Origin of the sequence: Streptomyces sp. RKAG290, assembly GCF_023701695.1 — a bacterium.
GTDB lineage: Bacteria > Actinomycetota > Actinomycetes > Streptomycetales > Streptomycetaceae > Streptomyces.
In genome coordinates, this window is the sequence record NZ_JAJOZC010000001.1 from 400662 (window position 1) to 458332 (window position 57671).

The 57671-nt window shown below is 70.8% G+C and carries 42 protein-coding genes and 4 pseudogenes (2 of these 46 cut by a window edge); 24 read left to right on the top strand and 22 right to left on the bottom strand.

Translation table 11 applies throughout. The annotated features are described in order from the left end of the window. Positions 1 to 1505 carry the 5' portion of a glycoside hydrolase family 15 protein gene (locus LNW71_RS01780; RefSeq protein ID WP_250966598.1) on the bottom strand. Its footprint begins 334 nt before the window's first position, so 1505 of the gene's 1839 nt are visible here — the first part of the coding sequence; the start codon lies at positions 1503 to 1505; the stop codon falls past the left edge of the window. Positions 1506 to 1849: 344 nt separating this feature from the next. On the opposite strand from LNW71_RS01780, the gene LNW71_RS01785 reads away from it, so the two are divergent. The 4 genes and pseudogenes from LNW71_RS01785 to LNW71_RS01800 all read left to right on the top strand — a co-directional run bounded on the left by LNW71_RS01785 (position 1850) and on the right by LNW71_RS01800 (position 8107). Beyond that, positions 1850 to 3130, top strand: a complete 1281-nt coding sequence (locus LNW71_RS01785; RefSeq protein ID WP_250966599.1) for a glutamate decarboxylase — start codon at positions 1850 to 1852, stop codon at positions 3128 to 3130. Positions 3131 to 3621: 491 nt separating this feature from the next. Further along, positions 3622 to 4667: pseudogene (locus LNW71_RS01790) on the top strand (S8 family serine peptidase); the annotation flags it as partial. An 864-nt stretch (positions 4668 to 5531) separates the two neighbouring features. Continuing rightward, complete coding sequence (locus LNW71_RS01795) at positions 5532 to 6977, top strand: PA domain-containing protein (protein ID WP_250971857.1); 1446 nt, start codon at positions 5532 to 5534, stop codon at positions 6975 to 6977. A 137-nt stretch (positions 6978 to 7114) separates the two neighbouring features. After that, positions 7115 to 8107: a TrmB family transcriptional regulator gene (locus LNW71_RS01800; protein ID WP_250966600.1), complete on the top strand. Its 993-nt coding sequence runs from the start codon at positions 7115 to 7117 to the stop codon at positions 8105 to 8107. A gap of 53 nt (positions 8108 to 8160) precedes the next feature. Here LNW71_RS01800 and LNW71_RS01805 read toward each other — a convergent pair whose 3' ends face one another. The 4 genes from LNW71_RS01805 to LNW71_RS01820 all read right to left on the bottom strand — a co-directional run bounded on the left by LNW71_RS01805 (position 8161) and on the right by LNW71_RS01820 (position 14339). Continuing rightward, on the bottom strand, positions 8161 to 9462 hold the full coding sequence (locus tag LNW71_RS01805; protein ID WP_250966601.1) for a DUF2254 domain-containing protein: 1302 nt from the start codon (positions 9460 to 9462) through the stop codon (positions 8161 to 8163). Positions 9463 to 9574: 112 nt separating this feature from the next. After that, positions 9575 to 10414, bottom strand: a complete 840-nt coding sequence (locus LNW71_RS01810) for an SDR family oxidoreductase (RefSeq protein WP_250966602.1) — start codon at positions 10412 to 10414, stop codon at positions 9575 to 9577. A gap of 284 nt (positions 10415 to 10698) precedes the next feature. After that, complete coding sequence (locus LNW71_RS01815; protein ID WP_250966603.1) at positions 10699 to 12219, bottom strand: gluconokinase, GntK/IdnK-type; 1521 nt, start codon at positions 12217 to 12219, stop codon at positions 10699 to 10701. Between the two features lie 596 nt (positions 12220 to 12815). Continuing rightward, the gene (locus LNW71_RS01820) at positions 12816 to 14339 is read right to left on the bottom strand and encodes an alpha/beta hydrolase (protein ID WP_250966604.1); all 1524 of its coding nucleotides are present in this window, start codon (positions 14337 to 14339) and stop codon (positions 12816 to 12818) included. Positions 14340 to 14433: 94 nt separating this feature from the next. On the opposite strand from LNW71_RS01820, the gene LNW71_RS01825 reads away from it, so the two are divergent. Then, on the top strand, positions 14434 to 15381 hold the full coding sequence (locus LNW71_RS01825) for a MerR family transcriptional regulator (protein WP_250966605.1): 948 nt from the start codon (positions 14434 to 14436) through the stop codon (positions 15379 to 15381). A gap of 217 nt (positions 15382 to 15598) precedes the next feature. On the opposite strand, the gene LNW71_RS01830 is transcribed toward LNW71_RS01825, so the two are convergent. From LNW71_RS01830 to LNW71_RS01875, 10 genes and pseudogenes are all read right to left on the bottom strand, one after another. Continuing rightward, positions 15599 to 16153, bottom strand: a complete 555-nt coding sequence (locus LNW71_RS01830; protein ID WP_250966606.1) for a GNAT family N-acetyltransferase — start codon at positions 16151 to 16153, stop codon at positions 15599 to 15601. 28 nt (positions 16154 to 16181) lie between these two features. Next, positions 16182 to 16421 carry a LapA family protein gene (locus LNW71_RS01835; RefSeq protein WP_250966607.1) on the bottom strand — a complete coding sequence of 80 codons (240 nt, stop codon included), beginning with the start codon at positions 16419 to 16421 and terminating at the stop codon, positions 16182 to 16184. A 131-nt stretch (positions 16422 to 16552) separates the two neighbouring features. Then, a complete protein-coding gene (locus LNW71_RS01840; protein WP_250971858.1) occupies positions 16553 to 18337 on the bottom strand; it encodes a CocE/NonD family hydrolase in 1785 nt (594 codons plus the stop codon). Between the two features lie 210 nt (positions 18338 to 18547). Then, positions 18548 to 19492, bottom strand: coding sequence for an LD-carboxypeptidase (locus LNW71_RS01845; RefSeq protein ID WP_250966608.1), 945 nt, complete (start codon positions 19490 to 19492; stop codon positions 18548 to 18550). Continuing rightward, positions 19489 to 21474, bottom strand: a complete 1986-nt coding sequence (locus LNW71_RS01850; protein WP_250966609.1) for a prolyl oligopeptidase family serine peptidase — start codon at positions 21472 to 21474, stop codon at positions 19489 to 19491. The genes LNW71_RS01845 and LNW71_RS01850 overlap by 4 nt, the downstream gene beginning before the upstream one ends. Positions 21475 to 21494: 20 nt before the next feature. After that, the gene (locus LNW71_RS01855; protein ID WP_250966610.1) at positions 21495 to 22838 is read right to left on the bottom strand and encodes a M20/M25/M40 family metallo-hydrolase; all 1344 of its coding nucleotides are present in this window, start codon (positions 22836 to 22838) and stop codon (positions 21495 to 21497) included. Continuing rightward, a pseudogene (locus tag LNW71_RS01860) lies at positions 22831 to 23663 on the bottom strand (M55 family metallopeptidase). Before LNW71_RS01860 ends, LNW71_RS01855 begins: the two are co-directional and overlap by 8 nt. A gap of 87 nt (positions 23664 to 23750) precedes the next feature. Continuing rightward, entirely contained in the window at positions 23751 to 24302 is a 552-nt protein-coding gene (locus tag LNW71_RS01865) for a DinB family protein (protein WP_250966611.1), read from the bottom strand. A gap of 45 nt (positions 24303 to 24347) precedes the next feature. Then, positions 24348 to 25271: a ketopantoate reductase family protein gene (locus tag LNW71_RS01870; RefSeq protein WP_250966612.1), complete on the bottom strand. Its 924-nt coding sequence runs from the start codon at positions 25269 to 25271 to the stop codon at positions 24348 to 24350. Positions 25272 to 25327: 56 nt separating this feature from the next. Beyond that, positions 25328 to 26305: a zinc-binding dehydrogenase gene (locus tag LNW71_RS01875; RefSeq protein WP_250966613.1), complete on the bottom strand. Its 978-nt coding sequence runs from the start codon at positions 26303 to 26305 to the stop codon at positions 25328 to 25330. A gap of 104 nt (positions 26306 to 26409) precedes the next feature. Between LNW71_RS01875 and LNW71_RS01880 the strand changes: the two genes are divergently transcribed. Beyond that, a complete protein-coding gene (locus LNW71_RS01880; RefSeq protein ID WP_250966614.1) occupies positions 26410 to 26751 on the top strand; it encodes a helix-turn-helix transcriptional regulator in 342 nt (113 codons plus the stop codon). A gap of 69 nt (positions 26752 to 26820) precedes the next feature. Here LNW71_RS01880 and LNW71_RS01885 read toward each other — a convergent pair whose 3' ends face one another. Continuing rightward, positions 26821 to 27822 (bottom strand): aldo/keto reductase, encoded by a 1002-nt coding sequence (locus tag LNW71_RS01885; protein ID WP_250971859.1) that lies wholly within the window; start codon positions 27820 to 27822, stop codon positions 26821 to 26823. A gap of 150 nt (positions 27823 to 27972) precedes the next feature. Here LNW71_RS01885 and LNW71_RS01890 point away from each other — a divergent pair, with 150 nt between their 5' ends. Then, positions 27973 to 28863, top strand: coding sequence for a LysR family transcriptional regulator (locus tag LNW71_RS01890; RefSeq protein WP_250966615.1), 891 nt, complete (start codon positions 27973 to 27975; stop codon positions 28861 to 28863). Positions 28864 to 28962: 99 nt separating this feature from the next. Here LNW71_RS01890 and LNW71_RS01895 read toward each other — a convergent pair whose 3' ends face one another. The 4 genes and pseudogenes from LNW71_RS01895 to LNW71_RS01910 all read right to left on the bottom strand — a co-directional run bounded on the left by LNW71_RS01895 (position 28963) and on the right by LNW71_RS01910 (position 35534). Next, positions 28963 to 29706, bottom strand: coding sequence for a class I SAM-dependent methyltransferase (locus LNW71_RS01895; RefSeq protein WP_250966616.1), 744 nt, complete (start codon positions 29704 to 29706; stop codon positions 28963 to 28965). Between the two features lie 111 nt (positions 29707 to 29817). Beyond that, positions 29818 to 32262, bottom strand: coding sequence for a SpoIIE family protein phosphatase (locus LNW71_RS01900; RefSeq protein WP_250966617.1), 2445 nt, complete (start codon positions 32260 to 32262; stop codon positions 29818 to 29820). Positions 32263 to 32459: 197 nt separating this feature from the next. After that, a pseudogene (locus LNW71_RS01905) lies at positions 32460 to 34903 on the bottom strand (MFS transporter). Positions 34904 to 35090: 187 nt separating this feature from the next. Next, entirely contained in the window at positions 35091 to 35534 is a 444-nt protein-coding gene (locus LNW71_RS01910) for an SRPBCC family protein (RefSeq protein WP_250966618.1), read from the bottom strand. A gap of 149 nt (positions 35535 to 35683) precedes the next feature. Here LNW71_RS01910 and LNW71_RS01915 point away from each other — a divergent pair, with 149 nt between their 5' ends. The 3 genes from LNW71_RS01915 (at position 35684) to LNW71_RS01925 (ending at position 39099) form a co-directional block, all read left to right on the top strand. Continuing rightward, entirely contained in the window at positions 35684 to 36733 is a 1050-nt protein-coding gene (locus LNW71_RS01915; RefSeq protein WP_250966619.1) for an Rv2578c family radical SAM protein, read from the top strand. 161 nt (positions 36734 to 36894) lie between these two features. Continuing rightward, complete coding sequence (locus tag LNW71_RS01920; protein WP_250966620.1) at positions 36895 to 38487, top strand: alpha/beta hydrolase; 1593 nt, start codon at positions 36895 to 36897, stop codon at positions 38485 to 38487. Positions 38488 to 38535: 48 nt separating this feature from the next. After that, on the top strand, positions 38536 to 39099 hold the full coding sequence (locus LNW71_RS01925) for an N-acetyltransferase family protein (RefSeq protein WP_374119319.1): 564 nt from the start codon (positions 38536 to 38538) through the stop codon (positions 39097 to 39099). A 20-nt stretch (positions 39100 to 39119) separates the two neighbouring features. Here LNW71_RS01925 and LNW71_RS01930 read toward each other — a convergent pair whose 3' ends face one another. After that, complete coding sequence (locus LNW71_RS01930) at positions 39120 to 39692, bottom strand: adenylosuccinate lyase (protein WP_250966621.1); 573 nt, start codon at positions 39690 to 39692, stop codon at positions 39120 to 39122. Between the two features lie 374 nt (positions 39693 to 40066). Here LNW71_RS01930 and LNW71_RS01935 point away from each other — a divergent pair, with 374 nt between their 5' ends. Next, a complete protein-coding gene (locus LNW71_RS01935; RefSeq protein ID WP_250966622.1) occupies positions 40067 to 41848 on the top strand; it encodes a 3-hydroxyacyl-CoA dehydrogenase in 1782 nt (593 codons plus the stop codon). 130 nt (positions 41849 to 41978) lie between these two features. Then, positions 41979 to 42794: a TetR family transcriptional regulator gene (locus LNW71_RS01940; RefSeq protein WP_250966623.1), complete on the top strand. Its 816-nt coding sequence runs from the start codon at positions 41979 to 41981 to the stop codon at positions 42792 to 42794. A 44-nt stretch (positions 42795 to 42838) separates the two neighbouring features. On the opposite strand, the gene LNW71_RS01945 is transcribed toward LNW71_RS01940, so the two are convergent. Continuing rightward, positions 42839 to 43597 (bottom strand): restriction endonuclease, encoded by a 759-nt coding sequence (locus LNW71_RS01945; RefSeq protein WP_374119320.1) that lies wholly within the window; start codon positions 43595 to 43597, stop codon positions 42839 to 42841. Between the two features lie 184 nt (positions 43598 to 43781). On the opposite strand from LNW71_RS01945, the gene LNW71_RS01950 reads away from it, so the two are divergent. The 12 genes and pseudogenes from LNW71_RS01950 to LNW71_RS02005 form a co-directional block, all read left to right on the top strand. Next, entirely contained in the window at positions 43782 to 44591 is an 810-nt protein-coding gene (locus LNW71_RS01950) for a GNAT family N-acetyltransferase (RefSeq protein WP_250966625.1), read from the top strand. Positions 44592 to 44950: 359 nt separating this feature from the next. After that, on the top strand, positions 44951 to 46288 hold the full coding sequence (ccrA, locus tag LNW71_RS01955) for a crotonyl-CoA carboxylase/reductase (RefSeq protein WP_250966626.1): 1338 nt from the start codon (positions 44951 to 44953) through the stop codon (positions 46286 to 46288). 1 nt (position 46289) lies between these two features. Next, positions 46290 to 48302, top strand: coding sequence for a protein meaA (locus tag LNW71_RS01960; RefSeq protein ID WP_250966627.1), 2013 nt, complete (start codon positions 46290 to 46292; stop codon positions 48300 to 48302). After that, positions 48299 to 49270 carry a CoA ester lyase gene (locus LNW71_RS01965; protein ID WP_250966628.1) on the top strand — a complete coding sequence of 324 codons (972 nt, stop codon included), beginning with the start codon at positions 48299 to 48301 and terminating at the stop codon, positions 49268 to 49270. The genes LNW71_RS01960 and LNW71_RS01965 overlap by 4 nt, the downstream gene beginning before the upstream one ends. A gap of 2 nt (positions 49271 to 49272) precedes the next feature. Then, positions 49273 to 49806 (top strand): MaoC family dehydratase, encoded by a 534-nt coding sequence (locus tag LNW71_RS01970; RefSeq protein WP_250966629.1) that lies wholly within the window; start codon positions 49273 to 49275, stop codon positions 49804 to 49806. Further along, complete coding sequence (locus LNW71_RS01975; protein WP_250966630.1) at positions 49803 to 51008, top strand: acyl-CoA dehydrogenase family protein; 1206 nt, start codon at positions 49803 to 49805, stop codon at positions 51006 to 51008. The genes LNW71_RS01970 and LNW71_RS01975 overlap by 4 nt, the downstream gene beginning before the upstream one ends. 181 nt (positions 51009 to 51189) lie before the next feature. Further along, positions 51190 to 51837, top strand: a complete 648-nt coding sequence (locus tag LNW71_RS01980; protein ID WP_250966631.1) for a phosphatidylserine decarboxylase — start codon at positions 51190 to 51192, stop codon at positions 51835 to 51837. A gap of 22 nt (positions 51838 to 51859) precedes the next feature. After that, the gene (gene pssA, locus LNW71_RS01985) at positions 51860 to 52678 is read left to right on the top strand and encodes a CDP-diacylglycerol--serine O-phosphatidyltransferase (protein WP_250971861.1); all 819 of its coding nucleotides are present in this window, start codon (positions 51860 to 51862) and stop codon (positions 52676 to 52678) included. 512 nt (positions 52679 to 53190) lie between these two features. Further along, the gene (locus tag LNW71_RS01990; protein ID WP_250966632.1) at positions 53191 to 54144 is read left to right on the top strand and encodes a hypothetical protein; all 954 of its coding nucleotides are present in this window, start codon (positions 53191 to 53193) and stop codon (positions 54142 to 54144) included. A gap of 53 nt (positions 54145 to 54197) precedes the next feature. Continuing rightward, positions 54198 to 55256: an AMP-binding protein gene (locus LNW71_RS01995; RefSeq protein ID WP_250966633.1), complete on the top strand. Its 1059-nt coding sequence runs from the start codon at positions 54198 to 54200 to the stop codon at positions 55254 to 55256. Continuing rightward, complete coding sequence (locus LNW71_RS02000) at positions 55256 to 56608, top strand: aldehyde dehydrogenase family protein (protein ID WP_250966634.1); 1353 nt, start codon at positions 55256 to 55258, stop codon at positions 56606 to 56608. Before LNW71_RS01995 ends, LNW71_RS02000 begins: the two co-directional genes overlap by 1 nt. Before the next feature lie 67 nt (positions 56609 to 56675). Continuing rightward, positions 56676 to 57671, top strand: a pseudogene (locus LNW71_RS02005) (NAD(P)-dependent alcohol dehydrogenase); it runs 68 nt beyond the window's last position.

Genomic DNA, 57671 nt, shown 5'->3' on the forward strand with positions numbered 1-57671 from the left:
GACTTCCACATCGGGTCGTCGGGCGTGATGAAGCCGACCGTCGGCATCCGCAGCAGCGACGAGTCGAGCACGTCGTCGCCGTAATGCTGCACGAAGGCCTGCCTCTTCGGGTCCCAGCCCCGGCTGAGCACCTGCGCGTAGATCTCGTCGCGCGCGTCCACCCAGCGGCCGCGGGCGGCGGGGCGGCCGTCGTCGTAGGCGATCCGAATGGCGCGGTCGAAGGCGACCCAGGACATCACGCGGCCGTAGGTGAAGTCCTTGCGGCCGCCGCGGGTCTCCCAGAGCCCTTCTCCCGGCTGGTCCCAGTGGTCGACCAGCCAGTCGAGCAGCGTGTGCAGCGCGGTCCAGCCCCGGTGGTCGAGGTGCATGCCGTGCTGGTGCGCGAAGTAGATACTGTCGAGCGCCTCACCGTAGATGTCCAGTTGGCGCTGGGTCGCCGCTCCGTTGCCGATGCGGACCGGGGCGGAGCCGCAGTACCCCTCCCAGTGCTCCAGGGTCTCCTCGACCATGTCGGACGAGCCGTCGACGCGGTACATGATGTTCAGCGGCCCGGCCCCGTCCCCCTGGCCGGCCTTTTCCTTCACGCGATCGTGCAACCAGCTGTTGAACGCCGCCGCCTCCTCCTTGAAACCCATGCCCAGCAGGGCGTACACCGAGAAGGACGCGTCACGGATCCAGGTGAACCGGTAGTCCCAGTTGCGCTCTCCTCCCAGCTGCTCCGGCAGAGCCGTGGTGGGAGCGGCGACCAGGGCGCCGGTCGGCGCGTAGGTCATGAGCTTCAGGGTCACGGCTGAACGCTCGACCGCCTCCCGCCAACGGCCCGTGTAGGTCGACTGGTTGATCCACGAGCGCCAGAACTGGACCGTCCCGTCGAAAAGCTGCTCGAACTCCGCCCCGCCGACTTCGTGCGGCGGTCCGCCGGGGGCCGACTCCATGACCAGGCCGCGCTGTTGTCCCGCTTGCAGATCCAGGGTGAAGCGCAGGTCGTTGTCGCCCGAGAGGATGTTCAGCAGCCGCTCGTCCTGCGGCTCACGGACGGCGTGGACCGCGAGGTTCAGGTCCTGCGAGGTGAACAGCGCCCCGTGCTCCGTGATGTGCAGCTCGTGCGGCTGGCGTCCGTAGTCGAAGCGCGGGGCGATCTCCCCTTCGAAGGTCATGCTGCCGCGGACACAGCGCAGCATCCGCACCAACCGGTGCCGGTCGGTCGCCGTCGTACCGGTCACCGGCATGAAGTCGACCACCTCACCGGCTCCGGCCTCGGTCATGAACCGCGTCACGAGCACGGCGGTGTCCGGGTGGTAGAGCTGCTTGGTGGTGTAGCTGTCCGCGGCCGGTCTGACGGTGAAGTGCCCGCCCCGCTGTCGGTCGAGCAGCGCGCCGAAGACGCTGGGGGAATCGAAGCGCGGACAGCAGAACCAGTCGATCGTCGCGTCGGTGGAGACGAGAGCCGCAGTCTGCAGATCACCGATCAGACCATGGTTCTCGATCAGGGGGTATTCATCCATCTTGACTCCCCTTTCGACCCCGATTGCCAAGCCTAGGCCAATGAAGACGTCCCGTCCTGACATAGCAGTAACTCCTGGTAGCGGCAGTGACCACTTCCGCTACCGGCCTTTACTCTCGGCCTCTGCCACCCTGGCGCACTTCCTCCTGGCAAAAATTCTCCAAATAGCTTTGATATGCGGCCACGTGCGCGATCGTGGCCTCGCTGCGCACCTCGGCGTGTCCCTACCGGAGGCGAGCGCCGGAACTGTTTGAATCGCCGCATGACTATGCGCGACGACGCGGCCCTCTTCGGTAATCGGTTTCTGACCGCACCCGCCCCTCGGACACCTTCCCCGAGAACGGAATGGCCGCGACGGACGCGATGAGGCTCGTGGATGTGGATCTCGCCATGGAGGGTGACCCACAACGCAACCTCGCCACATTTGTCACCACCTGGATGGAGCCGGAGGCGCAACGGCTCATCGCCGAGAACCTCCACCGCAATTTCATCGACCACGCCGAGTACCCCATTTCCGCCGAGATCGAGCAGCGTTGCGTGCGCATGCTCGCCGACCTCTTCCACGCCCCCGGCAAGACGACCGGATGCCGGACCCAGGGCTCCTCCGAGGCGATCATGCTCGGGGCCCTGTCGCTGAAGTGGAAGTGGCGCGAGCGCCGCGAGGCGGCCAATCTCCCGGCCGACCGCCCCAACCTGGTCTTCGGCGGGGACGTGCACGTCGTGTGGGAGAAGTTCTGCCGCTACTTCGACGTCGAGCCGCGGATCATGCCGCTCGCCGAGGGCAAGTACACGATCGGCCCGGAGGATGTGGAGCCCCACGTCGACGAGAACACGATCGGCGTCGTCGCCGTCCTCGGCACCACTTTCACCGGCCACAAGGACGATGTCGTCGGTATCGACAAACTCCTGCGCGAGATCCGCAAGGAGCGGGACCTCGACATTCCGATCCACGTCGACGGCGCCAGCGGCGCGTTCGTGTGGCCCTTCCTGTACCCGGACTCGAAATGGGACTTCCAGCTCGAGCAGGTCCGTTCGATCAATGTCTCGGGACACAAGTACGGCCTGGTGTATCCCGGAATCGGTTGGTTGATCTTCCGCGAGGAGGCCGACCTGGCCGAGAAGCTCGTGTTCTACGAGAACTATCTGGGCAAGACGGACTCGACGTTCACCCTGAACTTCTCCACCGGCGCGTCCATGGTGCTCGCGCAGTATTACAACTTCGTGCGGCTCGGCCGCCAGGGCTACACCTATGTCATGAAGTTGATGCAGGAGAACGCCCACGCGTTGGCGGACAACCTGCGCGACAGCGGCCGCTTCGAGGTGATCGGCAGCGACCTTGAGCAGTTGCCTCTGGTTGCTTTCCGCCTCTCCGGAAAGCATTCCTACGACGAGTCGGACGTCGCCTGGCAACTCGCGGCCGAGCGCGGCTGGATGGTGCCGGCGTACACCCTCCCGCCCAACGCGGAGCGGGTGAAGATCATGCGTGCCCTGGTGAAGGAGACCCTGAGCCGCGAGCAGATCGATCGTCTGGGCCAGGACATCGCCGACGCGTGTCGCACTCTGGACGACAAGGGCGCCGCCCACCGGATCGAGCGGGCCCAGGTCAAGCGCGGTACCGGCTACTGACGCCCTGCGGCAGAGCCGTTCGGGCCCTTTGCGGTTGGCGAGTCCTTGCCATGGCGTGGACTTGCCGTCGCCAGGCCTTCACCTCAGGTGTTCGCGGCCGATAGACCCATGGCATGTTCTCCCTCTCTCAGTCTTCCGCCTCCCGGCGCAGACGCTGGCAGTTGATCTCGACTGCCACCGTGGTGCCGCTGCTGGCGTCCGGGCTCGCAGTTCTGCACGCGCCCGCACAGGCCGCTCCGAGCAAGCCCACCGTTCCCGCCAAGCCCTCGGCGACCCACAAGGTCACCCTGGTCACCGGCGACGTCGTCACCGTCACCACGACGGCAGACGGCAAACAGATCGCAGACGTCGACCGGCCGGACAGCGCGGTCGGCGGTGTGAAGATCCAGGAGATCAAGGGCGACCTGTTCGTCACCCCGGACGAGGCTGCGCCGCTGCTGGGCAAAGGTGTGCTGGACAGGCGGCTGTTCAACGTCACGGACCTGATCGAGATGGGCTACGACGACGCGAAGTCGGCCACGGTGCCGCTGATCGCGGCATACGCCCAGCCGAAGTCCCGCTCGGCCGCCGAGCCGTCGGCCCCCCGTGGCAGCAAGCTGACCCGCAGGCTCAAGGGCATCGGCGGTGCCGCGCTCAGCACCGAGAAGCGGCAGGCCCGCACCTTCTGGAGCAGCGTCGCGCCGCAAGGCAGCGCGAAGTTGGGCGCGGGTGTCACGAAACTGTGGCTCGACGGTCGCGTGAAGGCCAACCTCAAGGAGAGCGTGCCGCTGATCGGCGCGCCCGAGGCCTGGGCGGCCGGATACACCGGCAAGGGCGTCAAGGTCGCGGTGCTCGACACCGGCATCGACGTCAACCACCCCGACTTCGCCGGCCTGATCGACGGCACGACCAGCTTCGTGCCGGGTGAGGCCGTCACCGACGTCAACGGGCACGGCACGCATGTGGCCAGCACGATCGTCGGATCGGGCGCAGCGTCCGGCGGCGACTACAAGGGCGTCGCCCCGGCGCCGACCTGTTCGTCGGCAAGGTACTCGGCGGCGCGGAGGGATACGGCCAGGACTCGTGGGTCATGGCCGGCATGCAGTGGGCGGCTGAATCGGGTGCGGACGTCGTCAACATGAGCCTCGGCGACTCCTACCCGACGGACGGCAGCGACCCGATGTCGCAGACGGTCGACGCGCTGTCCGAGCAGTACGGCACCCTGTTCGTCATCGCCGCCGGCAACGCGGGCCCGGAGAGCATCTCCGCCCCGGGCGCGGCCGCCTCGGCACTGACCGTGGCCGCCACGGACAAGCAGGACCGGCTCGCGTCCTTCTCCAGCACCGGCCCGCTGGCCTACTCCGGCGGCATGAAGCCGGACATCGCGGCGCCCGGCGTGGACATCACCGCGGCCCGCTCGCAGGAGATGACCGACGGCGGCGAGGGCCTCTACCGCACCCTCAGCGGCACCTCGATGGCCACTCCGCACGTGGTCGGCGCGGCGGCGATCCTGGCCCAGCAGCACCCTGACTGGACCGGCAAGCAGCTCAAGGAACACCTGATGAGCACGGCGAACGGCCTGGACAACGGGTACTCGCCGTACGAGGTCGGCACCGGCCGTGTCGACGTGGCCGCCGCCGTGCGCACCTCGGTCCGCGCCACCGGATCGCTCTTCTTCGGCAACTACACGTGGCCGCACGAGCCGAGTGACGTCGCCGTCACGAAGGACCTGACCTTCACCAACTCCGGTTCCGCCGATGTCTCGCTGAAGCTGGCGCTGACCGACGAGGACGGCCCGTTCGCGCTGGGCGCCACCAAGGTGACCGTCCCGGCAGGCGGCACCGCTGCCGTCCCGGTGACCGGTGACCCGCAGACCGCGTCGGCCGGCCGGCACACCGGCTATGTGACAGCCACCGACGTGGCCACCGGGAAGCCGGTGACCCGCACGTCCGTGGCGCTGCTCAAGGAGGAGGAGCGCTACGACCTGAACATCAAGCTGGTCGGCCGGGACGGCAAGCCCGCGGCCGGCTGGGTGGGGATCAACCTGGCCGGCGACTCCTGGCCGTGGAACGTCTACGTCGACGGCTCGACCACCATGCGCATGGCACCCGGCATGTACACCGTCGCGGGGTACATCGACGTGGCCGGCGAGAAGGCGGACCGCTCGGGTCTGGCCGTGCTGGTCGACCCGGAGACCGTGCTCAAGGACCGCTCCATGGACGTGGTGCTGGACGCGAGCAAGGCACGCCTGCTGCAGACCGAGGCGCCGCAGCGCACCGAGGACCGCCAGCGCAAGGTCGACTTCAACGTCCACTACAAGGGTCTCGACCCGTTCCTGGACTACCGCAGCGCGTACGTGCTGCCGCCGACGTACGACGACGTCTACGTCGCCCCGACGGAGCCGATGAAGCAGGGCGAGTTCATGCTGACCACCCGCTGGCGCAAGGGCGAGCCGCAGCTCGGCCTGAGCGCACTGGGCGGTCGGCTCCGTTTCGAGGCGCTGGTGCAGGCGGGCAGCGCGCTGGGCACCGCCACGGACCGGCTGGACGCCGTCTACGCGGGCAACGGCGCGGCGGCCGAATACAAGAAGGTCAGGGCCAAGGGCAAGGTCGTCGTCGTCAGGCGCAGCGACGAGGTCCCGCCGCAGGAGCGCGCCGAAGCAGCCGCCGCTGCCGGTGCGAAGGCGCTGATCGTGGTCAACGACGGCGTCGGTCCCCTCATGGAGTACGTCGGCGAGTCGGCCGTCCCGGTCGCCACCGTGCACCGCGACGCGGGCAGGACCCTTGTTGCTATGGCCAAGGCCGGTATTCTGACGCTGACCGCCAAGCAGACCGAGTACACGCCGTTCGTCTACGACCTGACCCGGGAATACCCCGGCCAGGTGCCTGACCGGGCCCTGGTCTACAAGCCGACCAAGGGTGACCTCGCCCGGATCGATGCCCGCTACTACTCGGCCACGGACGGCGGGTTGGCGGAAGGTTACCGGTCCGACTTCACCCTCAGCCCGTCGTTCAACCTCCCCGAGGCCGAGTGGCACCCGGGCACCCGCACCGAATGGGTGACCCCGGGCCAGGTCTGGAGGGAGTTCCACACGCAGGGCGTCGACGGACCTCTGCCGTGGTCGATGGTGTCGGGCGACAACACGTATGCCAAGGGCAGCACCACCCGTCTGGACTGGTTCGCTCCGGCGACCCGGCCCGGCCAGAGCGAGTCCTTCGGTGTGTACAACTCCCGCTGGCAGAACTACATGACCTGGAACGTGCAGGCGTGGGCCTCCGCCAGCGACAACATGCGGCTGGGCGGCTACCTGCCGTGGGGCGAGACGCCGACCCACCTGCAGGTCTTCCAGGGCGACAAGCTGATCGACGACAACCCGAACGGCGGAGACATGCAGTGGCAGGAGGTGCCGGCGGGCAACCTGCCCTACCGCGCTGTCCTCGACGCGGAGCGGCCCGGCGACGTCTTCCGGCTGTCGACGCGCACCCACACCGAGTGGACGTTCATGTCCGCCTCCGTCGACTCGGACTTCTTCGAGCCGTTCTCGGTGCTGAACCTGGACTACAAGCTGGAGTCGGACCTGCACGGCGACGTCAAGGCCAATGCGACCCAGCAGATCGCGCTCAAGCCGGTGTCGATGAACCTCGGCACCGTCCCGGGCACCGTCTCCAAGGTGAAGCTGGACGTCTCGTACGACGACGGGGCCACCTGGCAGAAGGTGACCCTGGCCAAGGGCGCCGGCGGCTACTGGAAGGGTTCTTTCAGGACGGCGAAGAAGCCTGGCGGCTTCCTCTCGGTCCGCGCGAGCGCCGAGAAGGACAGCGGCTTCAGCGTCAAGAACGAGATCATCCGGGCGTACGGCCTGCGATGAACCGCACTGTCGGGCCCCGGGGAGGCGACTTCCCGGGGCCCTTCCCGTCACACCTGCTCCCAGCAGGAACTATTCAGGGCCTGCCACCATGGCGCATACTCTCCCCGCTGCGGCAAGCGGAAGAGAGTCGGTCGCCGATGCTGGATGTCCTGGGCCTGGAGCCCGATGACGAGCGCGTCTACCGGGCGGTGCTCGGACGGCCGAACTGCACTGCGGCGCTGCTGTCGGAACTGCTGCGGGTGCCGCCGGCGCACATCGACGAGGCCTTGCGCCATCTGGTCGGCTGGGGGCTTGTGATCAGGTCGGTGGATGAGCAGTTCACCGCCGCGCCGCCGGCGATGGCACTCGGCGCTCTCATCAGCCAGCGCCGGGACGGACTGCGGGTGGCCGAGCAGGCGCTGGTGACCTTCGCCGAGGAGCACCGGGCGGCGATGACCGGGAACAGCATCAGCGACCTGATCGAGGTCGTCACCGGCGTCGACGCCATCCGCCACCGCTTCCTCCAGGTGCAGCAGGCCGCCCGCACGCAGGTACGCACCTTCATCACCGCGCCGTTCGTCGCCGTGCCCCCTGAGGAGAACTCGGCCGAACCCATGGCCATCGGCCGTGGCGTGCACTTCCGGGTGGTACTGGACCGGGCCGTGCTGGCGGAGCCCGGCATCATCACCGACGCGGTCGATTCGCTGCGCAACGGCGTGGAACTCCGTGTCGCCGACGAGTTGCCGATGAAACTCGTGCTGGCCGACGCCGACCTCGGCCTCGTCCCGCTCGCCGTCACCCCGGCCGGGGTGCCCGGCGCCGTGCTGCTGCACCGCAGCGGCCTGCTGGACGCGCTGGACGCGCTGTTCGAGACCGTGTGGCGCACCGCGCACCCGCTCGAACTGTCCGGCTCCGGCGCGGAGGCCGAACCCACCGTCGAGCTCGGCGCGGAAGGCCCGACCGACCTCGACCGGAAGATTCTCGCCCTGCTGCTGGCCGGTCTCACCGACCCCACGGCCGCGACGCAGCTCGGACTCTCACCGCGCACGCTGCACCGACGCCTGCGCCGCCTGATGGACATCGCCGGAGTCCGGACGCGGATGCAGCTCGGCGGTCACGCCGTCCGGCACGGCTGGGTGAAGCCCCGCTGAGCGGGCGCTCGGTCCCGGCCGTGCGGCCGGCTCCGAGCGGTCCGGAGCTCCGGTCACCCCGGCTGCCGGTCGGCCCGGGACCTGCCGCCCACGCCCTGGCTGTCGGCCGTCCGTGCGACGGCACGGCGAGCCTCGTCAGGGAAGGCCCGTTCCACCGACTCACGCAGGAGGTCCGCCTCTGCCAGGACCGCCGGATGGTGCGCGGGCGGCAGGCTGTCGAGCAGCGCGTCGAAGAGCGCGCGCAGCCGTCGGCAGACCTGTACGGACGTCGCCCCGTAGTCGCGGATCTCGCAGACAGCGAGCTGGAGGTAGTCCTCCCACGCTCTCCCCCGCAGCACGAGCCGCGGCCTGCCGTCGTCACCGGTCAGCACGTACCGGCCAGGGAGCGGGGACCGGCCGATCACGGTGAGGAACGACTCGATGTGGTTGAGGACCTGTACGGCGGTGGTGGGATCGTTGACGGCGGGCGAAAGGGCCCGGATGGCGATGTCGACGAGCACCCGCAGGGCGAAGGCCGGGTCCTGTTCGATCGTCCGCTCCGGGCCGAGCGCGATGAGACCGTTGACCCGTGCGCTTTCCGGGATCGACGTGCCGCCGTGGACTTCGACGAGGACAGCGCCTCGATGGACGTAGTCGCCGATCACATGGGGTACCGAGAGCACACAGCCGTGGCGCGCGGCGACAGCCGAGAGGCCCGTGATGTGCAGGGCCTGGACGGCACCGCTTCCGGTCGCGCGGACGACGGTCACCGGTCCGCGCGGTTGCACGGCTGCACCGTGGTCCGGCGCCGAGGCCCTGATGGTCCGGGCCCCGTGCAGGAAGACGTCCTCCCCCATGCGGCCGACGAGATCTGCGATGGCGACAGGCCTGAGGTTGTGCGTGAAGCGGTTGAGATAGATGAGCAGCAACAGCAGGCTGACGGCCACGGCCGCGCCGGCGAGGGTGACGCCGAGGTCCGGCACCGAGTTCGACTCGATACTGCGCAACAAGGAGAAGGCGAAAGCGAATGTGCCGATGAACGTGGCCAGCACGGTCTTCTGCAGCCGGTCCCGGTACCAGAGCCGCATGTACCTCGGGGACAGGGTTCCGGTGGCCTGCTGGATGACGAGCACACCGATGGTCACGACGAACCCCAGAAGGGCGATCATCGCCCCGACGATGGCGCTCAGAACTCCGCTCGCCGTCGTCGCCGAATAGCGCCAGCCGCTCGGCGGCCAGTGCGAACTGTCGGCGCTGATGGCCAGTTCGGCCAGGACGACTCCCAGCACGAGACCGAACAACGGCGTGATCCACAGGCTCGCCTTCGCGTACTGCCGCAGGCGGAAGACGGCGGCCCAGGACATCATGTCGCGCATGTGGCATCCCTTCGTTCGGACCGGGGCAGGCCTGACGACTGCCCGGACGGGACACGTACGCGAGCGGGCCTCACCGTTCGGTGCCGGGGGTCAGCAGCACCTGCGAAAGCGGTCAGCCGCCGGTGGCGAATCCGGGGAAGAGTGTCATCCCGCCGTCGACGTAGAGGGTCGTCCCCACGACGTAGTCCATGAGGTCGGACGCGAGAAGGACAACGGCGTGGGCGATGTCCTCGGGGTCCCCGATCCGGTCGTAGGGGATCAGTCGGAGGAGGTCCTGCCGGGCCTCCGCCGTCTCCCAGGCACTGCGGTTGATGGGGGTCTTGATCGCCCCGGGGGCGACGGCGTTCACCCGGATCTTCTCCGGTGCGAGCTCTTGGGCCAGGGTCTGCATCATCATCTGCACGCCTCCCTTGGAAGAGGCGTAGTTCACGTGGCCTGCCCAGGGGATGAGCTGGTGCACCGAGCTCATGCAGACGATCTTCCCGGCCGCCCGGGACACCTCGGGGACCACTCCGCGCCGGCGGAACTCCTTGGCCGCCTCCCGTGCGCACAGGAACTGGCCCGTGAGGTTGACGTCGAGGACCTTCTGCCACTGGGCAAGAGTCATTTCGGTGAACTTGGCGTCCCGCTGCATACCGGCATTGGCGACCAGGATGTCGAGGGTGCCGAAGTCCTGGACCGTCCGGCCCACCATCTCGGTCACCTGGGTCTCCTGCGAGACGTCCGCCTCGTGGGCCACGGCGCGCACACCGAACGAGGCGATCTCCTGGACCACTTGCTCGGCCGCGTCACGATCGCTCACGTAGTTGACCACCACATTTGCGCCGGCCCGGCCAAGTCCGATGGCGGTGGCCTTGCCGATGCCCGAGTTGGCGCCGGTCACCAGTGCTGTCTGGCCCTTCAGCAGGCCGGCCGGCAGAGCACCCCGCACTGCCTCGACGTGGGAATCCATGATGCCCTGTCTCCTCGCTGCGCCACTTCGGTCCGTCCGGCCGCTGCCGGGCAGGGGTCAGGCAATCACCGGACGGGCCCGGCCGCGGCGCGGGCGGGTCCCTGTTGGGCCATTGGATGCAGCGGCTTCCCCCGGTCGGCTCAGCGGCGCCGGACGCTCGGCGCATGCCCTCACGACGGTGGCGCCTCCTCGCCCCGCGGGCGCCTGCGCCGGCAGGGCGCAGCGCTCACGCCCGGCCGTGCAACAAGCCGTGCAGGAAGGAGACCCGGAGGGCCTGGACGTGTTCAGGAGACCCGCCACGGCGTGAGGCCCCATCGGAGCACATGCGTCTCCCCCGGCTCCAGTACGTCGGGGCCGGGGCCGCTGCGGAAGGCGTCCGGCGGGCAGGACATGGGTTCTACCGCGATGCCCCGGCGGCGCTCGGTCTCCGGAAGCGTGTCGCCCGTGTAGATCTGCACGTATCGAGCGCCTTCGCCGAGCCGGACGTCCACCCCGTGAGCCCCTGAGGGGTGCGCCAGCCGCACGACGGCCACGCCGCCGTCGACGCGGTCGAGGCCGAAGGCCGTGTCCAGCCGCTGGGAGCCGACGGGGCGAGCCGCACGGAAGTCGAAGTCCGAGCCTTCGACAGGTTCCCGGCCGACCGGCAGGCCCCGGTCGTCGGTGAGGAAGCGGTCCCGCGCGGGCACTGTCAGCACCACCGTGTCGACCTGGCCGGTGCCGAGCGTGAGATAGGGATGCTGCCCCACACCGTAGGGAGCGGGCCCGTTCCCCGTATTCGTCGCACGGATCACGACGTCGAGCCCGGCGGGCCCGAGCCGGTATTCGGCGGTGACGTCCAGCAGGAAGGGATAGCCCGGCTGCGGGCGGATCACGGTACCCAACCGCAGCGATTCCTCGCTCCGGGCCTGCAACTGCCACGGGGCCCAGCGGACGAGGCCGTGGATCGCGTTGCCCTTTTCCGGTTCGGTGAGCGGGAGTTGCAGGTCCGCCCCGTCGAAGTGATAGCGGCCGCCGCCGATGCGGTTGGGCCAGGGGACGAGCAGTTGTCCCCGCCCGCCGGTGACGGGGGCATCGGAGGCGAAGCCGTCCAGCAGGGCCCGGCCGTCCACCTCGTAGTGGCGAAGCGCGGCGCCCAGTTGGACCACGACGGCCTTCTGCCCCTGCCACCTCAAGGTCCATTGTTCACCTGTGGGACCGACGGCGGACGCTGTGGACGAGGCCATGGGTTCCGGGGCGCGCCCCGGGGGCGCCCCGCCGTCCGCGGGGGCGCGGCGCAGCAGCGAGGCCAGCGCGGCGACGATCGCCTCCGGCGGCTGGTCGATCTCCGCCACCAGCGGACGCTCGTCCGGTTGCGGCTCCTCGAAGGCAGCGATCTGGCTCTCCAGCAGGGTCGCCGGAAAGAAGTGGCCCCGTCTCTCGGAGAGCCGGGAGCGAATCAGCTCCGGTGCGCCATGCAGGTACACCAGGCGCACTCCGGGTCTCCCGCGCAGCAGCCGGTCACGGTAGGCACGCTTGAGGGCTGAACAGCTCAGGACAGCCGGCCGGTCCGCGGCGATCTCGTGGTCCAGCCACGCGGAGATGGCATCCAGCCAGGGCCCACGATCGGTGTCCGTGAGTGCCTGACCGGCTGCCATCTCGGCGCGGGCCGTCGCGGAGTGGAAATCGTCCGCGTCCCGGTACGACCAGCCGAGCCGCTCGGCAAGGAGCCGGCCCACGGTGGTCTTGCCGGAGCCGGACATGCCGACGACCAGCACCAGGGAAGCCGATGGTTCGCACGCTTCGTCGCGGGCGGCTGCTGTGGACATGCGGGACGTCAACCCCTTCGGGGGAGGGCGAATGTACGCAAGGCCCGGCCACCGTCCTCAGTGAGCTCCGAGCCGCCTGCCACCGGCATCACGCCGCCGCAGGCCGTCGCAGCAGCGAGGCGGGGTGCCGTGCGGTCGCTCGTCATCCAGGTCCCTCCGTGTCACGAAGCGGGGTGCGGTGCTGCCGTCGGGGCGGTACCTCCAATCTCGGCCACCCGGCCGGGTGGCGCATCTCGGCTGGACGGGAGGCAGCCCCCTGGTAGTCCTGTCGTCCTCCGTGGGGCCCCACCGGTGGGCCAGGGCTCTCGTTCGGATCATGCCGGGCTCGCGTGCCCCGCACCTCGCGCCTGATCCAAACGAAAGACCCTGGCTCGGCACGGCCGAACGGTCCGCAGCCACCCTCGTCACGGCAGGACGCAGCGCAGGTGCGGCGCCACGAGGCTCGCATCGCCGACTTCGCACATCAGGATGGCGGCCGCCGGGGCGAGCCACCTCCGGCGCGGTACACCGACGCCATGGCGCCGCCGCCCGGAAGCCGCTCCGGCGCACCCGGACGTCATGGCGCTGCCGGCCGACGGCACGCGACCCCGGGCCGCTCAGCCCGTCAGGTGGCCCAACACCGAGCGCATCGCGCGGCGTACCGCCTCGCGTGACTCCTCCGTCGGGTCCAGGCCTTCGAAGGCGTGCCGGGCGTTCGGTGCGTCGACGACCTCGACCGCCGCCCCGCAGCTCCTGGACGCGGTCAGGAACTCCTCGACGGTGACGGCGATCTCGGCCGCCTCGCGCCCCACCCGCGTGACCACGACGGGCAGCGAACCCGCGCCGGCCACCGCGTCCGCCGGCCGGAACCGGCTGTCGAACGGGCCCCAGTTCGGCAACGGCGCCAGGATCGGGTAAGTGGCCGCCAGGCACCGCAGCCACGCCGGAGGCTGCCTCAGCCAGTCCGCCGCGATGAGGCCGCCGCCGGAGAAGAACCACAGGGCGACCCGGTCCGCGTCCACCCGCGGGTCGGCCCGGACCAGCTCCACCGCGGCGGCCACGTCCGCCGCGGCGCGTCCGTAGTCGGCCAGGCCGTGCAGGCCGTGGTCAAGGGTCACGCCCACGACCCCCTGCCCGGCCGCGTACCCGGCGTACCCCGTCAGCGTCGGCCAGTCCCGCGGAGTCGGCCGGGCCTCGGCGGGTACCGGTCCGCCGTGCACGAAGACCACGGCCGGACGGGGGCCTTCGGCGTCGGGCAGGTACAGGTCGACCTTCCCCCTCCGCTCGCGCGGGACCTCCGGCACGTCCAGCAGGAACGGCCGCAGGTGCGCGGGCGGCTCCGCGGCGCCGGGCGGCACCAGCCGGTGCCCCTCGCCTGCCGCGGCCCGCAGCAGAACCTCCGCGAGTTCGGCCGGGAGGGACAGCATCGGCCAGTGTCCGGTGGGGAGTTCGAAGAAGCTGACCCGGGGATCGGTCAGGACCTGCAGAGCGGGTTCACCGAAGCCCACCCTCATCTGAACCATCTCGATGCTCGCACCGTTGGCGCTGCACAGCACGCCGGTGGTGGGCAACGAAGCCGCCTCGCCGGTCAGTCGCAGCGGCTGGAGCAGGGTGCGCAGCGGCTGCGGCGCCGCAAGAGCGGTGAGCCGGTCCAGCGCCGCGTCGGGGATGCCCGCGGTGCTGCCCCAGCGCTGCCACGCGTCGCGGGCCGGTGGGGGCAGCAGCTCGCCGTGTTCCCCATGCGTACCGGCGCCCCCGGCCAGCTCCTCGCGCAGGGACTGGTCAGGCACCGCGGCCAGTGCGGGCACGCCGTCCTGCGGCATCCCCGAGTCCAGACAGACGATCCGGCCGATGCGCTCCGCCCGCCGGTCGGCGGCGCCGAGCACCGGGTGGATGCCGTAGTCGTGACCGACCAGCACGATCTCCTGGCCGGCCCCGGTCCCCAGCTTGTCGATCGCCTCCAGCACGTCCTCGATGTGGGTCTCCAGATCGACGGCGGCCACCGCGGTACCGCGGGCCCCTTCGAGCCCGGTGAGGGTCAGCGCAAGCGCCTCGGCGCCCGCCGAGACCAGCCGCGCGGCGGTGTCCTCCCATACGTGTGCGCCGGTGAACATGCCCGACACCAGGATGAATGCGGTCATCGGCCTCTCCTCGGTACCTCGTCATCGGCGGACCGGCCAGGTCGGTCCGGTGCGCTCGCCGGTACCGTAGAAGCTCCCCCTGAGGGAGGTTCAAGTGTTCACGTCGCACGACGGCCTGTGCAGCATCGGCGAGCTCGCCGAGCGCGCGGGCGTCACCGTCAAGGCAGTCCGCTTCTACTCCGACCGCGGCTTGCTGCCCGAGGCCTCCCGCAGCGCCGGGGGACACCGCCGGTACGGCCCCGAGGCGCTCGGCCGGCTGCGCCTGGTGCGTTCCCTGCGCTCCCTGGGCCTGCCGGTGCGCGAGGTGCACCGCATCCTCGACGAGGAGGACAAGGCGGGCAGCGTGCTGGAGGACGCCGTCGCGGGGCAGCTGCGCGAGCTGGGCTCCCAGCTCAAGGCGCTGCGCTGGCGGGAGGCCGGGCTGCGACTGGTGCAGGAGTGCCAACCGGGCGAGCGGGCGGACCGGTTGCGCCTGATCGGGGCGGTGGCAGCCCCTCCGAGCACGGCCCCGCTTGCCCGCTTCTGGCGGTCGTGGCTGCCGCCGCGGATGCCGGCCCGGGCGACCGCGGCGTTCCTGGAAGCGACGGTCCCGCAGCCGCCGGACGACCCGGACCCGGCGCAGGTCCTCGCGTTCGCCCGGCTGTACGCCTTCGTGACCCGCCCGTGCACCGGAGCGGAGCAGCCCCAGCCCGCGGCGCACAAGGCGGCGGGGGCCCGTGAGTCGGCCGTGCTGTACGCCGGGCTGGCGCAGGCGTACGAACTGGCCGGCACCCCACTGCGCCGGGGCGTGGGGCCGTACGCGGGCGAGGAACTGGACAGCTTCGTGGACGCGTACGCGGGCGCGTACGGCAGCCGGGACACCCCGGCCTTCCGCGGCCTGCTGGTCGGGCAGCTCGCGGCTGATCCGCGGATCGACCGTTACTGGGAGCTGTTCGCCGAGGTGATCAGCCCGCCGGGCGGGCCGCAGGAGCCGAACCCGGGGTCCGCGCACGACTGGCTGTTCGCGGCTCTGCATGCGCAGACAGCCGCAGCGGCGGGCTGAGTTCCACGCAGATCCACCGGGCGCGGTCCGGTTCCGGAGGCAGCGGCACGTCTCTCCGGGCGTCGACCCTGCCGCCTTCACCTCGTTCTCGACGGCCGCTTCCTCGCCCATGCCGCCACTGCCGGCCGGCAGCCGCCACAACTCGGTCTCCGCGAGCTGCTCGCGCTGGAGGAGCAGCTCGCCGTCACCTGAGGCGGCACCGACCGCTCGGCCCACGTCAGCGCATGTCGGCGGTGATCGCCCAGCGCTCGTGGTCGCGCCAGGCGCCGTCGATGAAGAGGAAGTCCGGCGAGAAGCCCTCCAGCCGGAAACCGGCCCTGCGCACCAGTGCGACCGAGCCCTCGTTGGACGGCTGGATGTTGGCTTCCAGGCGGTGCAGGCCGAGGGGGCCGAAGGCGTGCCGCAGGACGAGGTCGAGCCCCTCGCCCATCAGTCCGCGGCCGGTCGCGTGCGCGAAGCCGCCGTATCCGAGCGCGCCGCAGCGGAACCCGCCCATGACGATGTTGTTGATGTTGATGAAGCCGGCGATCCCTCCGTCCGCCGCGCTTCCGGCGCCGGTCCGCTCGCACACGAGGAAGCCGGCCCTCGTGGGGTCTTCCATGAGCACGCTCGCGTACGCGGCGTAGCCGTCGCGGTCGACGGGCGGGAACAGCCAGGGCCGGTGCAGTTCCCGGCTCTCCCGGGCGCGGGCGGTGAATTCCTCGGCGTCTGCGGGGGTGAAGGGGCGGATCGCTGTGCGCGGGCCCTCGGCCAGGTAGGTGGTGTCGGACATCCGACCAGCCTAGATCGTGCGCGCCGGACTACTTGGGCCGCCTCCGGAAGACGTACGCCCCGCAGGCCATCCCGGCCGCGAACATCGCGATGAGGGCCGCGTAGAGCGGCATGGTCACCAGCGGGATCAGGACACGGACCGTGACGTCGCCCGTGTTCTCCGCGATGAAGACGATCGACAGGATCGCGATGACGAGGACCAGAATGCGGGCCGGGGTGAACGGCCCCGTGCCGCTCCGCCCGCCACTCGACACGTCTTTCGGGCTCATGAACCGGCCCCTTCCCTGGTCCTGGTGCGCCACTGCCCCCAGGCACCAGAATGGGTGCGTCCTGGTGCCGGGGGGCGGTCCTGTACGCCCGTACGGGTGACGGTGGCGCGGCAGGTGCTCGCCGCTTCCGTTCAGTTCACGGTGCCGCCGACCACGGGCAGCTCCAGCACTCCCGTGTCCTCGGGTGCGCTGACGACCGTGACCGGCTTGATGCCGCGGTTGCCCGAGTACGCGGTGTCGCTGGCGGCGATCACGAATTCCAGCCGGTGCCCCGCCTCGTACCGGTGGACGATACCGGGCAGCTGCACGGTGAACGACCGGGTCACGTCCGGTACCCGTACCGGTGAGACGAGCCGGTTCACCAGCGTTTTGGAGCCGTCCGGCGCGACGTCGTACACCTTGGCGAACAGCACGAGCTTGTCGGCGGCGTCGCCGCTGTTCTGCACGCGCTCCGTCTTCGGCGAGACGACCTTCAGGGTCGCCTTCGGGGCGCCGACCACATCGACGGCCGAGGTCAGCGGGGCGCTGGTCCAGCCGAGGTAGGTGCCCTTGGTGTCGTACGGCTCGGGGTCGGGCAGTCCGATGAGTCCGGCGAGCGAGCTCTCCGAATGGCTGGTGGGTACCAGCCAGTTGCTGTACTGCCGACTGCCGCGTGCGACCTTGGAGCGGTTGTCGACGAGCTTGCCGTCGCCGGAGAGGTACATCGTCCGTGTCGGACCCGGCACGGCTGCCGCGGTGCCGTACCCGCTCTGCCAGTCGCGGTAGTACGCGAACTCCGGGCCGGTGTCGGCGTTCGTCTCGTGCCTGAGGTAGCGGTCGAACCAGGCGAGGATGCGTCCGCCGACGTAGCTGCTCTCCAGGTTGCCCTGACCCAGGTCGAGTTCGCCGTCGACCTGGCCGCCGCTGTGGCCCCAGGCCTGCCAGATCATCTTGGCCGTGGTGCCCTGCGCCTTGAGCGCCTTGTACGTGGCGGTGGCCTCGTTGAGGTTGAAGAGGCTGTCGGCCTGGCCCTGGACCAGGAGCGTGGGCGCCTTCACCCGGCTCAGGTACGAGACCGGGGAGACGCTGCGCGCGTAGTCGAGCATGGCGGCGGTCCTGTCGGCCGGGTAGCGGCCGGAGTTGAGCAGCCGGATGGTGTCGCAGGCCTGAGCGGCGAAGTGGAGGCAGGTCAGGTTGCCGAAACGGGACGGGTCGAGGCTGGCGTTGAGAATCGTCTGCCCCTCCCCCATCAGGTAGAAGCCGTTGGTCCACTGCCACTTGAAGACCCCGGCGGTGCCGGAGGAGACACCCTTGGCCGCACCGATGTTGTTGGGCGCGAGCGAGTAGGCGAGGTCGTTCCAGGTGATCAGCGGGACCAGGGCGTCGACGCGTTCGTCGACGGCGGCGGTGGCCATCTGGACCGCTCCGCCGTACGAGCCGCCGATCATGCCGACCCGGGGGTCGCCTGGCCCGTCCTGGGTGACGAAGTCGGCCTTGGTGCCGTCGTCCGCCGCGCGGGTCCCACCGAGGAAGTCGACCAGGGCCGCGGCCGCCTTGCCGTCGGTCCCCGGGTCGTCGAGCGTGATGAGGCAGCCGGACTTGCCGAAGCCGAGTCCGGAGTAGACGAGCCCGGCGTAGCCGCGCGAGGCGAAGGCCTTGCCGATGCCGTCGGTCGAGCCGTCCGACTTGCTGCCGCCGAAGCCGTTGGTGGCGAGCACGGCTGGCGCCGGGTGCTGTGCGTCGGCGCCGGCGGGGCGGTAGAGGTCCGCGTCCACGACGCAGGACCTACCGCCCGCGGACACGGTGAACTTCAGTGGCGTGACGGTGTATTCGCCGTCCGTGTCCGGCGTCCCGGCCTGCGCGGTGCCGGCGAGTGCGAGCGGGGCGGCGAGCACGGCACCCACGAGGCAGGCGAGCGGTTTGCGGGACAGTGACATCGAGCGGGAACGGAAACGGGAGCCGGAAACAGCACGCGACACGAAGACCTCCACACCGAGGACACCTTACCGACCGGTAAGTATTGGGCCGCGCTCATGCTGTGACACAGGTCATAGCAGTGTCAACGCCCCTGACGGTGTTTCCTGAAGGTTGTTCAACTTCTTTGCGTCGCGGTCCCGTTCGGTCCGCAGTCCCGCCCCCGGCCGGGTTCAGACCAGGGCCGGCACCTCGACGGTGAGCGTGGCCGGAGCACCGTCCGCCGGTGCGTCCAGCACAGCCGGCACCCCGAGCGGGATCGTCAGTCCGACGGGACCGTGCCCGAAGCCGAGCTCCTCGACCACGGGGACCCCCAGAGGGCCGAACCGGTCGGCGAGCACCGCCCGTACCTGCGAGTACGGCCCGCAGCCCGCCCAGGAACCGCAGGCCACCCCGGCTATGCCTTCGAGCGCCCCGGCCCGCAGCAGTTGGGTCAGGATGCGGTCGATGCCGTACGGGTCCTCGGTGGTGTCCTCGATGACCAGCAGCCCGCCGCGGGCCGACTTCCGGGCGTGCGGGGTCCCCAGGTCGGCGGCCAGCAGGCTCACACAGCCGCCGTAGACGATCCCCCGGGCCCTGCCCGGCACCAGCGCTCTCGCGCTGCCCAGTCCCAGCGCCCGTACCGTCTCGGGCTCGAACAGGGTGGCCCGCAGGGACTCCTGGGTCTGCGGGTCCTTGAGGAAGGTCTCCGTACCGACCATGGGGCCGTGCAGGGTGGCGAGCCCCATGCGCACGGCGAACGCCTCGTGGAGCACGGTGATGTCGCTGTAACCGACGAACACCTTGGGTCCGGCGGCCCGCATCGCCGCCCAGTCGAGCAGATCGACCATGCGGTGCGCCCCGTACCCGCCCCGGGCGCAGATCACCGCGTCGACGGACGGGTCGCACCAGGCGTCCTGGAGGTCGCGGGCGCGCAGTTCGTCCGTACCGCCGAGGTAGTCCAGCTCCGGGTGCACGTCCAGGACATGAGGCATCGTCACGGGGTCGAGACCCCAGCCGCGCAGGATGTCCAGGCCCGGCTCCAGGCGGTCGGCGGGCACCGGCCCGCTCGGGGACACGACGGCGACCCTGGAGCCCGCACGCAGCCGGGCGGGGCGGGTCAGAGGTGTGAGGGTCACTTCCGCAGCTCCAGCCGGGGCACGTCGGACCGGTCGATGCCGAAGGTCTGTACGTAGAGGGAGAGTTCGGACTCCAGTGCGCTGATCATGGTCTCGGCGCGCCGGAACCCGTGTCCCTCGCCCGGGTAGGTGCGGTACGCGTGCGGGATGCCGCGTCCCTCGACGGCGGCCAGGAACCGCTCGCACTGCACGGGCGGGCAGATGGGGTCGTCCTCCCCCTGCAGGAGCAGGAACGGCGTGGTGAGACGGTCGGTGCGGCTGATCGGCGAGCGGTCGCGGTAGCGCTCGGGGACCTCGGCGAGCGGGCCGACCAGTGACTCCAGGTACTGCGACTCGAAGTCGTGGGTCTCGTCGGTGCCCCAGCCGGTCAGGTCGAGGATGGGGTAGATGATCGTGCCGCAGGCGTAGACGTCGGTGCCGGTCAGTGAGGCTGCGGTGGTCCACCCGCCGGCGCTGCCGCCGCGGATGGCGAGACGGTCCGGGTCGGCGGTGCCCTCGGCCGCGAGCGCCCCGGCGACGGCGGCGCAGTCCTCCACGTCGACGACGCCCCACTGCTCGCGCAGCCGGTTGCGGTAGGTCCGTCCGTAGCCGGTGGAGCCGCCGTAGTTGACCTCGGCGACACCGATGCCGCGCGAGGTGAAGTACGCGATCTCCAGATCGAGTACGAGCGAGGCGTGGCCGGTGGGGCCGCCGTGCGCCCAGACCACGTAGGGCGGCAGTTCACCGGCCGGACCGGTCCGGTCCGGGCTGTGCGGCGGGTAGATGTGGGCGTGGATCTCGCGGCCGGCGGGACCGGCGAAGGTGCGGTCGACGGGCTCGGGGTAGTACGCGGGGTCGACCGCGTCCTCGTGCGGTGCCCCGATGATCCGGGTGTGCCCGGTCGCGGTGTCCAGCTCAACGATCTCGTAGGCGCTGTGCGGGCTCGCGGCGATGCCGATGACCCTGCTGCCCTGCACGGCGAGGGTCTCGGCCCATTCGGTCCAGGGGCCCGCGATGTCGACGAGACTCCCGGTCTCCGGGTCGAGGACGCCGAGCGTGGTGGACCCCTTGCCGTGCAGGGTGGCGACCAGTCCGTTGTCCAGCGGACGGAACCAGCTGAGGCCGATCTTCCACAGCGGCCCGGCGAACTCCTCCTGCCGGGGGCAGAGTTCCACCGCCCCGAGGTCCGGGTCCGCGCGGTACAGATTCCACCAGCCGCTGCGGTCACTGGCGAAGAGCAGCTGGCCACCGGCGGTCCACTGGACCTGCGGTACGGACTCCTGCGGCCCGCCCACCAGGCTGCGGGCGTCATGGAACGTGCCGTCGTCCCCGATGTCCGCGAGCATCACCTCGGTGCCGTCCCACGGCATCCGCGGATGGTCCCAGGCGATCCAGGCCGCCTGCCGCCCGTCGGGCGAGACCTCGGGGCCGGTGACGAACCGGTGCCGCTCCTCGGAGAGTTCCCGCACCGCGGACCGGTCCGATGCCGCCGAGCCGTCGAGCGGCACGGCCGCGATGACCCGGCGCAGCTCGGTGGGCGCCGCACCGGTGAACTCCTCCAGTACGCACCAGACCTCGCCCGCGCCGCCCCGCGCCGGGTGCAGTTGCGGGTCGACCCAGCGCAGTCCGCCGCCGACGGCCGAGACGGGAGTGAGCGGCCACGGTTCACCGGGGCCGTCCGGCGCGTAGGCGTAGAGCCGCTGGTCGTCGAAGTGGACGAAGACGATCAGCGGGCCGTCCTCGGCGCGTCCGGTGCCGGCCCACGGCCGTCCGCCGTACTCGATGACCCGGCTGCGGACGTTCCAGGGCGCGGGCAGCTCCGCGGTGGTCCCGTCGGCGAGCCGGCGGACCAGCGCGCGGCGGCCGGCCTGCGCCGGGCGCGGCTCCGTCCACCACAGTTCGTCACCGACCGCTCCGACGTACTCCGGACGGCCGTCGCGCGAGGCGGCCAGCGCCGCGTCGATCGGTGACGGCCAGCTTCCGTAGGCCCCTGTGGTTGCCATGTTCGATTCCCCCGAGTGGTTCAGGCGGTACGCAGATAGTGGTCAAGGACCCGGACACCGAAGTGGAGGGCCTCGACGGGGACGCGCTCGTCCACGCCGTGGAAGAGGGCCTGGTAGTCGAAACCGACGGGCAGCTTCAGCGGCGAGAAGCCGTAGCCGGTGATGCCGAGCCGGGAGAACTGCTTGGCGTCGGTGCCCCCCGACATGCTGTAGGGCACGACATGGCCGTCCGGATCGAACCGCTCGACCGCCGCGCGCATCTTGGCGTACGTGGGTGAGTCGACCGGGGCCTGCAGGGCGACCTCGCGGTGGTCGAACTCCCAGTCGACCGAGGGGCCGGTCAGCCGGTCCATCGTCTCCCGGAACTCGTCCTCGCCGCCGGGCACCATCCGGCCGTCGATGAACGCCGTGGCATGGCCCGGAATGACGTTGACCTTGTAACCGGCTTCCAGCATGGTCGGGTTGGTGCTGTTGCGGACGGTCGGCTCGACGAGGGCGGCGGCCGGTCCCATCTTGCCGAGGAGTTCGTCCACGTCGAAGCCGGGGGCGTCGAGGTCGGGGTGGATGCCGTGCAGGGCGGCGATCTCGACGAGCGCGGCGCGGACCGTCGGGGTGAGGCGCACCGGCCATTCGTGGGCGCCGATCCGGGCGACGGCCGCGGCCAGCGTGGAGACCGCGTTCGCCTTGTTGACCTTGGAGCCGTGCCCGGCCTTGCCGTGGGCGGTGAGCTTGAGCCATCCGGTGCCCCGCTCGCCCGCCGCGATGGGGTAGAGCGGCATGTTCGGTCCGGCGTGGAAGGTGAAGGCGCCGGATTCGCTGATGCCCTCGGTACACCCCTCGAAGAGTTCGGGGTGCCGGTCGGCGAGGAAGCCCGAGCCGTCGTCGGCGCTCGCCTCCTCGTCGGCGGTGTACGCGATCACGATGTCGCGGCGGGGCCGGATGCCGGCCCTGGCCCAGTAGCGGACGACGGCGAGGACCATCGCGTCCATGTTCTTCATGTCGATGGCGCCGCGGCCCCAGACGACTCCGTCGCGGACCTCGCCGGAGAAGGGGTGCACGCTCCAGTCGGCGGCCTCGGCGGGCACCACGTCCAGGTGGCCGTGGACCAGCAGCGCGTCGGCGGACGGGTCGGTGCCCGGGATCCTGGCGATCACGTTGGTGCGCCCGGGGGTGCGCTCCAGGAGCGTGGGTTCGAGACCGGCGGCGGCGAGCCGCTCGGCGACGTACTCCGCCGCCGGGCGTTCGCGGCAGTCACCGCCGCCCCGGTTGGTGGTGTCGATGCGGATCAGTTCGGAGGTGAACTTCACCGATTCGTCGAGCGCGAGGTCGTCGACGCGGTCCTTGGGGGTGGTCACCTCAGCCATACTGTTCCTCCACGGCGGACGACACGAGGCTCGTCACCGCCTTGAACGTGCGGATACCTTCGTACATCGTCTCGCTCGTGTAGACGACACGCCTCTCGCCGGAGACCGTCACACCGGGGACGACAGTGGCTGCGGCGGCCAGGTGCTCGGCGTCGAACTCCAGCTCCACGGTGAACGGGCCGCCGTCCACCGCCGTGTAACGCCCGGCGAGAGCGGTCGCCTCCTTGGCCGCCGCACGGATGTCGGCGGCGGTGCGGGCGGGGGTCCGGCAGACCGCGGCGTAGCGCGAGACGTAGTCCTTGACTGCGACCGTGCGCGCCTCGGGGGCGTACCCCTTCGCGTCCACACACGTCAGGTCGTCCCCGGTGACGAGCACGACGGGGACGCCGTACTCGGCGGCGACATGGGCGTTGAGCAGCCCCTCGCTGGCCCGGACCCCGTTCAGCCAGACCCCGGTGATGGAATTGGCCAGATATGTGTGGGCCAGGACCCCTCCGTACCGGCACCCGTGTGGTAGCCGACGAAGGCGACGGCGTCGACGTCGCCGTGCTGGATTCCCTCCACCATGCTGAGCGACTTGTGTTTGCCGGTGAGCATCTGGACCCGGTCGTCGAGCTGTTCGAGCAGCAGGTTGCGCATGGTCCAGTGGGCCTCGTTGATGAGCACCTCGTCGGCGCCCCCGTCGTAGAAGCCGAGGGCCGCGGCATTGACGTCCGAGGTGAACAGGGAGCGGCACCGCTCCCACTGAGGCGTGCCGGGCAGCACATCGGCCGGCCAGGTCACGCCGGTGGCGCCTTCCATGTCGGCGCTGACGAGGATCTTCATGCGGCCACACGGTACGCGTCGAAGAACGGGCAGGCCAGGGCTGCCCGGACCTCCACAGGTCCATTCCACTGACGGCCGCCGTACGGCTCAGGTCCGCGGGTAGTCACCGGTCGCGCCGTCGGTCCGCTCGCGCAGCAGATCCGCGTGGCCGTTGTGCCGGGCGTACTCCTGGATCATGGCCAGGTAGACCCAGCGCAGCGTGCAGGGCCGGCCGCGCGAGGTCGTGAAGGTCTCGTCCAGGCTCCGCCCCGCGACGGCCGCCTCGGCCGCGTCGACCTCGGCCAGATAGGCGGCGTAGTCGTGCTCCGCGCGGGCCGGGTCGGCGCCTTCGAGACCTTCGTCGCCGTCGGCCGGTCCGGTGAACACGTCACCGAGCGGCTCGGCGGCGAAGCTCCGGCGGAACCACCAGCGTTCGATCTCGGCCAGGTGCCGCACCAGACCGAGCAGGGTGAGCCCGGACGGTTCGGCGGCGGTGCGGGCCAGCTGCTCCTGGTCGAGTCCGGCGCACTTGACCAGGAGCGTCTCGCGGTGCCACTGCAGCCAGCCCGCCAGCATGGTCCGCTCGTCCGCGATGCCGGGTGCGTTGAGCTGGAGGCCGCCGGCCGTCGTACGGGTGAGGTGGGGTGCCGTCCATGTCATGGCAGCCATCCTCACAGCCGTGGCCCCCGGCGGGGGCGAGGACGGTCAGCCGGCGGCGGTGCGGTGCTCGTGGACGCGCAGGCTCAGGGTGGCCAGGTCCAGCAGCGGGGTGGCGACGGACAGCAGCCGGGCGCGGGCCACCAGGTCACCGAAGACGTGCTCGACCTCGGTCGGGGCGCCCAGGGTTACATCGCGGTACAGCGAAGCGGTGAGCGGCGATCCCGCCTTGGTCAGCATCGCCGCCACGGCGTCGAGTTCGCCCTTCGGCACGGGATGGCCCGCGGCCGCCGCGACGCCGGCGGACTCGGCAAGCAGGGCGGCGACGAAGTCGCGGCCCCCGGGCACGGCCGCGACGTCTCCGGTGGTGCCGCGCATCAGGCATGTCAGCCCGGCCAGGGTGCTGATGAGGACCCACTTGCTCCACATCGCCGAGAGGATGTCGGCCGGCTGCTGGGTGTCGATGCCCGCGTCGCCGAGTTCGGCGGCGATGGCCGCCACCCGCGGCGACGGGCCGCCCTTCTGCTCGCCGATGGTCAGGCTCGCGACCGGGGCGAGGCGGACGATGTCGCCCTCGCCGTTCAGCGTGGTGATGATCCTGGCGACGCCGCCCAGCACCGCCTCCTCACCGAACCGCGCGTTGAGCTGCCGCAGGTGGGCCAGGCCGTTGAGCAGCGGCACGATCGCGGTCCCCGGGCCGACCGCCGGTGCGATGTCGTCGAGGGCCTGGTCGAGCGCCGTGGCCTTCACCGACAGCAGGACCAGGTCGTAGGGGCCGGAGAGCTCCCCCGCGGTGACGAGCCTGGGGGTGATCGTCTCGTCCTGCCCCTGCCCGGTGAGGCGCAGGCCCCGCTCCCGGAGGGCGGCGGCGCGGCGCGGGCGGACCAGGAACGTGACGTCCTTGTCCGCCTGCGCGAGCCGCGCACCGAAGTAGCCACCGGTGGCTCCGGCTCCTACGACCAGGATCTTCATGAACGTGCACCTCTCGGGTTCGCGGACGGGGCGTTTCGCGTCCGGAGCGGCTGCGCTCAGTCGGCGATACGCAGGACCAGCTTGCCGGTCGACGTACGCCCTTCCATCAGCAGGTGCGCATCGGCGGCGTCGGACAGTGCGAACTCGGCCGTCACCGGGAGGTTCACGTGGCCGTCGGTCACCGTCCGGAAGGCGCGTTCGGCGAGCGCGCGGAGCGTGGCGGGGTCGGACGCGGCCAGCTCCAGGATCGAGAAGCCGGCGACCGACCTGCTCGCCGGGTAGAGCTCGGGCTGCCCGACCTGCCAGGGCCGGCCGCCGCCCGCGTTGCCGAAGGAGACCAGGCGCCCGAACACGGCCAGCGTGTCGAGTCCGCGCCGCAGGGTGTCCCCGCCGACCGGGTCGAGCACCAGGTCGACGCCCCGGCCACCGGTGGCCCGGCGTGCTTCGGCCGGGAACGTGTCGCCGACGAAGACCTCGTCGTAGCCGTGGGCGAGGGCGTACTCCGCCTTCGCGGCCGAGGACACCACGCCGTAGACAGCACTGGCACCGGCGGCGCGGGCCAGCTGCCCGGCCACCGTGCCGACTCCGCCCGCCGCGCCCTGCACCAGCACCGTCTCCCCGGCCCGCAGCCGGCCGATCTCGTGCAGCAGGGCGTGGGCGGTCGGCAGCACGGTGGGGAGAGTGGCCCCGGTGCGCAGGTCCACGCCTTCCGGGAGCGGGAAGACGGTGGCTGCCGGTGCCGTCACGACCTCCGCGTATCCGCCGCGATCCAGGAACGCCGCGACCTCCTGCCCGGGGCGCAGGCCCTCGACGCCCTCGCCGACCGCCCGGATCCGGCCCGAGATCTCCAGGCCGGGGACGAAGGGGAGCGCGGGCACCCGGTACCCCTCGGCGCGGGCCTTGACGTCCGCGAAGTTGACGCCGGCGTAGGCGGCGTCGATGGTCACCTGACCGGGGCCGGGCTCGGGTACGACCGTCTCGACGACGGTCAGCACCTCGGGCCCGCCGTACTCCTTGAACTCGACCACACGCATGACGGACCGCCCCCAGGAAGATATGTTCAACGAAAAGCGAACACTCGGAGTGTAAGATATTCATCGAACACTCTGCAAGGGGTCACCGACACGGGGAGCGGGACATGCCCAACCAGCCTGCGAGCAGCGGACACCGCGCCGCCCCGGCGCACACGGATCCCGCCGAGGTGTCGGTCCTGAGCGCCCTGTCCGCGCTGGCCGATCCGGTACGCCTCCAGCTGGTCCGCGACCTGGCGGGCTCCGAGGACTGGACGCGCAGCTGCGGAAGTTTCGACGTACCGGTCGGCAAGGCCGCACTCAGCCACCACTTCTCGGTGCTGCGCGGCGCGGGCCTGGTGGAACAGCGCGACATGGGCCCCAAACGGCTCAACCGCCTGCGCCGGGCGGAGTTCGAGGCCCGTTTCCCGGGCCTGCTGGACCTGCTGGTGCGGGCGGACGACGTCTGACGCGTCCCTACGCGCACACGAAACGGCCGGCGCCCCCGCTGACAGGGCGCCGGCCGTGGTGCTCGTGCCTCAGCGGCGCTTGACGCCCTTCAGCAGCTTCTCGATCTTGGCCAGCTCCTTGTCGCTGAAGTCGAGGTTGCGTACCGCCTCGACGCTGTTCTCCAGCTGGGCGACGCTGCTCGCCCCGACCACGGCGGAGGTGACCCGGCCGCCGCGCAGCACCCAGGCCAGCGCCAGCTGGGCCAGCGACTGACCGCGTCCGGAAGCCAGTTGGTCGAGCTCGCGGAGCCGGCCGACCAGCTCAGGGGTGACCGCATCGGCCGACAGGAAGGGGCTGCTGCCCGCGGCCCGTGAGCCTTCCGGGATGCCTTGGAGGTAGCGGTCGGACAGGATGCCCTGCTCCAGCGGCGAGTACGCGATGGAGCCGGCGCCCAGGTCGTCGAGGGCCGTCAGCAGACCGTCCTCGACCCAGCGGTCGAGCATCGAGTAGCGCGGCTGGTGGATGAGCAGCGGGGTGCCGAGGTCCTTCAGGATCCGGGCGGCCTCCCGGGTCTGCTCGGCCGAGTAGTTGGAGACACCCACGTACAGTGCCTTGCCCTGCTGCACCGCCGAGTGGAGGGCGCCCATCGTCTCCTCGAGCGGGGTCTCGGGGTCGGGCCGGTGCGAGTAGAAGATGTCGACGTAGTCGAGCCCGAGACGGTTGAGGCTCTGGTCGAGCGAGGAGAGCAGGTTCTTGCGCGACCCCCACTCCCCGTACGGACCGTCCCACATCAGGTAGCCGGCCTTGGTGGAGACGATGATCTCGTCCCGGTGCCGGGCGAAGTCCGTCTTCAGCGCACGGCCCATCGCCGTCTCGGCGGACCCGGGCGGCGGACCGTAGTTGTTCGCCAGGTCGAAGTGGGTGATGCCGAGGTCGAACGCCCGGCGGAGGATCTGCCCCTGGGTCTCCGGCGTCCGGTCCCCGCCGAAGTTGTGCCACAGGCCGAGCGAGAGGGCCGGCAGCTTCAGACCACTGCGCCCGGTGCGCCGGTACGGCATGTCCTGGTAGCGGTCGGCGGACGGGATGTACATGCGGGGCTCCACGGGAGAGATCGTTCCGGTTCGCCCGGCAAGGTGCCGTTCGGCTGCGCCGGGCGAGGTGCAGGGGTCCAGGCTCGCCCACATCGATCCAGCAGTCCAACAGGAGATTCAGCTTGGATTCAGCGTCTATATTTCTCAATCATGGAGTTGCGCCAGCTGGAACACTTCGTCGCCGTCGCCCAGGAGCAGCATTTCACCCGGGCCGCCGAGCGCGTCGCCGTGTCGCAGTCCGGCCTGTCCGCCTCCGTCCGGGCGCTGGAGCAGGAGCTGCGGACCCCCTTGTTCAGCCGGACCACGCGCAGCGTACGGCTGACGGAGGCCGGGCGCGCGCTGCTGGTGGAGGCCGAGCGCACCCTGGCGGGTGCCCGTGCGGCGAAGGATGCCGTCGATGCCGTACGGGGGCTGTTGCGCGGCACCCTGTCGGTGGGCGTCGAGCAGTGCGTGGCCGGGGTGAGTCTCCCCCGGCTGCTCGCCGCCTTCCACCGTGAGCATCCGCACATGGAGATCCGGCTCCGCCAGGAGGGCACGACGAGCCTGGTGGACGGGGTGGCCGGCGGGCGTCTCGACATCGCCTTCGCCGCCACGGTCAGCTCCGTGGAGTGGCGCGGCGAGCTGGTTCCGCTGGCCCGTGAGCCGATGGTCCTGCTCTGCGCCCCCGGCCACCGGCTGGCCGCGGCGGAGCGGGCCGGGTGGGACGAACTGCCCGGCGAGCCGTTCATCGACTTCCACCCTGACTGGGGTCCGCGCCGCGCCGCCGACGAGGCGTTCGCGGCCGCGCGGGTACGCCGCACGGTGGCGCTGGAGGTCAACGACGTGCACAGCCTGCTGGAGCTGGTGCACGAGGGGCTCGGCATCGCCGTAGTGCCCCATCACTTCTCCCGCAAGCCCGAGGCGCGTGGCCTGGTGGCGGTGCGTCTGGACGGGCCGGAGCAGCCCTACTACGAAAGCGTCGTGGTGCTTCCGGACGCCCCGGCCAGGAGCCCTGGGGCGCGAGCGCTGCTGGCTCTGGTGCGGGAGAAGAACGGGCACTGAGCCGGGGCCGGGGCGCGGCGGCTCAGCCGGGGCCCCGGGCGCGGCGGCTCAGCCGGTTCCCGGGCGCGGCGGCTCAGCCGGTTCCCCGGGCGCGGCGGCTCAGCCGGTTCCCGGCTGCCCGGACCGGGCGGCGGCCAGCACGAACCACCTGGCCGGCAGGTCGATCCGGGTACCGTCGGGCAGCTTCTCGGTCTGCGGCAGGGCGGTTTCACCACTGTCCAAGGTGGTCAGCCCGGCCGCCCGCAGGAGGTCCGGCACCTCCTCCTCGGTGGCGCCCGCCGGTTTCAGCCCGTGCTCGAAGACCCGCCGCAGCTTCTCGGGCGGCCCGTCCGGTCCCTGGGAAGCGCGCTGGAGCACGTCCTTGGAGGCCGGGGTCAGCTCGGCGACGAAGGCCCGGCCGCGTTCCCCCAGCAGGGTCGCCACGGCCGCGGCCACCGCGGGCCTGGCTCCGGCCTCGCTCTGGTGGATCACCGCCCGCATGTACACGTTGGCGTCGCCGACCCGCTCGTGCAGGGCCCGTACCGCGTCACCGTCGGTCAGATCGAGCTGGGCGAATTCGGCGACGCCCTCGGTGTCCGCCCGGCGGGCGTGGCCGATTGCGGCGTGCGAGAGGTCCACACCGATCGCGCGGGCGAACCGGGTGGCCAGGTAGCGGGTCTGGGTGCCGTTGCCGCAGCCGAGGTCGACGACGGGCAGTGCGGCGTCGGCGTACGGCAGGAGCAGCTCGCTGTGCGGTACGGCGCTCAATGACGGGTCGGCATCCCAGATCGCCTCACCCGGCGCGTCCGACGTCGCCGCCCAGAAGCCTTCCCATGCCTCACGGTAACGCTGCGACACATCCATACGCACTCCCGAGTCCCGTCACGCCGAGGCACTTTGCTCAACAACGGAGTACCGTCCCGCGCTGCTCAGGGCAAGGGTACGCACATGATCGTCAAGCGGGAGCGCGCTCCTTCACCGAACGTTCGAACCCGGGCGCGGCACGCGTGGGAGTGCCAGTTCGAACCAGACGGTCTTGCCGCGGGCCGTGGTGCTCGTGCCCCACTCCCGGGCGAGGCTGCTCACCACCACGAGGCCGCGGCCGAACTCGTCGTGCGCGGTGGCGTCCAGGAGGGCGGCCGGGGCGGGCTCGTCGTCACTGACCTCGCAGAGCAGGGCGCCGGTGCGGACCAGCCGGAGCCCGATGTGATGGGTGCGGCCGTGCTTCACGGCGTTGGTGACGAGCTCGCTGACCATCAGCTCGGCCGCCTCCACGGCGTCCGGCAGCTCCCAGTCGAGCAGCATCCCGCGCACCAGGCGGCGGGCGCGGGCCACTTCCCGCGGGTCCAGGGCGAGTTGCCACTCGGCGACGTCGCCGTCGGGAATGCCGTTGAGCCGGGCCATCAGCAGCGCGACGTCGTCCTTGCGGCCGCCGCTGGGGTTCAGTGCGCGGATGATCGTGTCGCACGCGTCGTCCATCGACGCCGCGGGGTGCGCGGCGGAGGCGCAGAGTGCGGCCAGTCCGGCACCGATGTCCTGGCCCCGCACCTCGACAAGACCGTCGGTGCAGAGCACCAGCCGGTCGCCCGGCCGGACCCGCACGGTCGCGGTCGCGAAGGCGACCCCGCCGACCCCGATCGGTGCGCCGGTCGGCAGGTCGAGCAGCTCGGCCCGGCCGTCCTCCGCCCGCACCAGCACCGGCGGGATGTGGCCGGCGTTGGCGATCTGGAGTTCGGAGCGGATGGGGTCGTACACCGCGTAGAGGCAGGTGGCCAGATACTGCTCGCCGAGCCGCTGGGCCAGGTCGTCGAGGTTGCGCAGCAACTGGGCCGGCGGCATCTCCATGGTGGCCATCGTCAGTACCGCCGTGCGCAACTGGCCCATCATCGCGGCTGAGTTGAGGCCGTGCCCCATCACGTCGCCGACCACGAGCGCGGTCCGGGAGCCGGGCAGCTTGACCGAGTCGAACCAGTCGCCGCCGACCCTGCCGAGCCGGGCACCGGGCAGGTAGCGGGTGGCGATGTCGCAGCCGGCCATGCGCGGGTCGATCTGGGGCAGCATGCTGTCCTGGAGCGTCTCGGCGACGTTCTCCTGGTAGGTGTACATGCGGGCGTTGTCGAGGACGAGCCCGGCGCGGGCCGCGAGTTCGGCGCCGGTGGTGCGGTCCATGTCGTCGAAGGGTTCCCGGCCGGGGCGTCGCATCAGGACCATGAAGCCGAGCACCACGTCGCGGGCCTTGAGCGGCACGATGAGCAGGGAGCGGTGGGTGATCAGCGGACGCAGGTCGCGCTTCTCGAACTCGCCCGAGATCCGGCTGCTCAACTCCTCGCTGACGTACGGGACGATGACCGGTTCGCCGGTGACCATGCACTGGAAGAACGGGGTGTGCTCGGGGAAGGCGATGGACTCGCCGACCGGCACGGTGTCGTCCCAGCGGCCCGGTTCGTCGTTGTGCTCGACCCAGACCCGGTGCCAGATCGTCGTGACGTCGGGCGGTCCGTCCGGGAAGCCCTCACCGGCCAGGACCGCGGCACGCAGATGGGTACCCGCGAAGTCCGTGAAGCGGGGCACCGCGGCACTGGTGACCTCGCGGATGGTGCGCTCCAGGTCGAGAGAGGTGCCGATGCGGCCGCTGACCTCGTTCAGGAATTCCAGCCGCTCACGGACCGCCGCGTACTCGAGGTCCAGCTCGGGGCGGGGCGCCGCGCGGGGCACGGGCTGCCCCTCGGCCGGGTGCTGCGGACCGTCGGAGATCCGGTGTCCGGTGCGCTGCGGCACTCCCCAGTCGGGGGTCACCGGGATCCGGTCGTGCCGACTGAAGTCCAGTACCGGATAGCCGAGTTCGAGGACCTGGGAGACGATCCTGGTGGCCTCGTGGACGCTCATGCTGGGCAGGATCTCGGGCAGCCGCCCGGACAGCTCCCGGTAGCCGGGGAAGTCGGTGTGCAGGGCGAACGCCGGCGCGACAGTCTCGGCGTTCCGGCCCTTTCCCTGCTCACTGCCGCGCAGTTGCGCGGTGTCGGCGGCGAGCACGAGCAGCCGCTCGGGTCCTGGGCCGACGAGCGGATAGGCCCACCACAGGACCTCGATCCGGCCGCGGTCCGGTTCGTCCAACCGGGCCCGGCCCGCTGTCGGGTAGGCGGCGGTGCCGAGGGAGCCGTCGAGGTCCCGTCCGGATCCGGCGTCCGGCCCGTCCGGTGCGGGCACGCCGTGTTCCGGTAACGCCCCGGCGACCGGGAGCAGTTCACCGGCCGGACAGCCGACCGCGTCCTGCCGGGCGACACCGAAGAGCTTCCTCGCGCCGGTCGACCAGTGCGACACGAGTCCGTGCACATCGACGACGACCACGGCGAGCGGCACACGGCCCGCCGAGGCGTCACGCTGCTGTGGTGTCCTCTGCGACGGCACACCGAGGTCCATGGGTGGAAGGCTCCTTCCCCACCGCAAGGTTCTGCGGTACGTGACTCCACGGTACGGGTCCGCGACCGGCGCTCGCCGGGCATCGGCACAATCACCGCCCCGAGGTGGTGCGCCCCGCGTGCCGGGCGGCGCACCACCGGTTGCGGGACCGGTCACGCGCCCCACGGATCCGCGGGGCGCACCGGCCCGCCGGACGCTCAGTCCTCGTGGCCCAGCTGGAGGTCCCGTTCGGTGCGCCCGCCGCCCGCGACCTGCAGGACGGTGGCCACCGGCGGGTAGCCGGCGGCGATCACGGTGTACTCGCCGGTGGAGAGATCGACGAACCGGAACGACCCGTCGGGCCCCGTGGTCAGCGTGTCGACCACGTTGCCGGCCGCGTCCAGGAGGGTGACCCGGGCGTCCTCGACGGGCCGCCCGCCACTGGCACGTACGACGCCGCGCAGCACGGCGCCGCCGGCCAGCTCGATGTCCTGCCGGGTCTCCCGGGCCGCCTGCACGCTGACCGGCAGCGCGGCGGGCCGGAACGCGGGGGCGCTGGCCGCGAGGGTGTACTCCCCCGCCACCAGCTCCGTGATGACGTAGCCGCCCTCGCGCCCGCTGCGGGTCGAGGAGACCACCTCGCCGCGCACGTCGGTCAGGGTGACCGCCGCGTCCCGTACCGGAATGCCGTCCGCCGTCACGACCGTCCCCGCAAGCCGCCCCGCGCCGCCGAGCACCACATCGAGCTCCACCGGCCGCTCGCCCACGGTGACGCTGACGGCCTGCGGCTGATGGCCCCGGCAGCGGCGATGAGGACGTACGAACCCGCACCGGGCACGCTGAGCGCGTACCGGCCCTCCTCACCACTGGCGCCCCGGCCGACCTGCTGGCCCTGGACGTCGATGAGCGTGAGGGCTGCGCGCGGGACCTTCGTACCGTCGGGGTGCTGGACGCTGCCGCAGACGGGCACCCCTGAGGGGTACCCGGCGGGCTGGGTGCCGGGGTCGGTCCGGGCGGAGGGAATCGACGCGGGCTCGGCTGCGGTTTCGGGGCTGTGGTGGGACACCAGCGGTTTCTCCTTGAGGAAGAAGGCGAAGAACAGGCCGAGCACGAGGACCGGCACGAGGTAGAGGAAGATCCGGGGCATCGCGTCGGCGTACGCCTGGATGTAGCTGTCGCGCAGCGCGGGCGGCATGGCGTGCACGAGCTGCGGGGTGATCGACTCGGGGTCGGGCAGGCCGGCTCCGGACGGCAGGCGCACCGCGAGCGCGTCGGACAGCCGCCCGGCGAAGAGCGTGCCGAACACGGCCGCGCCGACGCTGCCGCCGATCTGCCGGAAGTAGTTGTTGGCGCTGGTGGCGGTGCCGAGGTCGGCGGGCCGCACGGAGTTCTGCACGGCGAGCACCAGCACCGGCATGATCAGCCCGATCCCCAGGCCGAGCACCGCCTGCGCGACGCTGTACTCCAGGCGCGCGGTGTCGGTCTCCAGCCGGGACAGCAGCCACATGCCCACCGCCGAGACCGCACTGCCGGCGATGGGGTAGACGCGGTAGCGCCCGGTGCGGGAGATCAGCTGGCCCGAGACGACGGAGGCGGCGACGATGCCGCCCATCATCGGGAGCATCAGCAGCCCGGATTCGGTGGCGGAGGCGCCGTCGACCATCTGCAGGAACGTCGGCAGATAGCTGGCGGCCCCGAACAGCGCGACGCCGACGACCGCGCCGACCAGTGCGGTGACGTTGAAGATCGAGTCGCGGAACAGCCGGAGCGGAATGATCGGTTCGGGAGCGCGGTGTTCCACGACGATGAACAGCAGAGTCGTTCCGGCAGCCCCGGCGGCCAGCCCCAGGATGGTGCGCGAGCCCCAGGCGTACTCCGTACCGCCCCAACTGGTCAGCAGCACCAGGCAGGTGGAGGCGGCGGCCAGCAGCACCGCGCCCAGGATGTCCAGCCGGGGCCGGACCGTGGGCTTGGGGAGCTTCAGCACGACGGTGATGACGGCGAAGGTCACCAGGCCGAACGGGACGTTGATGTAGAAACACCAGCGCCAGGAGGCGTGGTCGGTGAAGAAGCCGCCGAGCAGCGGGCCGGCCACGGAGGCGAGTCCGTAGGCCGCTCCGATGAGCCCCATGAACCGGCCGCGTTCCCTGGGCGGTACGACGTCCGCGATGATCGCCTGGACGCCGATCATCAGCCCGCCGCCGCCGATGCCCTGGAGGGCGCGGAAGGCGATCAGTTCGTCCATGGTGCGCGACCAGCCGGCCAGCGCGGAACCGACCACGAAGACGACGATCGCGAACTGGAAGACACCCTTGCGCCCGAAGAGGTCGCCGAGTTTGCCGTAGAGCGGCAGACCGATGGTCGAGGCGAGCAGATAGGCGGTGACCGCCCAGGACATCTTCTCCAGGCCGTGCAGCTCACCGACGATCTTCGGGAGCGCGGTGGCGACGATCATCTGGTCGAGCGCGGCGAGCAGCAGCGTGAGCATCAGCCCGACGAAGACGAGCCGGATCGCGCGGGGGTCCGTCGCACCGTCGGCGGGCGGGGCGGGGGCGGCCGGTCCGGCCGCCGGCGGCGTCGGGGGCGGTGCGGACGTCAGCACCGTCCCGGTGTCGCCCGCACCTTCGGGCTCGTCCTTCACCAGAGTGATCCCACCCACCACGTGCCGCTCCCCTCGTCGCATCTGCGCCGCCCATTTGTCGCATCGCGCAACAAGGGAGGGCAAACGCGACGGGGGGCGCTTACGGCGCACTCAGGGGGCTTAACCCCCGGTGGGAGCTACTACGGCGCACAACCGACCGGCTGCAAAAACCACCCGAACCGGTGAGGCCGGGCAGCGGGACCGGGAGTTACTTCTCCACCTCGGTGGCGAGGTTCTGCAGGAGTTCGTCGTAGATGCGCCCAAGTCCCTTGGGCGCGAAGGTCTTCTCGAAGAAACCGCCGACGCCGCCGGCGCCGTTCCACACGGTCGAGACGACAGCCTTGGACTTGCCCTCACCCGCCGGGGTGACGGTCCAGGTGGTGACCATCGAGGAGTTGCGGTCCTTCTCCACGAGCTGCCCGTCGGTCGGCTCGCTGACCTCCAGCAGACAGTCGCGCACCCGCTTGCTGGTGGCCTGGAGCTTCCAGTGCACGAGGGTGCCCTCGCCGTCGCCGCCCTCGCGCACCTCGTACTCGCTGAAGTGGCCGGGCAGCACCTTTCCCCGGACCTCCTTGTAGTCGGCCAGCGCGTCGAACACCGCCTCCGCGTCCGCCGCGATGATCCGCTCTGTCGTGGCCTCGACCTGCGCCATGCCTGTTCCTCCAGCACTCGGTTGTTCGGGGTGTGCTGAGCCAACCACCTCCGGCACCCGGCTCAAAATCCGGTCCGGGACGAAGGGGAGAAAACGATCAAGGGAACAAGTGTTCTATTCTCTGGTCAGTACTACCGAGGGAGGCGTCCATGCGCTGGGACAATCTGACCGATAACCCCGCCAAGACCACCAAAAGCGGTGACGGCGCGCTCTTCGCCGCGGACGCGGTGACGACGCGTACCTTCGACACCCCGGAGTTCCGGGGGATCACCTTCCACGAGATCCGGGCCCGTTCCGTGGTGAACCGGGTGCCCGGGGCGTCCCGGATGCCGTTCGAGTGGACCGTCAATCCGTACCGCGGATGCACACACGCATGTGTCTACTGCTTCGCCCGCAAGACCCACAGCTATCTCGACCTCGACACCGGGCTCGGCTTCGACTCGCAGATCGTGGTCAAGGTCAACGCCCCGGAGCTGGTGCGCCGTGAGCTCGCCTCCAGCCGCTGGCACGGCGCACACATCGCGATGGGGACCAACGTCGACTGCTACCAGCGCGCGGAGGGCCGCTACCGGCTGATGCCCGGCATCCTCACGGCCCTGCGCGACCACGCGAACCCCTTCTCCATCCTGACCAAGGGCACGCTGATCCTGCGCGACCTGGAACTGCTGCGGCAGGCCGCCGAGGTCACCGAGGTGGGCGTCTCGGTCTCGGTGGGGTTCGTCGACCCCGAGCTGTGGCGCACCGTGGAGCCCGGCACCCCCTCCCCCGAGCGCCGCCTCGACGTCGTGCGGACCCTCAGCGAGCACGGCATCGGCTGCGGGGTGCTGATGGCGCCGGTCATCCCGTTCCTCGGCGACCGGCCGGAGCAGCTGCGGGCGACGGTCCGCGCGGTCGCCGCCGCCGGCGCGACCTCGGTGACCCCGCTCGTCCTCCACCTGCGGCCCGGCGCACGGGAGTGGTTCATGGAGTGGCTCGGCCGGCACCACCCGCATCTGGTGCGGCGCTACGAGCGGCTGTACGCCGAGGGCGCGTACGCCCCCAAGTGGTACCAGCGCCGCATCACGCGGTACGTGCACGAGCTGGCGGCCGAGTACGGCATCGGGCCCTCGCACCGCGGGACCTCCCGCGGCTTCGCCGAGCGCGTCGAGCCGCAGCCCCGGCCGGACAGCCCCGAGCCCACCCAGCTGACCCTGCTCTGACGTGCCCGCCGCACCGCCGGCGCGGCGGGCACGCCGGGCACACCCGGTCAGGCAAACGGGTCATCTCTCCACCGATCAGGTCCTTCCGGCTCCGAATGCGGGGAGCATGCGGCGGGGGCTGCCGTCACGCGCAGCCGTGTTCCCCCATCACGGGAGGCCATATGACGAAACGTTCAGGGATTCTGTTCGCCGTCGGCGCGACTGTCGCCGGTCTGGTGACCGCCGCGCCGTCCCCGGCGACCGCCGACGCAGGTGTGCAGCGCGCCGTATCGCTCAAGTGGACCGACTGCGCCACCAAGTCGTCCCCGACGCTCCAGTGCTCGTCGGTGCGCGCCCCGCTCAACCACGACGATCCGTCGGGCCGTCAGATCACCCTCGCCCTGACCCGGGTCCCGCACACCTCCAAGACCTTCCAGGGCCCGCTGCTGGTGAACCCGGGCGGCCCCGGCGGCAGCGGACTGTCGATGGCCGGTTACGTCGCCGCCTCGCTGCCGAAGTCGGTGGCCTCCCAGTACGACGTGATGGGCTTCGACCCGCGCGGCGTGGGCAAGAGCCGGCCCGCGCTGGACTGCGTACCGAAGTACTCCGCTCCCGTGCGGCCCGACTCGGTGCCGCGCTCCGTGCGGGACGAGCAGGTCAACCGGGACCGCGCCCGGTCCTTCGCGGCCGCCTGCGGCCGGAAGTACCCGGATCTGCTGCCGTACATGGACACGGTCAGCGCGGCGAAGGACCTCGACGTGATCCGGCGGGCGACGGGCTCACGGCAGCTCAACTACCTCGGGTACTCCTACGGGACGTACCTGGGCTCGGTGTACGCCAAGCTTTTCCCGGACCGCGTCCGGCGCCTGGTCCTCGACTCCAACGTCGACCCGACCGGTATCTGGTACGACGACAACATCAGCCAGGACTACGCGTTCGACAGCCGCCACAAGGCGTTCATGGCCTGGGTGGCGAAGTACCACAGCACCTACCGGCTGGGCAGTGACCCGGCGAAGGTCGAGGCTGCCTGGTACCGGATGCGGGACGCGGTCCGGAAGCACCCCGCGGGCAAGAAGGTCGGCGCGAGCGAGCTGGACGACACCTTCCTGCCGGGCGGCTACTACAACGGGTACTGGCCCGCGCTGGCCGGGGCGTTCGCCGGCTACGTGAACGACAAGGACGAGAAGGGCCTGGTCAAGGCCTACGAGCGGTTCGGCGCCGTCGACGCGGAGGGCGACAACGGCTACTCGGTCTACTCGGCCGTGCAGTGCCGGGACGCCCAGTGGCCGCGCGACTGGAACGTCTGGCGCAGCGACACCTGGAGGGTGCACGACAAGGCGCCGTTCATGGCCTGGAGCAACACCTGGTACAACGCGCCGTGCGCGGACTGGCCGGTGGAGCCGCTGAACCCGGTCCGGGTCTCCAACAACAGCCTGCCGCCGGCGCTGCTCTTCCAGGCCACCGACGACGGGGCCACACCGTACGAGGGCGGGGTGACCCTGCACCGCAAGCTCGCCGGTTCCAGCCTGGTCGTCGAGCAGGGCGGCGGCAACCACGGCGTCACGCTGAGCGGCAACGCCTGCCTGGACAAGTACCTGGTGGACTACCTCGCCAAGGGCACCGTGCCGCGGGCCGGCAGGGGCGACGTGGACGCGGTCTGCGCGAAGACACCGGATCCGGAGCCGGCGACCGCGAAGGCCGCCACGCCGGCGTCCCGCGCGGGCGCGGACGGCCGGGGCAGCGCGCTGCACGCGATGCTCGGCTTCCGCGGCTGACGGAACTGGGGCCGCGTTCCCTTCGGGGGCGTGCGCGAGGATGGGCGTGTGACCACACGACCCACTCCGGCGCACGCCCCCGAACCGCTGATCCGGGACATGACCATCGACGACTGCGAGGCCGTCGCGACCGTCCGGGTGCGGGGCTGGCAGAGCGCGTACGCCGGGCTGATGCCGCAGGCGCATCTGGACGCGATGGACATCGCCGAGGATGCGGAGCGGCGCCGCGGTTTCTTCGCGGAGGGCGGTGAGGTCGTCAATCTGGTGGCCGAGCGGGCGGGACTCGGTGTGATCGGCTGGGCCGCGTACGGGCCGTACCGCGAGGACGGCAGAAGGCTCGCGCGCGGTGAGCTGTACGCGATCTACGTCCTGCCGGAACTGACCGGCACGGGGGCGGGCCGGGCTCTGATGGCGGAGGTGCTGGCGCGCGCCGGCGCTGCCGGGCACCCGGACCTCGCGCTCTGGGTACCCAAGGAGAACGCCGCGGCCCGCCGCTTCTACGCACGCGCGGGCTTCTGCCCGGACGGCGCCGAGGAGCCCTTCGAGGTAGACGGCGTGCTGGTGCCCGAGCTGCGCTACGTGCGCTCCCTGGGCCCGTCGGCAGCCGGCTGAGCGCGGCGGCCTTCGCGCCTTCAGCCCGTCGGCAGCCTGCTGAGCGCGTCCCCGGCCGCGTCGCCGAGCCGCGGGTGCGGCAGTGCCGCCTCCAGCACCGGACGGGCCTGTACGTCACCGAGCCGGCCCAGCCCCTCGACACAGGCGAGCGCCACCCGCCAGTGCGGTTCGTCCGGCCCGAGCAGCCTTCGCAGGGTGCTCATCAGCGCCGGCACGGACTCCGGCGCCCGCAGTTCGCCGAGCAGCAGGACCGGGTAGAGCGCGTAGGCGGTGCGCAGGGAGTTGGTGGCGAGCGCGGCGGCAGCGCGGGGGGTGCGCGGGTCGCCGAGGCGGGCCAGCGCGTGGGCGGCGCCGGCGCAGCGCTCCGGATCCCGGTGGTTGAGCAGCAGGACCAGGGTCTCGAAGGCCCGGCGGTCGCCTCCGCAGCCCAGCCGGAACGCGGCGATCTCGCGGGCCCACAGCGGGCGTTCGCGCTCGACGAGGACCCGCGCGAGTTCCTCGTCGTCATCGGTGGCGAGCAGTCTGCGGTATGCCGCGGACTCCCCCGCCTCGTCGGCCAGCCGGTGCGTCAGCGACCGGTACTCCTCATCCATGACCGTCAGCTTATCGGCGAACACACAGCGTGGTGACGGAGCCGGTGAATGTGAGGGGGCGCACAACAACCCAGGGCTGGCGCGCTCGTTACTCGCCGGTTAACCTCATGTGAGCGGGACACACTCCCCGCCGGCTCCGGTGGCCTGGTGACGCAGCCACCCGGAGTGTTTGTCGGTTCGGCAGCTTTGCGAGACGGACTCCGGGACAGAGTCCGTCGCCCCTTCCCGGTCCCGGCGTGCTCCTCGCGCCCGGACATGAGCACCACGACAGGCAACTCCCGCACGCCATGCGCCGGTCGGGCCCCCGCGGCCCCTCTCATCGGCCGTGCGCGCCGTGCGTCCCCTCAGTCGTCACTCATCCCTGGAGTCCCGTGATGGACACCCCGTTCAGCACCATTGCCGTCGTCGGCCTCGGCACGATGGGCACCGGCATCGCCGAGGTCCTCGCCCGCTCCGGCCGCGAGGTCATCGGAATCGACATCAGTGACGCGGCCGCCCGCCAGGCCGTCGCCGCCCTGGAGGCCTCCACCGCCCGCGCCGTGCAGCGCGAGCGGATCACCGAGGAGGAGCGGCGCGACGTCCTCGCCCGGTTCCGTACCTTCTCCGACCTGCAGGCCGCCGCGGACGCGGAACTGGTCATCGAGGTCGTGCCCGAGACGTACGAGATCAAGCAGCAGGTCTTCCGGGACCTCGACGCGGTCGTCTCCCCCACCGCGATCCTCGCGACGGGCACCAACGCCCTGTCGGTGACCCGGCTCGCCGCCGAGTCCCAGCACCCGGAGCGCGTGCTCGGCCTGCACTTCTTCAACCCGGCGCCCGCGATGAAGCTCGTCGAGGTGGTCTCCTCGGTGCTGACCGCGCCGCCGGCCGTCGAGGCCGTCACGGCGCTCGCCCGACAGCTGGGCAAGGAGCCGGTCGCGGTCGGTGACCGGCCGGGGTTCGTCGCCGACGGTCTGCTGTTCGGCTACCTGAACCAGGCCGCGGCGATGTACGAGGCGAACTACGCCTCCCGCGAGGACATCGACGCGGCGATGAAGCTGGGCTGCGGACTGCCCATGGGGCCGCTCGAGCTCCTGGACCTGATCGGCATCGACACCGCCCGAACCGTCCTGGAGGCGATGTACTCCGCCTCGCACGACCGGCTGCACGCCCCGGCACCCGTCCTCGGCCAGCTCAGCGAGGCCGGGCTGACCGGCCGCAAGACGGGCCGCGGCTTCTACACGTACACGCAGCCGGGCAGCCAGACGGTGGTCCCGGACGCAGCTACCCCGTCGCCGCAGGCCGGGGCGGGTGCCGGGCGCACCGTGCGCTCGGTGGGCGTCGCGGGCTCCGGGACGATGGCCTCGGGGATCGCGGAGGTCTTCGCGAAGGCCGGCTACGACGTGGTGCTCGCGGCGCGCAGCCAGGAGAAGGCGGACTTCGCCAGGGGCCGGATCGCCAAGTCGCTGGAGCGGTCGGTCACCAAGGGGCGGCTCACGGCCGGGGCGCGGGACGAGACCCTGGCCCGGATCACCGCGGCGGGGTCGCTGGACTCGTTCGCGGAGGTCGACCTCGCCGTCGAGGCCGTCGCCGAGGACCTGCTGGTCAAGCAGCAGCTGTTCGCCACCCTGGACAAGGTGTGCAGGCCCGGTGCGGTGCTCGCCACCACCACCTCGTCACTGCCGGTGGTCTCGATCGCGCGGGCCACCTCGCGTCCCGAGGACGTCATCGGGATGCACTTCTTCAACCCGGCGCCCGCGATGAAGCTGGTCGAGGTGGTCCGCACGGTGCTCACCGCGGACGACGTGCACGCCACGGTCCGCGAGGTCTGCGTGAAGGTGCGCAAGCACCCGGTGGACTGCGGGGACCGGGCCGGATTCATCGTGAACGCGCTGCTGTTCCCCTACCTCAACAACGCGATCAAGATGGTCGAGGAGCACTACGCGACCCTCGACGACATCGACGCCGCGATGAAGCTGGGCGGCGGCTACCCGATGGGCCCGTTCGAGCTCCTGGACGTCGTGGGCCTCGATGTCTCGCTCGCCATCGAGAAGGTGCTGCACAGCGAGTTCCGCGACCCGGGCCTCGCCCCTGCGCCGCTGCTGGAGCACCTGGTGGCCGCCGGCTGCCTCGGCCGCAAGACCGGGCGCGGCTTCCGCGAATATGCCCGCCGCTGAGGGGCCGCGGCCCGCAGGGCCCGGCAGCGGGCCCTGCGGGCCGGGAGCCGGGTGGGGCGGGCTGCTCGGCCCTTCGGGCGGCCCGCCCCCGCAGGCGCACTCTCCTGCACTGATGCAGTACGTTCACACCATGTCCCAGCCCGTCAGGTCCCCCCGTGTGTCCGCCGCGCCCGACGCCCCGGAAAGTGCCGCCGGTACGCGTGCAGCCGCCCAGCGGCTCAAAATGCGCCGTGAACTGGCCGCCGCGGCGATGGAACTCTTCGCCACGAAGGGGTACGAGGCGACGACGGTCGACGAGATCGCTGGGGCAGCGGGCGTGGCCCGGCGGACCTTCTTCCGGCACTTCCGCTCCAAGGAAGAGGCCATCTTCCCGGACCACGACGACACCCTCGTACGCGCCGAGGCGGTCCTCAACGCGGCCCCCGCGCACGAGCACCCGCTCGACACGGTCTGCCGCGGCATCAAGGAAGTCATGCGCATGTACGCGGCGAAGCCGGCGGTCTCCGTCGCCCGTTACAAACTGACCCGCGAGGTGCCCACCCTGCGGGAGGCGGAGATCGCCTCGGTGGCCCGCTACGAGCGGCTGTTCACGCGGTATCTGCTGGGCCACTTCGACGAGCGCGACCACCATGTCGGCAACGACGACCCGCTGCTGGCGGAGGTGGCGGCGTCCGCCGTGGTCACCGCGCACAACCATGTGCTGCGCCGCTGGCTGCGGGTGGACGGCCAGGGCGATGTGGAGGCGCAGCTCGACCACGCGTTCGCCATCGTCCGCGACACCTTCGGGACCGGTATCGGTGCGGGCCGGACGGCCGGGAGCGAGCCGGCGAAGCCGCCGGCCGCCTCGGTGAGCACGGAGGGCGAGGTGCTGGTCGCCGTGGCACGCACGGACGCGCCGCTGGACGAAGTGATGCGCACCATCCAGCAGGCGCTCAAGGAGCGCTGAGCGGAGCCGTACGGCTCCGCTCGCAACGGCCGGGCCCCGGCGCTTCAGAGCCCGTCGTCGGTCTGCCAGGGCGGCGGCGCGGAGCCCTCGCTCCAGGCCGCGAGCTCCTCACCGTCCAGGCACAGGATGGCGCACTGCTGCGCGTAGTCCAGGGCGGGGGCGGTGTACTCGCTGGTGGTGACGCAGACGGCGAGCTCGGCCTCGTGCACGGCGTAGCAGGTGCCGCCGAACCGCTGGAGGTCCTGGGAGCCGACCTTGGTGCCGGGGCCGTAGCACTTGCACTGGACGACCAGGCGCCGCCCGTCGGGGGCGGTCGCGAGCACGTCCGCCCCCAGATCGCCCGCTCCGCCCACGACCCGCACGTCGGTGCAGCCGTCCCGCTCGCAGAGCGCGGCGATCGCGTCCTCGAAGGCGTCGGCATCCAGGGCCGCGTAGTCCGCGGCCTCCTCCTCCACCCCCGACTCAGTCTCCTCCTCCGCCTCCACCGGTTCCAGTGGGGTCAGGACGGCCGTGCGGGCGACCTCGCCAGGGGGCGGGCCGAACAGCTCCTGGGCCGGGTCGCAGGGCTCCTGGGGCGGGTCGAAGAGCTCACGCACGGCCTCGGAGAGCGGGCCGGGTCCCCCACGCGGCCGGCGACGCGTCCGGCGGAGGTACCGGAGCAGGAGGAAAGCCGCGCCGAGCGCCGCGACCGGCAGCACGGCGGCCGGGTGCCGGCAGGCCCCTTCCCAGGCGGTGCGCGCGGCGAGCGCGCCACCGCAGATCAGCAGGGCGACGGCCCCGAAGCCGAAAGCGGTGTTGCGCACGCTGAAGGCCTGCCCAGGCCCCTCGGGACCGCGCGGGCTTACCGGTACCGTCATCCGCGCCGCCCCGCCCGTCCCGATATGAGTCTTCCAAGATCATTCATGTCTGCCGTCTGCCCCGGCCCGCCGGATCCAACGGCCGTGAAATGTGGTTGCCGGCACCCCGGCCCGGTGCTGTGGTGTGCGGATGGATGATCGATCGAGTACTCGTCGCACCTCGCTGCTGGCCGTCTTCGACCGTGAGATGCGCGAACACGCCCGCCCGGACGGCCCCGGCGGCCGCGTCGAGCGCACCGGGGACGTCGTACGGCAGGTCGGCGGGGCCCAGGACTGGAACGGGGTCGTGTGGTCGCCCCCGGATCTCGACGGCGCCCGGGCCGACGCGGCGATCGCCGCGCAGGTGGCCCACTGCGGCGAGCTCGGGTACGACGAGTTCGAGTGGAAGCTGTACGCGCACGACCGGCCCGCGGACCTCGGGGCGCGGCTGCTGGCGGCCGGGTTCGAGCCGGAGGACCCGGAGACCCTGCTGGTCGCGCTGGTCGCGGACCTTCCCACCACGGTCGAGCTCCCCGACGGCGTCCGGCTGCGTACCGTGCGTGACGAGGCCGATGTGGAGCTGCTGGTCCGGGCCCATGAGGAGGCCTTCGGCTCGGAGTCGCCGCGGCTGCGCCATCAGGTGCTGACCCGGCTCGACGAGGACCCGGACCATTTCGTCGGGGTGCTGGCGATGGCGGGCGACGAGCCGGTGAGTTCCGCCCGGATGGAGCTGTACCCCGGCACGGGCTTCGCCGGGCTGTGGGGCGGCAGCACGGTCGAGGCCTGGCGGGGGCGGGGGATCTACCGGGCCCTGATCGCCTTCCGGGCGGGTATCGCGGCGGAGCGCGGCTACCGGTACCTCCAGGTCGACGCGACCGAGGACAGCCGCCCGATCCTGCAGCGGCTGGGATTCACCGCCCTGGGCACGACGACCCCGTACGTCTACCGCCCCGCCCCCTGACCGGTCACAGCGGGGCACAACGCACCAAAACTCCCGCCGTGTTGCTCATGCGTGGCACCCGGATGACAATTGAGGGAAATTACTGGCACCCAGTGCCTTGTCAGCTGTCACGCAGTGCCATACGTTGAAGGCGTCCGGGCGGCCGGCGTGCTGAGACCTCACGTACGCCGGCTGTCCCCGCAAGCCAAGTGCCTGCGCGCCCGGTCGCCTGCGTCACAGGCAAACCCTTCTGCTCCACAGAGCAAACAGCCGAAGCACCACCCGCCGAACCGACGGCACACCTCCACACACCAACGCTTTCCCTGCTTCGCAGGACCCCTCAAGCGTTCCCTCAAACGCAGCTCCGCCGGAGGCACACCGTGAAGGAAATCCTGGACGCGATCCAGTCGCAGGACAGCACCGCCGCAGACTTCGCGGCCCTGTCCATTCCCGAGTCGTACCGCGCGGTGACCGTGCACAAGGACGAGGCCGAGATGTTCGCCGGCGTCGACAGCCGCGACAAGGACCCCCGCAAGTCCCTCCACCTCGAGGACGTGCCGGTGCCCGAGCTCGGCCCGGGTGAGGCCCTGGTGGCGGTCATGGCCAGCTCGGTCAACTACAACTCCGTGTGGACGTCGATCTTCGAGCCCGTCTCGACCTTCGGCTTCCTGGAGCGCTACGGCAGGCTCAGTGAACTCACCAAGCGCCACGACCTGCCGTACCACGTCATCGGTTCCGACCTGGCGGGCGTCGTCCTGCGCACCGGTCCCGGCGTCAACGCCTGGAAGCCCGGTGACGAGGTCGTCGCGCACTGCCTTTCTGTCGAGCTGGAGTCCTCGGACGGCCACAACGACACGATGCTCGACCCCGAGCAGCGCATCTGGGGCTTCGAGACCAACTTCGGCGGCCTCGCGGAGATCGCCCTGGTCAAGTCCAACCAGCTGATGCCGAAGCCGGACCACCTCAGCTGGGAGGAGGCCGCGGCCCCCGGGCTGGTCAACTCCACCGCGTACCGCCAGCTCGTCTCGCGCAACGGCGCGGGCATGAAGCAGGGCGACAACGTGCTGATCTGGGGCGCCAGCGGCGGACTCGGCTCCTACGCCACGCAGTTCGCACTGGCCGGCGGCGCCAACCCGATCTGTGTCGTCTCCAGTGACCAGAAGGCGGAGATCTGCCGGAAGATGGGCGCCGAGGCGATCATCGACCGCAACGCCGAGGGTTACAAGTTCTGGAAGGACGAGCACAACCAGGACCCGCGCGAGTGGAAGCGGTTCGGCAAGCGCATCCGTGAGCTGACCGGCGGCGAGGACGTGGACATCGTCTTCGAGCACCCGGGCCGCGAGACCTTCGGCGCGAGCGTGTACGTGACCCGCAAGGGCGGCACGATCGTCACCTGCGCCTCCACCTCGGGCTACACCCACGAGTACGACAACCGCTACCTGTGGATGTCGCTGAAGAAGATCGTGGGCTCGCACTTCGCCAACTACCGCGAGGCGTGGGAGGCCAACCGCCTGGTCGCCAAGGGGAAGATCCACCCGACGCTGTCGAAGGTCTACTCCCTGGAGGACACCGGCCAGGCCGCGTACGACGTGCACCGCAACCTCCACCAGGGCAAGGTCGGCGTCCTTGCCCTGGCGCCGCGCGAGGGCCTGGGCGTGCGCAATGAGGAGATGCGCGAGCAGCACATCGACGCCATCAACCGATTCAGGAACATCTGACATGACCGGCCGTCAGAAGGACCGCCCCTGGCTCATGCGGACGTACGCCGGTCACTCGACGGCCGAGGCGTCCAACGAGCTCTACCGGCGCAACCTCGACAAGGGCCAGACGGGTCTGTCGGTCGCCTTCGACCTGCCGACCCAGACCGGCTACGACCCCGACCACATCCTCGCCCGCGGCGAGGTCGGCCGGGTCGGCGTGCCCGTCTCGCACCTCGGTGACATGCGCCGGCTGTTCCAGGACATCCCGCTGGAGCAGATGAACACCTCGATGACGATCAACGCCACCGCGATGTGGCTGCTGGCGCTCTACCAGGTGGTCGCGGAGGAGCAGGGCGCGGACGCCGGCAAGCTGCAGGGCACGACGCAGAACGACATCGTCAAGGAGTACCTCTCGCGCGGGACGCACGTCTTCCCGCCCGGCCCCTCGCTGCGGCTGACCACCGACATGATCACGTACACGGTCAACCGCATCCCGAAGTGGAACCCGATCAACATCTGCAGCTATCACCTGCAGGAGGCGGGAGCCACGCCGGTCCAGGAGATCGCCTACGCCATGTCGACGGCCATCGCGGTCCTCGACGCGGTGCGCGACTCCGGGCAGGTGCCCGAGGAGAAGTTCGGCGACGTGGTCGCCCGGATCTCCTTCTTCGTGAACGCGGGTGTCCGCTTCATCGAGGAGATGTGCAAGATGCGCGCCTTCGGCCGCATCTGGGACCGGGTCACCAGGGAGCGCTACGGCATCCAGGACGCCAAGCAGCGCCGCTTCCGCTACGGCGTCCAGGTCAACTCGCTCGGCCTGACCGAGGCGCAGCCGGAGAACAACGTCCAGCGCATCGTGCTGGAGATGCTGGCCGTCACCCTCTCCAAGGACGCCCGCGCCCGCGCCGTCCAGCTGCCCGCCTGGAACGAGGCGCTGGGGCTGCCGCGTCCCTGGGACCAGCAGTGGTCGCTGCGCATCCAGCAGGTGCTCGCCCACGAGAGCGACCTGCTGGAGTACGAGGACATCTTCGCCGGGTCCCATGTCATCGAGGCGAAGGTGGACGAGCTGGTCACCGACTCGCTCGCGGAGATCGACCGGATCCAGCAGATGGGCGGCGCCATGGCGGCCGTCGAGTCCGGCTATCTGAAGTCCGAGCTGGTCTCCTCGCACGCCGCCCGGCGGGCCCGGATCGAGGGCGGTGAGGAGAAGATCGTCGGCGTCAACATCTACGAGACAACCGAGCCCAACCCGCTCACCGCCGACCTCGACGCCGCCATCATGACGGTCGACCCCGAGAACGAGGCCAAGGTCGTCGCCGCACTCCACGAGTGGCGCGACAACCGCGACGAGGCCCGCGCCAACGAGGCGCTGGCCGTCCTGAAGAAGGCCGCCGCGGGCACCGAGAACATGATGGAGGCGACCGTCGAGTGCGCCCGCGCGGGCGTCACCACCGGCGAGTGGTCCTGGGCACTGCGCGACGTCTTCGGCGAGTTCCGCGCACCGACCGGGGTGTCGTCCGCCCCGGTGGCGGTGACCGCGGAGGAGGGCACCCCGCTGGCCCTGGTACGGGAGAAGGCCGCCAGGACCGCGCAGGACCTGGGCGTGGGCCGGCTGCGGCTGCTGGTCGGCAAGCCCGGCCTGGACGGCCACTCCAACGGCGCCGAGCAGATCGCCGTGCGCGCGCGCGACGCCGGCTTCGAGGTCGTCTACCAGGGCATCCGCCTGACTCCCGAACAGATCGTCTCGGCCGCCGTCGCCGAGGACGTGCACTGCGTCGGTCTGTCGATCCTGTCCGGCTCGCACGCGGAGCTGGTGCCCGACGTGCTGACCCGGCTGCGCCGGACCGGTGCGGGCGACATCCCGGTGATCGCGGGCGGGATCATTCCCCCCGCCGACGCAGCGGCCCTGATCGAGGCCGGTGTCGCCGCCGTATTCACCCCGAAGGACTTCGGCATCACGGAGATCATCGGCCGTATCGTCGACGAGATCCGGAAAGCGAACAAGCTCGACCCTCTGGAGGTCCCCGCATGACCACGCCCACGCCCGTGAACCGGCTGCGCCCCCGCCGCTCCTGCCTGGCCGTCCCGGGCTCGAACCCCCGCTTCCTGGAGAAGGCCCAGGGCCTCCCCGCGGACCAGGTGTTCCTGGACCTGGAGGACGCCTGCGCGCCGCTCGCCAAGGAGGGCGCCCGTCACCACATCGTCGACGCGCTGAACAACGGCGACTGGACGGGCAAGACCCGGGTCGTGCGGGTCAACGACTGGACGACGCACTGGACGTACCGCGACGTCATCACGGTCGTCGAGGGCGCGGGCCCCAACCTCGACTGCATCATGCTGCCGAAGGTCCAGGACGCCCAGCAGGTCGTCGCGCTGGACCTGCTGCTCACCCAGATCGAGAAGACCATGGGCTTCGAGGTCGGGAAGATCGGCATCGAGGCGCAGATCGAGAACGCCAAGGGCCTGGTGAACATCGACGACATCGCCGCCGCCTCGCCGCGGCTGGAGACGCTGATCTTCGGCCCGGCCGACTTCATGGCGTCGATCAACATGAAGACCCTGGTCGTCGGCCAGCAGCCGCCCGGGTACGGCGCGGACGCCTATCACTACATCCTGATGCGCATCCTGATGGCGGCCCGTACGCACGACCTCCAGGCGATCGACGGCCCGTTCCTGCAGATCCGCGACGTGGACGCGTACCGCGAGGTCGCGGGCCGTGCGGCGGCGCTCGGCTTCGACGGCAAGTGGGTGCTGCACCCCGGTCAGGTCGACGCGGCCAACGAGGTGTTCTCGCCCTCGCAGGAGGACTACGACCACGCCGAGCTGATCCTCGACGCCTACGACTGGTGCACCTCCGAGGAGGGCGGCAAGAAGGGCTCGGCCATGCTCGGCGACGAGATGATCGACGAGGCCAGCCGCAAGATGGCCCTGGTCATCGCCGGCAAGGGCCGCGCGGCCGGCATGGAGCGCACCTCCAAGTTCGAAGCTCCGGAGGCCTGATCATGCAGTTCGGACGCACATACGAGGAATTCGAGGTCGGTGCTCTCTACAAGCACTGGCCCGGAAAGACCGTCACCGAATATGACGACCACCTCTTCTGTCTGCTCACCATGAACCATCACCCGCTGCACATGGACAGCAATTACGCCGAGAAGACGACCGACTTCGGCAAGAACGTCGTCGTCGGCAACTACATCTACTCGCTGTTGCTCGGCATGTCGGTGGCGGACGTCTCCGGAAAGGCGATCGCCAACCTGGAGGTCGAGTCGCTGAAGCACGTCGCGCCGACGTTCCACGGCGACACGATCTACGGCGAGACGACGGTCCTGGACAAGACTCCGTCAAAGTCCAAGAGCGACCGCGGGATCGTGTACGTGGAGACCAAGGGCTACAAGCAGGACGGCACGCTGGTCTGCGTGTTCCGCCGCAAGGTCATGGTCCCCACCGAGACGTACATCAAGGAGCGCGGCGGTGAGCAGCCCGGCCGTCCGGAGCTGAAGCAGCCTTCGCCGAAGAAAGTGGAGAAGCAGTCATGACCCGACTCGCCCAGACTGCCGGTCTCAACGACGTCCAGCAGGAAATCCTCTCCACGGTCCGGGCTTTCGTCGACAAGGAGATCATTCCGGTCGCGACCCAGCTGGAGCACCGCGACGAGTACCCGTCCGAGATCGTGGAGGGACTCAAGGAACTCGGCCTCTTCGGGCTGATGATTCCCGAGGAGTACGGGGGGCTGGGTGAGTCGCTTCTCACATACGCGCTGTGCGTGGAGGAGATCGCCCGCGGCTGGATGAGCGTGTCGGGAATCATCAACACGCACTTCATCGTGGCGTACATGCTCAAGCAGCACGGCACGCAGGAGCAGAAGGACACCTTCCTGCCCCGGATGGCGCTGGGTGAGGTGCGCGGCGCGTTCTCGATGTCCGAGCCGGCACTGGGCTCCGACGTCGCGGCGATCACCTCCAAGGGCGTGAAGGACGGCGACGAGTACGTCCTGAACGGCCAGAAGATGTGGCTGACCAACGGCGGCACGTCCACCCTTGTCGCCGTTCTGTGCCGGAGTGACGAAGGCCACCCCGAGGGCACGCCGCCGCACAAGTCGATGACGACGTTCCTCGTGGAGAAGGAGCCCGGATTCGGCGAGGTCCGCCCCGGTCTCACGATCCCCGGGAAGATCGACAAGATGGGTTACAAGGGCGTCGACACGACGGAACTCATCATGGACGGACTACGCATTCCGGCCAATCGGGTACTCGGCGGCACCACCGGCCGAGGGTTTTACCAAATGATGGACGGAGTGGAGGTCGGCCGCGTGAATGTGGCCGCGCGTGGCTGCGGAGTCGCGCAGCGTGCCTTCGAGCTGGGCGTTTCCTACGCACAGCAGCGCCACACCTTCGGAAAGCCCATCGCGCAGCACCAGGCGATCCAGTTCAAGCTGGCCGAAATGGCCACCAAGGTCGAGGCAGCGCATGCGATGATGGTAAATGCAGCGCGCAAAAAGGACTCCGGGGAGCGAAACGACCTGGAGGCAGGGATGGCGAAGTACCTCGCCTCCGAGTACTGCAAGGAAGTCGTCGAGGACGCCTTCCGGATCCACGGCGGTTACGGCTTCTCCAAGGAGTACGAGATCGAGCGCCTCTACCGGGAGGCCCCGATGCTGCTGATCGGTGAAGGTACCGCCGAGATCCAGAAAATGATCATCGGGCGCCGACTCCTCGAGGAGTACCGTTTCCAGGGCTGATTGTCCTTTTCGCGGCGATTTGACCGCGAAGAAGATCACACCCTGTCATCCTCACCGGGTGCCTTCCAGACGTCCGACTCGGCTGCTGGCTTGCCCAGTTGCGGCCCGCAACCGATAACATCGCCGGAAAAGCCGCCGTCCCCCGTTGCCAGCGCGGCATCATCCGCTACGAAGGTCATCCATGCCCGACAGCCATTCCTCTGCACCACGCGGCGGGGTCCGCCTTGCACGCGGAGCTTCGCCGTGGCTCCTCCCGACCGTCGCCACCGCCGCACTCAGCCTGGCCCGGGCCCGCAGGTCCGGGCGCTGGGCGGCAGTGGCCGTGCCCACCACCGCGCTCGCGGCGGGCATGCTGTGGTTCTTCCGCGACCCCGAGCGCGAGATCACCCAGGGTCGCGTCATCTCGCCGGCCGACGGTGTGGTGCAGAGCATCATGCCGTGGAAGGACGGGCGTACCCGCGTCGCGATCTTCATGAGCCCGCTGAACGTCCACGTCAACCGCGCGCCTCTGGCCGGCACGGTGACATCGGTCGAGCACATCCCCGGTGGCTACGTTCCGGCGTTCAACAAGGAGAGCGAGAACAACGAGCGCGTAGTCTGGCACTTCGACACCGAGCTCGGCGACATCGAGATGGTGCAGATCGCGGGCGCAGTTGCCCGCCGCATCGTCCCGTACGTCCCGCAGGGCACGAAGGTGGACCAGGGCGAGCGCATCGGCCTGATCCGCTTCGGCTCCCGGGTCGACATCTACCTTCCGGAAGGTATCGATGTCGCGGTCGAGGTCGGCCAGGCCACCACCGCGGGGGTGACTCGAATTGACCGTGATTGATCCTGATACCCAGGCAAGCTGGGTGCCGGAGGCCGAGAACGAGGACGACGCCGAGGACATGCCGCTCTCCATGCGGCTGTCGATAGCGGACACTCTCACTCTCGGTAACGCCACGTGCGGCTTCATGGCGGTGTACTTCACCACCACGGGGATCCTCATCCCGCACCTCACGGGCAGCGACGAGAGCGGCATGGCGCGGCATTCCGCGGCCACCGCCGTGATCCTCATGCTCATGGCAGCCATCTTCGACCTGTTCGACGGACTCGTGGCCCGCAAGCTGCGCTCCTCGCCGATGGGTGCCGAGCTGGACAACCTCTCGGACCTGGTGAGCTTCGGGCTCGCGCCGGCGTACTTCGTGCTCGTGTACGGCATGGTCGCGGACGACGCGCACCAGCGGGTCTCGGCCCTGGCGGCCATCGTGGTCCTGCTGGCAGTGGTGCTCAGGCTTGCGAGATTCTCCTGCGTGACCTTGAAGGACGGCATGTTCCAGGGCATGCCGAGCCCCTTCGGAGCGCTCACGGTCATCTCGATCGTGCTCCTGGAGCTGCCCTTCGTGCCGACGCTGCTCGCGATCGTCGGAGTGGCGTGGCTCATGGTCAGCCGGGTCGAGTACCCGAAACCGCGGGGTGTCCTCGCGGTGGCGATGCTCGGCTGGATCGTGGCCGCGATGGGGCTGCTGGCCGCGTGGGCGTTCGACGCCCCCGGTGGTCAGCTCCTGCTGCAGACCGGCTGTGCACTCCAGGTGGTCCTGGGAGCGGTCATCCCGCTCTTCGCGACCGCCCGCCGGGTGAACACCTTCCGCGACAACAGGCGCGAGGCACGGGCAGCACAGCTGCCGTAACCGCACCGCTCAGCACATATTCGAGGGCCCGGATGCTCCCCAGCATCCGGGCCCTCGTGCGTGCGGTGCGGGACGCACGGGGCCATGAGGGGCCGCCTGAGCCCGCGGCGAGCCAAGGCTGCCCCGCTCGACGCGCGGCGGGCAGCCGCGCCCCTCAGGCGCCATGCCGCGCCCCTCAGGCGCCTTGCCGCAGGCCTGCGAGGCGCCTGTCGCAGGCGTGGTGCCGCGGCGGTCCAGGCGCTCTCCTCCGCGCCCGGGGACGCGCCTGCGGGCCGCACGGTTCCTGTAGAAATCTACGAAGAGCCGGTCTCGGCCTGCAGGGGTTTTCATGCCTTTCTTACCTACCTGACCCTGCGCGACCTGCTGTGTACTCCTTTTACAAGTCGCAACGAAACAGGGGGAGTTGCACTTGCCGTGGCCGTAGCGCCACCTCGTTCGGGGGCTTCCGTGCACTGCCGGCCGCCCGCCAGGACCTCGATCCTCCTGACCTCTCGCCGAACGAAGGAAGAGCCTTGTCCGAGACGTTGTCCGGTCGGCAAATCGAGATAGTTTGGCCTGATCTGGGTATCACCGTTACGGCGGAACTCGACGACCGCAATCCGGCACTGGCCGATGCGTTGTGGGAGTCGTTGCCCTACCAGAGCCTGCAGGGCCACGCGCTGGTGGCGGGAGAGCACCTGTACCACGTGGCACCGATACACGCGCTGCTGCACACGCCCGCATCTCACAAGATCGCTGACCGCCGCGAGGCGCCCGACGGCACGGTGTTCTGTTCCGCGCTGCAGCATCTGGGCATCAAGTACGGCGAGTTGACCGAACCGATGCCGGCGGCCCCCGTCGGCCAGATCCGGTCGCAGGACATCCCGGCCCTGCTCAAGGCAGGACAGGCGGTCTGGGAAGCGGTCTATTCGACGAAGAAGCAGATGCTGGTGGAGGTCCGCAGGGCGGGCCAGGCGGGCGGCCACCGCATCCCCAGGCTGACCGCCACCGACACCGGGGCGGACCAGCTGATCCGCGACATACACACCGAGACGGAGCGGATCTGGCTGTCCGAACCGGTCGAGCTGGCCGACATGCACCGAGGCTGGATCCCCTCCGGCGCCGGGACCCACGACACCGTCCTGCCCACCCTGCTGTTCGTCAACGGTGAGACCCGCCCCCTTGGCTACGCCGCCTACGGCGGTCTGATCCGGGGCGCCGTCGGTGACATGCCGACCGACTCGCTGCGCCAGATGGCCCGCCTGCTGGTCGGAGTCCCGGCCGAGTTCCTGGGCTACTGCGGACTGGAGAAGCTGTGGGCCTTCACCGAGCGCTTCCTGTCCTGCCTGGACCGGATCGACCGTGACGACTTCCTGGCCGTGACGCAGCACATGGCGCTGTACATCAACTGCCTGGGCGGCTGGAACCTGCACCTGTTCCCGTGGGACGCCACGGATTCCCTGCGCCGGCAGCGCGTACCCAGCTGATGAGCGCTCTGCCTGAAGTCGTCGCGCCGGAAGATGTTCTGGAGAGGAAGTTCATGGCCGAGCCCCAAGGCGCCGCGTTCGTCCGGGAGATGATGCGGTGGCACTTCGGTCCGGAGACCGGCTCACCGTTCTGGCTGAAGCGCGCAGGGACACTCGACTTCGATCCGCTGACCGACGTCCGTGATTTCGACGACCTGAGCCTGTTTCCCAACCTGGTGGACGAGCTGCGCGACGTGCGTGTCCGCGACCTGATTCCCCGGGGCTACGGTGACGGGCACAGTGCCGGCGTCTACGAGAGCGGTGGCACCACCGGGCAGCCCAAACGCGTGGTGTTCGCGGCGGAATGGCACCGCCGCAGCGTCGAGTGGTTCAGCGAGCGACTGGACGCGCACGGTGTGGCCCGCGACGTCGACTGGCTCAGTGCCGTCCCGACCGGACCGCACAATGTCGGAGCCATGGCGGTGGACACCGCGGCGCTCCGGGGCGGGCTGAACTTCGCCATCGACCTCGACCCGCGATGGGTGAAGAAGCTGCTCGCGGACGGCCACACGGACATGGCCGGCGCCTACACCGACCATCTCGTCGAGCAGATCGCCTACATCCTGTCCAGCCAGGACGTGGGCGTGCTCTTCGCCACCCCGCCGATGCTGGAACGCCTCGCCCAGCGCGATGACCTGGTCGAGCTGGTGAACCGGAAGATCCGCACGATCATCTGGGGCGGCACGCATCTGGACGCCGACACCCGGGATCTGCTGCGCGCGGAGGTGTTCCCGAACACCAGGCTGGTCGGGGGCTACGGCAGCACCATGATGCTGGGGACCTCGGTGGAGCGCCCCGGCCTCGGGGACGACGAGCCGTGCGTGTTCGACTCCTTCGCCCCGTACACCACGTTCCGGGTGGTCGACCCCGGTACCGGCCGGGTCGTTCCGTACGGCGAGCGCGGGCAGGTGGTCGTGCACCACATGAGCCGCACGGCGTTGCTGGTCAACAACGTCGAGCGGGACCACGCCACCCGGATCGCACCGGTCGCGGGCGGTTTCGGGGATTCCCTCGCCGACGTCGCTCCCGTGGAGTCCTTCAGCGGTACGAAGGTGATCGAGGGCGTGTACTGATGCTGTTCCTCGATGTGCTCGGCCCCGGTGGCCCTTACCGCTCCCGGCGGCAGGAGACGGTCCTGGACCTCGTCGGAGACCCGGTCGCGGCCCTGAGTCTGGCACCGCCGCTCTACGTCACCCGCGCGATGAAAGCACTGCGCCGGGCGCCGGTGATGCCACTCGACGCACGGATCGCCGCGCTCGCGGAGGCGGGCCGGGCGTTCGCCACGCAGCGGGTCGCGGGGCAGACGGCGCAGGAGTACCAGCGCACCGTCAGCGCTGCCACCGGCATCCCGATCACGACGGTGCGCGGCGCCACCGACGGCATCGCGCGGGCCACCGAGCAGATCCACCACAGCGTGCGGAACGCCCGGCCGGCCGGTGCGGTCGGCTCGTGGCGCGACCCGCTGACCCGGGGCGGCCGGGCGGTGTGGACCCGCCGGGGTGAGGTGTTCGCCGTCCACGCGGCGGGCAACCACCCCGCGGTGCACCAGGGCTGGCTGGACGCCGTCGCACTCGGCTACCGGGTCGCCGTGCGGCCCTCCCGGCGTGAGCCCTTCACGCCGCACCGGCTGGTCACCGCCCTGCGCGAGGCCGGGTTCGGCAACGACCGGATCGCACTGCTGACCACCGACCACCACACGGCCGACGACATCCTCCGGCACGCGGACCTCGCCATGGTGTACGGCGGTGCGGACGTCATCCGCAAATACGCGGGCGATCCGCGCATCCTGCCGCAGGGGCCCGGGCGCTCGAAGGTGCTCATCACCGCCGAGACCGACTGGGAGCCGGTCCTCGACACCCTCGTGGAGTCGGTCAGCAGCGGTGGTGGCGTCGGCTGCGTCAACGCCACCGGCGTACTCGTCGAGGGCGACCCCACCCCCGTGGCGGCAGCGCTCGCCGAACGCCTCGCCGCGCTGCCCAGCCTGCCCGCGTCGGAGGACCGGGCGGTCCTGCCGGTCATGCCGATCGGCCCCGCGCGCCGGTGGGAGGAGGGGCTCCGGCAGCGGGCGGCGGGCACCAGGGCGTGGCTCGGCGCCGACGGGATCGTCGACGACCTCGGCGACGGAAGTGCCGTACTGCGGCCGGCCGTGCACCAGCTCGACAGCCCCTTCGCGGAGCAGCTCGGCATGTTCCCCTGTGCGTGGGTCGCACCCTGGGACCGCGCGGCCGGGATCCGGCCGCTGCGCGACACGCTCGTCCTGACGGCCGTCACCACCGACGCGGACCTGATCGACGCCCTGGTGGCCGAGCCGACCATCGCCAACGTCTACGTCGGTGACCATCCGACACCGTGGATGGCGCCCGGACTTCCGCACGACGGCCATCTCGCCGAATTCCTCATGCGCACCAAGACCGTTCTGCGCTGACCGGCGCGGCCGCAGTGCCCGAGTACGGCCCGCTCCCCCGGTCCCGTGATCCACCAGGAAGAAGCACATGACCGCACAGACCGTCGCCTCCGTACCCGCCTATCTCGTCCCCGCCGCGGGCGCCCCGCTGGAGCGCGGCACGATTCCACGTCGGCCGGTGGGCGAGCACGACGTGCTGATAGAGATCAAGTACACCGGGATCTGCCACACCGACATCCACCGAGCCCGCGACGACATGGGCGGCGGCGTCTTCCCGATGGTTCCGGGCCATGAGATCGCCGGCCTGGTCACCGCCGTGGGCCCCGGCGTCACCCGGTACCGGACGGGCGACCGGGTCGGTGTCGGCTGCATGGTGGACTCCTGCCGGGAGTGCGGCAACTGCCGGGCCGGACTGGAGCAGTTCTGCGCGAACGGCGCCGTGGAGACGTACAACTCCACGGGCCGCGACGGCGATCCGACCTACGGCGGCTACGCCACGCACATCGTCGTCGACGAGAACTTCGTGCTGCGCGTCCCCGAAGGCATCCCGCTCGACGAGGCCGCGCCGCTGCTGTGCGCCGGCATCACCCTGTACTCCCCGCTGACTCACTGGGCGGCCGGACCCGGCAGGAAGGTCGCCGTCGTCGGTCTGGGCGGACTCGGCCACATGGGGGTCAAGATCGCGCGCGCCCTGGGTGCCGAAGTGACGGTGCTCTCGCGTTCCTTGAGCAAGAAGGACGACGGGGGCGGCTGGGCGCGGATCACTTCCACGCCACCAGCGACCCCGCGACGTTCGAGCAGCTGGCCGGCCGCTTCGACCTGATCATCAGCACGGTATCGGCCAACCTGGACCTGGACGCGTATCTGGCCCTGCTCAGGACGGACGGCACGCTGGTGAACGTCGGTGCACCGCCGGCCCCGAGCAGCGTGATGCTGTTCTCCCTCATGGGCGGCCGCAAGACGCTGGCCGGCTCGCTGATCGGCGGCATCGCCGAGACCCAGGAGATGCTGGACTTCTGCGCGGAGCACCGCCTGGGCCCGGACATCGAGGTCATCTCCGGGGAACAGCTCAACGAGGCGTACG

What these genes read in the sequence shown, in the direction of transcription:
- LNW71_RS01785 (WP_250966599.1), top strand. Translation starts at nt 1,850, where the DNA reads ATGGCCGCGACGGACGCGATGAGGCTCGTGGATGTGGATCTCGCCATG.
- LNW71_RS01795 (WP_250971857.1), top strand. Translation starts at nt 5,532, where the DNA reads ATGCTGACCACCCGCTGGCGCAAGGGCGAGCCGCAGCTCGGCCTGAGC.
- LNW71_RS01800 (WP_250966600.1), top strand. Translation starts at nt 7,115, where the DNA reads ATGCTGGATGTCCTGGGCCTGGAGCCCGATGACGAGCGCGTCTACCGG.
- LNW71_RS01805 (WP_250966601.1), bottom strand. Translation starts at nt 9,462, where the DNA reads ATGCGCGACATGATGTCCTGGGCCGCCGTCTTCCGCCTGCGGCAGTAC.
- LNW71_RS01810 (WP_250966602.1), bottom strand. Translation starts at nt 10,414, where the DNA reads ATGGATTCCCACGTCGAGGCAGTGCGGGGTGCTCTGCCGGCCGGCCTG.
- LNW71_RS01815 (WP_250966603.1), bottom strand. Translation starts at nt 12,219, where the DNA reads ATGTCCACAGCAGCCGCCCGCGACGAAGCGTGCGAACCATCGGCTTCC.
- LNW71_RS01820 (WP_250966604.1), bottom strand. Translation starts at nt 14,339, where the DNA reads ATGACCGCATTCATCCTGGTGTCGGGCATGTTCACCGGCGCACACGTA.
- LNW71_RS01830 (WP_250966606.1), bottom strand. Translation starts at nt 16,153, where the DNA reads ATGTCCGACACCACCTACCTGGCCGAGGGCCCGCGCACAGCGATCCGC.
- LNW71_RS01835 (WP_250966607.1), bottom strand. Translation starts at nt 16,421, where the DNA reads ATGAGCCCGAAAGACGTGTCGAGTGGCGGGCGGAGCGGCACGGGGCCG.
- LNW71_RS01840 (WP_250971858.1), bottom strand. Translation starts at nt 18,337, where the DNA reads ATGTCACTGTCCCGCAAACCGCTCGCCTGCCTCGTGGGTGCCGTGCTC.
- LNW71_RS01850 (WP_250966609.1), bottom strand. Translation starts at nt 21,474, where the DNA reads ATGGCAACCACAGGGGCCTACGGAAGCTGGCCGTCACCGATCGACGCG.
- LNW71_RS01855 (WP_250966610.1), bottom strand. Translation starts at nt 22,838, where the DNA reads ATGGCTGAGGTGACCACCCCCAAGGACCGCGTCGACGACCTCGCGCTC.
- LNW71_RS01865 (WP_250966611.1), bottom strand. Translation starts at nt 24,302, where the DNA reads ATGACATGGACGGCACCCCACCTCACCCGTACGACGGCCGGCGGCCTC.
- LNW71_RS01870 (WP_250966612.1), bottom strand. Translation starts at nt 25,271, where the DNA reads ATGAAGATCCTGGTCGTAGGAGCCGGAGCCACCGGTGGCTACTTCGGT.
- LNW71_RS01875 (WP_250966613.1), bottom strand. Translation starts at nt 26,305, where the DNA reads ATGCGTGTGGTCGAGTTCAAGGAGTACGGCGGGCCCGAGGTGCTGACC.
- LNW71_RS01880 (WP_250966614.1), top strand. Translation starts at nt 26,410, where the DNA reads ATGCCCAACCAGCCTGCGAGCAGCGGACACCGCGCCGCCCCGGCGCAC.
- LNW71_RS01885 (WP_250971859.1), bottom strand. Translation starts at nt 27,822, where the DNA reads ATGTACATCCCGTCCGCCGACCGCTACCAGGACATGCCGTACCGGCGC.
- LNW71_RS01890 (WP_250966615.1), top strand. Translation starts at nt 27,973, where the DNA reads ATGGAGTTGCGCCAGCTGGAACACTTCGTCGCCGTCGCCCAGGAGCAG.
- LNW71_RS01895 (WP_250966616.1), bottom strand. Translation starts at nt 29,706, where the DNA reads ATGGATGTGTCGCAGCGTTACCGTGAGGCATGGGAAGGCTTCTGGGCG.
- LNW71_RS01900 (WP_250966617.1), bottom strand. Translation starts at nt 32,262, where the DNA reads ATGGACCTCGGTGTGCCGTCGCAGAGGACACCACAGCAGCGTGACGCC.
- LNW71_RS01910 (WP_250966618.1), bottom strand. Translation starts at nt 35,534, where the DNA reads ATGGCGCAGGTCGAGGCCACGACAGAGCGGATCATCGCGGCGGACGCG.
- LNW71_RS01915 (WP_250966619.1), top strand. Translation starts at nt 35,684, where the DNA reads ATGCGCTGGGACAATCTGACCGATAACCCCGCCAAGACCACCAAAAGC.
- LNW71_RS01920 (WP_250966620.1), top strand. Translation starts at nt 36,895, where the DNA reads ATGACGAAACGTTCAGGGATTCTGTTCGCCGTCGGCGCGACTGTCGCC.
- LNW71_RS01930 (WP_250966621.1), bottom strand. Translation starts at nt 39,692, where the DNA reads ATGGATGAGGAGTACCGGTCGCTGACGCACCGGCTGGCCGACGAGGCG.
- LNW71_RS01935 (WP_250966622.1), top strand. Translation starts at nt 40,067, where the DNA reads ATGGACACCCCGTTCAGCACCATTGCCGTCGTCGGCCTCGGCACGATG.
- LNW71_RS01940 (WP_250966623.1), top strand. Translation starts at nt 41,979, where the DNA reads ATGTCCCAGCCCGTCAGGTCCCCCCGTGTGTCCGCCGCGCCCGACGCC.
- LNW71_RS01950 (WP_250966625.1), top strand. Translation starts at nt 43,782, where the DNA reads ATGGATGATCGATCGAGTACTCGTCGCACCTCGCTGCTGGCCGTCTTC.
- LNW71_RS01960 (WP_250966627.1), top strand. Translation starts at nt 46,290, where the DNA reads ATGACCGGCCGTCAGAAGGACCGCCCCTGGCTCATGCGGACGTACGCC.
- LNW71_RS01965 (WP_250966628.1), top strand. Translation starts at nt 48,299, where the DNA reads ATGACCACGCCCACGCCCGTGAACCGGCTGCGCCCCCGCCGCTCCTGC.
- LNW71_RS01970 (WP_250966629.1), top strand. Translation starts at nt 49,273, where the DNA reads ATGCAGTTCGGACGCACATACGAGGAATTCGAGGTCGGTGCTCTCTAC.
- LNW71_RS01975 (WP_250966630.1), top strand. Translation starts at nt 49,803, where the DNA reads ATGACCCGACTCGCCCAGACTGCCGGTCTCAACGACGTCCAGCAGGAA.
- LNW71_RS01980 (WP_250966631.1), top strand. Translation starts at nt 51,190, where the DNA reads ATGCCCGACAGCCATTCCTCTGCACCACGCGGCGGGGTCCGCCTTGCA.
- LNW71_RS01995 (WP_250966633.1), top strand. Translation starts at nt 54,198, where the DNA reads ATGGCCGAGCCCCAAGGCGCCGCGTTCGTCCGGGAGATGATGCGGTGG.
- LNW71_RS02000 (WP_250966634.1), top strand. Translation starts at nt 55,256, where the DNA reads ATGCTGTTCCTCGATGTGCTCGGCCCCGGTGGCCCTTACCGCTCCCGG.